Source organism: Hymenobacter edaphi (genome assembly GCF_003258365.1).
Classification (GTDB): domain Bacteria; phylum Bacteroidota; class Bacteroidia; order Cytophagales; family Hymenobacteraceae; genus Solirubrum; species Solirubrum edaphi.
This window is the reverse complement of sequence record NZ_QHKM01000010.1, coordinates 1-57,671: the sequence shown is the minus strand read 5'-3', so window position 1 is coordinate 57,671 and position 57,671 is coordinate 1. Positions and strand designations below refer to the sequence as shown.

The window sequence follows — 57,671 nt, the reverse complement described above, 5'->3', positions numbered from 1 at the left end:
CGAATCATCCCAGATGCCGGCCTGCACCGGCGTGGTGGGCGGCACGTTATCTTTCCAGGGCATGGCGGGCACCAGGGCTTTGTGGCGGTAGAAGTTGGTGCGCAGCGAGTCGGCCACACCCAGCGGGTTGGCCAGCAGCTCGGTGGACTTGTAGAACAGGCTGCCCTTCACGTTGCTCTGCTGCCGGGCCAGCCGCAGCTGCGAGGGAATCTGGGTGGGCTGGTTGAAGGCGTCGGTGGCCGTGGCGCTGACCTTGTAGGCCGCGTGGCCCACGTACACGTGGCGGGGCTTGGCGGGCAGCACCTGCTGGTTCCACCACGGCACGATGAGGTCGTAGCGGGCCGCGGTGGTGGTGCTGGTCCAGTACACCTGCGGGGCCAGGTAATCCACCCAGCCCTGCTGCAGCCACTTGCGCGAGTCGGCGAAGATGTCGGTGTAGCTCTGGAAGGCGGTGGTGGCGGTGCCGCCCACGCTGGTGCCGTTGCGCCACACGCCGGGCGGCGAAATGCCGAACTTCACCCAGGGCTTGGCCGCCTGAATGCTGTCGGACACGGTGTGCACGAACAGGTCGATGTTGTCGCGCCGCCAGTCGGCCTTGGCCGCGAAGCCGCGCGGATCGGCCGCGAAGGCCGCGTCGTCGTCGAACACCACGCCGGTCTGGGGCGCGGGGTAGAAGTAGTCGTCGAAGTGAATGCCGTCCACGTCGTAGCGGCGCACCACGTCCATCACCACCCGCGTCAGGTACTGGCGCACGGCGGGCAGGCCGGGGTTGAGCACCCGCAGCGTGCCGAAGGGCACCACCCAGGTGGGCTGCAGCCGCGACACGTGGCCGGCGGCAATGCTGGAGGTGTTGGCGTTGGTAACGGCCCGGTAGGGGTTGATCCAGGCGTGAAACTCCATGCTGCGCCGGTGCGCCTCCTGAATCATGAACAGCAGCGGGTCGTAGGCCGGCTGCGGGCCCACGCCCTGGGTGCCGGTCAGCCACTCGCTCCAGGGCTCCAGGGTGCTGGGGTAGATGGCGTCGGCCGAGGCGCGAATCTGCACCACCACCGCGTTGATGCCGTTGGCCTTGTGGCGGTCGAGCAGGCTGATAAAGTCGGCGCGCTGCTGGGCGGGCGTGAGGGTTTTGCTGCGCGGCCAGTCGAGGTTGAACACGTGGGCCACCCACACGGCGCGCATTTCCTGCTTGGGCGGCGCGGGGGGCGCGGTTTGGGCGTGGGCCCCGGCGGTGCCCAGCAGGGCGGCCAAAAGCAATCCGGCCGCCGTACGCAGGCGCCGCATCAGGTACAGGTGTTTCATAAGGGAACGAGGATGGGAGGTTGGGGAAGCAAATACAGCGCTTTTGTCTGACAAAAGCATACTCGACCGTTCTCTGCCCGCACCGGCTCACATGCTTATGTAGTATTGCGGGCGAAAAGCACTGGCTATTTTTGAGTTTTAATAGTACCTTTTAGGTTGCCTGCCCGGCTGCGGGCCGGCCCGCGGCCCTGGCCGCAGCCGGGCTGTCACTCGCTGCTTTTTTTGAATTTCAACGCCTTGCCCGCTTCGGTGGTCGTCGATGCCTGACTCCTACTGCCTGCACGACTTCGAACTGTTCGACGCCACCAGCCCGGTGGCCGAGCCCGGCGGCACCGTGCGCCGCCGCCACTGGCAGGGGCCCGCGGCCGTCGGCGCCCTCCGCTTCACCGAGTACCACCTGCCCGGCGGCCTGCTGACCGAGCTGGAAGGACCGCTGCAGCAAACCCTGGAGCTGCAGCTGCTCGACCACCAGCCCTGCATCGGCATGGTGGTGCAGCTGGCCGGCCACAGCGAATCGGTGATGGAACGGGGGCGGCGCTTCCGCGTGGAGGCCCGGCAGGACAACCTGCTCTACGAGCCCAGCCCCAACGTGCGCCACGTGTTTCAGCCCGCCGCGGGCCGCTACCACGCCGTGCACCTGCGCTTCGAGCCGGCCTACTTCACCGGCCTGGTGCAGGACAACGCTGAGTGGCTGCCGCTCTACGAGCACCTGCTGCCCCAGCAGCAGCCCGGCACGCTGTTCGAGGCGGCCCGGCCCAGCTCCCCGCAGGTGCTGGAGCTGCTCGGGCAGCTGCGCGGCTGCCCCTACACCGGCACGCTGCAGCGGCTGTTCCTGGAGGCGCGGTTTCTGGATCTGTTCGTGGCCCAGCAGCAGCACTACCTCCGCCTGCACCGCGCCCCGCCGCGCCGCCGCGAGCGGGAACTGCTGCTGGCCGTGCGCGACTACCTCGACGAGCACTACGCCGCCCCGCCCGGCCTGCACGAACTGGCCCGGCTGTTCGGTACCAACGACTTCACCCTGAAAAAAGGCTTCCGCGAGCTGTTCGATACCACCGTGTTCGGCTACGTGGCCCAGAAGCGCCTGACCGAAGCCCACCTGCTGCTCACCCACACCGACGAGCCCGTGCAGGACGTGGCCGCCCGCGTGGGCTTCGGCAACGCGGCCCACTTTGCCACCGCCTTCAAGCGCCGCTTCGGGCTGCGGCCCCAGCAGCTGCGCCGCCCGGCCGGGTAAAGCCGCCGCCCGGCCCAAACAAAACCACCGCCGCCGGGGTACCATAGGCAAGCTGGGCCGTAAGCCGCCCGGCGGCGGCGCGTTTGTTCACGCTGCCCTCACCCGCCGCTGCGTTAGTTGCCCGCATGGAAGCCGTCGACCAGGACTACCTCCGCCTCTCCTACCGTCCCGACCTGCACCTGCTGTTTCTGCGCTGGGCGCGGCCGGTGTCGTCCGATGAGCACCGCGCCGGCTACGCGGCCGCGCTGGCGCTGGCCACGGAAAAGCAGTGCAGCCACTGGCTGGTGGACCTGCGCACCCGCGGCCTGGCCGCGCCCGAGGACTTTCGCTGGGTGCTGCGCACGTTCCGGCCGCAGCTGCGCGGCGTGCTGCCGGCCCCGCGCCGCCTGGCCTACCTCGTCACGCCTTACCAGGCCGAAACCATCGACGCCCGCCTGGCCGCCGAGGAATTTGGGCTGCCCGAGGAAGTCCGCCGCGGCGCCGACGTGCGCGTCTTCATCGAAGAGCTGCCCGCCCAGCACTGGCTGCAGAGCGGTACCTGACCGGATGTAGCGCGAACGAAAAGTTGACTTCGTCGACCTTCGGGTCGCGCTACAAACGCGACACCGCCCCGGCTGCGCTTGGCAACCGGGGCGGTGTCGCGTTAACAATCGGCTCGTTAGGCCTGCGGATTGGTCAGCACCGGCGTGTCGTAGCCGGGGTTTTCCATCACGGCGGCCACGTGGGTGTCGTCGTCGTCGCGCACCCAGAGGGTGAGCAGGCCGGCCAGCACCATGCTGGCCCCGCCGAGCACCAGCGTGTTCAGGGTGTTGCCGTGGAAGAGGTGCACCGTGAACCAGCCCAGAATGGTGGCCGCCACAATCTGCGGAATGACGATAAAGAAGTTGAACACCCCCATGTAGTACCCCATCTTGTTGGCAGGCAAGGAGCCGGCCAGGATGGCGTAGGGCATCGACAGGATGCTGGCCCAGGCAATGCCCACCAGCCCCATCGAGACGATGATGAAGTCGGGGTTGGCAATGAACTTCAGCGACACCAGGCCCAGGCCGCCGAGCAGCAGGCAGAGCATGTGGGTGCGGCGGCGGCTGGTGCGGGCCGCAATCAGCGGAATGATGAAGGCGAAGACCGCGGCCACCCCGTTGCGCACCGAGGAGCAGAGGCTCAGCCAGTCGGCGCCGTCGTTGTACTGCTGCTGCACGCGCTGGGCGGTGGCCTTTTCCTCCGGGCTGAGCTGGCCTTTGCCCACGGCGTAGTTGGCCATGTTCAGGCTGATAACCTTGTCGGTGTTATCGGCCTGAAACTGCTCGATTTCGGCCACGTCGCGCTTCAGGCCGTCCAGCTCCTTGGCGTCCGTATTGGCGGCCGGGGCGCCGGTAATCTGCGCCTTCAGCTTCTGGTACAGCGGCGCGTCCACGCGCATGTTGTAGATGTTGCTGGTCACGGCGTTGGTGGCGTAAATCCACATCGAAAACAGCGCAAACCAGGTGAAGAACTGCACCACCGCCAGCTGGCGCATGGCCGGCGGCATGTGGAAGATGCCCGCAAACGACTCGCGCAGGCCGTCCCACATGCCCACCTTGGCGTTTTCGGCCCGGAAGGCTTCCATGTCCTCGGGCGGCGTCTCGGTGCTCGTCACCACGGTGTAGACGACCGAGCTGAGAAAGGCCGCCGCGCCCACGTAGAAGGCCCACTTCACCGAGGGCGGAATCTCGCCGGCCGGGGCGGTATTGCTCATGCCCAGCCAGTTGGTAAACACCCAGGGCAGCAGCGCCGCCACCACCGAGCCCACCCCGATAAAGAACGACTGCATGGCAAAGCCCGAGGTGCGCTGCTCGGAGGGCAGCTTGTCGCCCACGAAAGCGCGGAAGGGCTCCATCGAGATGTTGATGCTGGCGTCCATAATCCAGAGCATGCCGCCCGCCATCCACAGGGCCGAGGAATTGGGCATCACCAGCAGGGCCAGCGAGGCCAGAATAGCCCCGATCAGGAAAAACGGCCGGCGCCGGCCGAAGCGCGGGCTCCAGGTGCGGTCGGAGAGGTAGCCGATGATGGGCTGCACCAGCAGGCCGGTTACCGGGGCGGCAATCCACAGAATCGGAATGTCGTCCTTGTTGGCCCCCAGCGTCTCGAAGATGCGGCTGACGTTGGAGTTCTGCAGCTCGAAGCCGAACTGAATGCCGAGGAAGCCGAAGCTCATGTTCCAGATTTGCCAGAACGAGAGCCGCGGCTTGCGCGCGGCGGAGGTAGAGGTACTGATTGCGGCGCCGGAAGCCATAAGCGGACGGGGTGTGGGAGTGCGGTGGGGCGGTTGGAATAAGGGCAGGGTATCAGCCCGTCATGTCGAGCGCAGCCGAGACATCTCGCGGGCTGACGTCCGATAGTAAACGCAGTTCAACGAGCAGATTACTATCCAGCGAGATGTCTCGACTGCGCTCGACATGACGTTCCTGTTGGGGCCTAATCACCCCTATTTCTTCGGTTCGATTTCGAGGATGACGGCCGAGAAGGGCGGCAGCGTGACGCGGGCCGAGGTGCTGCCGGTGCGCCCGTTGAGCACGTCGGTGTAGGTGAACTGGCTGCGCAGCGGGTCGAGGCCCATCAGCTTCCAGGCCGCGTCCGGAACCTGCAGGGTGGGCACGTAGGTCTGGGTGGGGCTGAAGTTGGCCACCACCAGCAGGCGCTGCTTGTCGGTGAAGCGCAGGAAGCTGTAGAGCTTCTTGTCGTCGTACTCCTTGGCCAGGTTGTTGGCGTCCTGCAGCTCGTAGAAGCGGCCCTTGCGCAGGGCTTCGCTCGTGCTGCAGAGGTTCAGCAGGCGGCCGTAAAAGTCGCGCAGCTGCTTTTGCTGCAGGCTGAGCTTGCCTCCGTCGAAAGCACCGCCGTTCAGCCATTTCTGGTGCTCGGGCACGCCCCAGTAGTCGAAGATGGTCGTGCGGCCGTCCTCCGAGCTGAAGCCTTCGGAGCCGCGGCCCGGCTCGCCCACTTCCTGCCCGAAGTACAGCATCACCGGGCCGGTGCCCAGGGTGGCCGATACCGTCATGGCCGGAATGGCGGGTTTCGGGTCGCCGGCGAAGTCCTTGCTGGCAATGCGCTGCTCGTCGTGGTTTTCGAGGAAGCGCAGCATGTGGGAGCTGAAGCCGCGGCTTTCCCGGCTCCACACGTCGGTGATGTCGCTCATTTTGCCGCCGCCGGTCATCAGGCGGCGCAGCCCGTCGTAGAGGCCCACCTTGTCGTAGAGGTAGTCGAAGTGGCCCTTTTCGAGGTAGGTGCGGTATTCCTTGGCGTTGTAGGCCTCACCCATGAACAGAATGCCGGGCTTGGCCTTCTTGATTTCGGGAATCACCCAGGCCCAAAACTCCACCGGCACCATCTCGGCCATGTCGCAGCGGAAGCCGTCGACGTCCTTCTGGGCCCAGAAGAGCAGAATGTCGCGCATCTTCAGCCAGGTGTCCGGAATGGGCTCCAGGTGCAGCTTGCGGCCGTTCTGGTAGTCCACCCCGTAGTTGAGCTTCACGGTTTCGTACCAGTCGTTGATGCTCGGCGCCTCGCTGAACACGTCGTTGCCGGTGGCCTTGGCGGGCAGTTCCAGGTACTTGCCGTCTTCCTTCGGGCCCTTGGCGGCGGGGCCGAGCGGGTCGGCCCCTTTGGGCACCACGAAGGCCTTGCCGGGCAGGTAGTAGAAGTTGTTGTTGGGCGCAAAGGCCTTGGTTTTGTCGTCCTTCTCGCCCAGGTCCACCACGCCCGCCGGCTTGGCATCCGACTTGTAGCTGCGCGCTACGTGGTTGGGAATGAAGTCGATGAACACCTTCAGGCCGTTGGCGTGGGTACGCTTCACCAGGGCCTCGAACTCCTGCATGCGCTTGGGCACGCTCACGGCCAGGTCGGGCGACACGTCGTAGTAGTCCTTCACGGCGTAGGGCGAGCCGGCCCGGCCCTTCACCACGTCCGCGTCGTCGAGGCTGATGCCGAACTTCGAGTAGTCCGTCATGGTGGCGTGCTCCAGCACGCCGGTGTACCACACGTGGGAGGCGCCCAGCTTCTTGATTTCCTGCAGGGCCTTGTCGGTGATGTCGTTGAACTTGCCGACGCCGTTTTCCTGCAGGGTGCCGTGGGGCTTGTTCAGGGTTTTCTGGTTGCCGAACAGGCGCACCATCATCTGGTAGACGATGATTTTGTGGTCCTGCACCGGCTCGTCGGTGGTGTTCGGGTCGCCGGGGGCGGGGGCTAGATAGTGCGCCATGGGCGGGGCCACGGAAGAGGGGGAAAAGGCGGTCAGGCCGAGGGTGAGAAGGGCAGCCGAGACCAGAAGAGGGCGTCGCATAAGGAGCGTAATTTAGGCATTTGGAGCGGGTTACGCCGGTCGGGTGCCGCGTTTTCTTGCGTGATTATTTTTGGCTCTGGGCCCGGCCCGGAAGCCGGCAAGCCAACCACAACGCCCCAAAGTGCTAAAAATCACCACTCCTGCGTCACCGGGTGCAGCATCAGCTCGTCGACGACCACGTGGGCCGGGGCCTCCAGCACGTAGCGCACGGCCTGGGCCACGTCGAGCGGCTGCAGGTGGGTGTGCTGCTTGTCGGGCGCGCCGGGCCGGGATTCGTTGAAGTAGGTATCCACCAGGCCCGGGTAAATCACGCTCACCTTGATGCCGTGCGGGCGGGCCTCCTTGCGCAAGGCGTCGAGCACGGCGTGCTGGGCGTACTTGCTGGCCCCGTAGGCCGTGCCGTGGGCGAAGGTGCGCTTGCTCACGTCGGAGGCAATGCCGATGATGTGTCCCCGCTGCTGCTCCTTGAGGTGGGGCAGGGCGGCTTTGCAGAGCAGGAAGGTGCCCTTCACGTTTACGTCGAACATCCGGTCCCACTCCTCGGCGCTGAAGTTTTCGAGCAGGTTGAACGAGCCCACGCCGGCGTTGCACACCACGATGTCGAGGCGGCCGAAGCGGCTCAGCGTCTCGCTCACGATCAGGCGCGCATCCTGCTCGTCGCACACGTCGGCCACGATGGGCAGGCCGTTGGTTTTCTGGGCCACCTCCAGCAGCTCGTCCTCGGAGCGGGCCACGCACACCACCTGCGCGCCCTGCAGGGCCAGCAAGGTGGCAATGGCGCGCCCGATGCCGCGGGACGCGCCGGTGACAATGGCAACTTGGTTGGTTAGGTCGGTCATGGGTCGGTCGTTCTGGTGTTTTTTAGGCCGCGGCGGGCGCGGAGTCGTTCTGGAAGTATACGCACTCGGCAGCTTCGGCGGAAACCCGCCGCGCCCTTCGCCGGCTAAAAATCGTCTGCAAAAGCAGTTACCGCTTCAGCTCCAGCACCCAGGCCGTCTGGGCCGGGATATCGAAGCTCCGCAGGTCCGCCACGGCGGCCCCCGTCACCACGTTTACGCCGGAGGCGTACCCGTTCGTGCGCTCCGCGAAGCGCGTGCCGTCGACCTTCCGGGCTTCCTTGGCGGCGTTCATCATCACCAGCACGGTGTTGCCCTGCTCGTCGTAGCGGAAGTAAGTGTAGACGCCGTCTTGGGGAATAAACTGCATCAGCTTGCCCGTTTGCAGCACCGGGTGGGCCTTGCGGTACTGGGCCAGCCGGCTCACGTAGTCGAAGGCCGCGTTCTGCTGCACGGTGCGGCCGGCTTTGGTGAAGGCGTTCTGCCGGTCGCCGGGAAAGCCGCCGGGGAAGTCCTCGCGCACCTTGCCGTCGGGGTTCGAGAAGTTCTTCATCAGAATCTCGGTGCCGTAGTACAGCTGCGGAATGCCGCGGGTGGTGAGCAGCCAGGCAATGCCCATCTGGTACTTCTGATAATCTTCGCCAACCACCGATAAAAAGCGGCTCACGTCGTGGTTGTCGAGGAAAACCACGTTGCGCAGCGGGTCTTCGTACAGCCAGTCGGCCTGCAGGGTGTAGTAGAGGCGGCTGATGCCCTCGGTCCAGCCCGCGTCCTTGGTCAGCGCGTCGTTGATGGCGTACTGCAGCTGAAAGTCGGTCACGCCGGGCAGGTTGCTCTTGAAGCCGTCCACCGCGGGCATGATGTTGCGGGCAAAATACGCCTGCTGGGCCGTGCCCTGCACCCACGTCTCGCCGAACATGCCCAGCCGCGGGTACTCCGCCAGAATGGCCTCGCCCCACTTCATCAAAAAGCCCCGGTCGGAGTACGAGTAGGTGTCGATGCGGTAGCCGTCGAGGCCGGTGTACTCCACCCACCACAGGAAGTTCTGAATCAGATACGTGGCCACCTGCGGGTTGGCCTGGTCCGGGTCGGGCATGGTGGTGTCAAACCACCCCTCGCCGAACTGCCGCCTGTCGTACTGCGAGGCGTAGGGGTCGTTGAAGGCCGCGTCGCGGAAGTTGGAGCGCGTAAACTGCGGCCACTGGTGAAACCAGTTCTTGGCCGGCTGGTCGCGGTACAGGTAGTTGTAGGAGCCCATGTGGTTGAGCACCACGTCGTGAATCACCTTGAGGCCCTGCTGGTGGGCGCGCTGCACAAAGCGCACGTAGTCCTCGTTCGAGCCGTAGCGCGCATCCACGGCGTAGTAGTCGGTGAGGGCGTAGCCGTGGTAGCTGGCCTTGGGCATGTCGTTTTCCGTCACCGGCGTGCACCAGATGGCCGTGGCGCCCAGCTCCTTGAGGTAGTCGAAGTGCTGCTCGATGCCCTGCAAATCCCCGCCGTGGCGGGCGTACATCGAGTCGCGGGCCACGCGCGGGGCGCGGGTGCCCTTCACCACGTCGTTCTTGGGGTTGCCGTTGGCGAAGCGGTCCGGCATCAGGAAGTAGATGAAGTCGGCCGAGTTGATGCCCTGCACCTTGCTGTTGTCGCCGGGCGTGGTGCGGGCGCGCAGCTCGTACTGGTACTTCAGCTGCTTGGGGCCGCCGCGGAAGACAAGCGGTAGCCGGCCTACCCTGGCCGTGGGCTCGATGCGCAGATCGACCAGCAGGTAATTGGGGTTTTCCAGCTTCTGCTGCCCGGTCACGGTCACGCCGGGGTACGCGCCCTCGATGCTGGCGGTGCTCTGCCCGATGCCGGGGCCGTACACCAGCAGCTGCAGGGCTGGGTTTTTCATGCCCACCCACCAGAACGTGGGGTCGATGCGGGTGATGCCGCTTTTGGCGGCCGGGGCCGGCGCGGCGGCCGGCTCAGCGGCCGCAAGGGCAGAAGAAGTGGCGCCGAGCGGCAACAGCAGCAGGGGCAGCCAGGCGGGAATGCGGGGCAGTCGGGTCATAAAAAAACAGCGCAAGAAATCGGCGCCGGGGCGGCGCGGCCGCAAGGTAGAAACATCCGGCGCGGGCGGCAAAGCCGTGCTTTATTCCGCCCCGAGCCCCGGCCCCAAACAAAGCGCCGCCGCTTCGGGTGAAGCGGCGGCGCTTTGTTGTTTAATCGAACGTCATGTCGAGCGAAGTCGAGACATCTCGCGTGCTGACGCCGGATCGTAAAATCTGCTCAACGAAGGAATTACTATCGGGCGAGATGTCTCGACTTCGCTCGACATGACGTTCTGCTGCCCCACTCTTAGTTTGTCACCTTGGCCAGCCAGAGCGAGGCGTTCAGGTGCAGGCGGGCGTGGCTCACGTTCTCGTTCCAGCCGTCGTACACGGTGTTGCCGGGCGAGCCGGTGCCGTCGTCGGCGGGCGAGGAGTCGCCGATAAACACGATGCGGCCCGCGCCGTAGGTGCTGCTGGCGCACATGGCCAGCGAGTTGCCCTGCCCGGCCGAGTTGCGCCAGATCAGGCCCTTCACCGCCGCGTTGGCCGTCGGGCTGAGCGTGGCCGTGGCCCCGTTGTGGAAGGAGAGCTGCGACACGGCGCCCTGCGGCCCGTTCAGGATCTGGTTGGTCGACGACACCAGCTCGTTGGTGCTGTTTTCCACGATGTTGTCCAGGTTCACGGTGATGCCGAAGGGGTTGCCGCTCATCAAGTCGTTCCAGATGTCGGGCGAGTCCCAGCCGTCGTTGTTGCGGTCCGAGATGTCGTGGTCGGAAATCATGAACAGGCCGCCGCCGTTCTGCACGAACTGCAGCAGCGCCGTTTTTTCGGCCGTGGTGAAGCGCACGTTCGGTTCGTTGATGATGAGCACGTCGTAGTTCTGCAGGTCCTGGGCGGCGGTGGTGCCGTAGGTGAAGGTGCCGCTCGGCAGCTGCTCCACCGAGTGGCCCAGCTTCACCAGCGCCACGCCCCAGGCCGAAATGGCGCCCGTCCAGTAGGTTTCGGCCGTGGTGGCGGTGATGCCCGAGGCGCCCGGCGTGGGGTAGCGCACCGGAATGCCGCTGTCCACGTCCAGCACCCAGTCGGCGTTGCCGGCCAGCTCGCCGTGGGCCCCGTCGATGAGGAATTTCTTGCCCGTGCCGGTTGGCGGCGGAGTGGTGCCGTAGGTCTGAATGTCAACGTTGTCGAAGTTGACGCGGTTGGTCGTGCCGTCGGTTTTGCGGATCTGGAAGCGCACCGCCCCGCTCTGGTTCACCGTGAAGGAGGCCGTCTGCAGCGTGGTGCTGCTGCTGGTGATGGTGCTGCCCACCTTGGCGTAGGTGCTGCCGTTGTCGGTCGATTTCCACAGCTCCCAGGTGGAGCTGGCGTCGGTGCCGTACTTGGCGTGGCCGATGGTGACGGTGCTGGCCCCGCCCGTCACGTTGAAATTCATCGTGAGCCGGCCGGCGTTGCGCACCCGCGCCGACTGGCTGCCCGTTTTGGGGTCGGCGGTGGTGTTGCCCAGCAGCGCCTCGTCGAGCGTCCAGGAGCCCGAGCCCAGCGTGACCGAGCCCGCGGTGTAGGCCGTCTTGGTGCCCGACTCGAAGCCCTCGGGGAAGCCTGCGTTCGAGGCGTTCTGCGCACCGGCGGCTACGGGCGCCAACGTGCCCTGCGGGGCGAGGCTGTCGGTTTTGGCGCAGCCCAGGGCCAGCGCCAACAGCGGTACGGCCCACAGGCGAGTGGAAATTTTCATAGGGGGTTTGGTTGGAGAGAAAGGAGGGAGACAAAGCTAATCGGCATAAATACCTGAATTAGCGGCCCTTAAATTATCATATTGTTAAAAATAATCCTAGTCGTTTGAAATATTATCTAAAATATATCCAGCTCCGCCCGCAAAGCCTATTTGCGCCGCCCTGCGTAGCTTAGCGGGCCTCTGCGCCACGACGGTGGCCGGGGGCAAAGACGTTTTTGTTGCGTCATTTTTTTAGGTTTGTCGATGCGTTGGCCGGCTACCGCCGGCCGCTGCCGTTTCACCCCTTCTCCCCTCATGGCTTTTACCTACTCTTCCTACACCCCCGCTCCCGAGTTCAGCAAGTCGGCGGCTTACTTCTCCATGGAGTTTGCCATCGACCAAGCCCTCAAAACCTACTCCGGCGGCCTGGGCTTCCTCGCCGGCTCGCACATGCGCTCAGCCTACGAGCTGAAGCAGAACCTGATCGGCATCGGCATCCTGTGGAGCTACGGCTACTACGACCAGGGCCGGCAGCCCGACCAGACCATGCGCGCCGACTTCACCGAGAAGCACTACAGCTTTCTGCAGGACACCGGCTTCGTCTTCGACATCACCATTCACTCGGCTCCGGTGAAGGTGAAGGCCTTCTACCTGGCCCCGGAGGTGTTCGGCACCTGCCCGATGTTTTTCCTGACCACCGACATTCCGGAAAACGACTACCTCTCGCGCACCATCTCCCACCACCTCTACGACGCCGACACGGCGGCGCGGGTGGCCCAGAGCATCCTGCTGGGCGTGGGCGGCGGCAAGCTGCTCGACCTGATCAACCGCACCCCGGAGGTGTATCACCTCAACGAGGGCCACGGCCTGCCGCTGGCTTTCTACCTGCACGAAAAGCACGGCCGGCAGCTGAGCGAGGTGCAGAAGCGCCTGGTATTCACTACCCACACGCCCGAGCTGGCCGGCAACGAGGAGCACCCCATGAAGCTGCTCGAAGACATGACCTTCTTCTCGGGCCTCTCGGGCCACGAAGTGCGCGAGCTGGGCCTGGTGGAGCACGAGCGGCTGAACTACACGCTCACCGCCCTGCGCATGGCGCGCATTGCCAACGGCGTGTCGGAAGTGCACGGCCGGGTGGCCCGCGACATGTGGGGCCACTACCACGGCATCTGCCCCATCGTGCACATCACCAACTCGCAGAACGGCACCTACTGGCGCGACGCGCCCCTGCACAAGGCCCTGAACTCGGCCGCCAGCACGGCCGTCAAGAACCTGAAGGCCCGCAAGCGGGAGCTGAAGGAGCAGCTGTTCAAGGTAGTGGCCGACCAGACCGGCAAGCTGTTCGACCCGGACGTGCTGACGGTGGTGTGGGCCCGCCGCTTCGCCGCCTACAAGCGCGCCAACCTGGTGCTGAACGACTTCGAGCGGTTCGAGGCGCTGGTGAACAACGCCGACCGTCCGGTGCAGGTCATCTGGGCCGGCAAGCCTTACCCCAAGGACTTCGGCGCCATCGGCCTGTTCAACGAGCTGATCAGCCGCAGCAAACACCTGAAAAACTGCGCCGTGCTCGTCGGCTACGAGCTGGGCCTCTCGGCCCTGCTCAAGAAAGGCTCCGACATCTGGCTGAACACCCCGCGCTTCCCGCGCGAAGCCTCCGGCACCTCGGGCATGACGGCCGCCATGAACGGCAGCCTGAGCCTGAGCATCCCCGACGGCTGGATTCCGGAGTTTGTGCGCCACGGCGAAAACGGCTTCCTCATTCCCCTGGCCGACCTCGACCTGCCCGACGCCGAGAAGGACCGCATCGAAGCCGCCGGCACCCTCGACGTACTGGAGCACGAAATCCTGCCCCTGTACTACGGCAAGCCCGCCGAGTACTGGAAGATCGTGCAAAACACCATGCGCGAAGTGGAGCCGCAGTTCGAGTCGGGCCGCATGGCCACGGAGTACTACGAGCTGATGTACAAGGCGTAAGCGGTGAGATGGTGAAATGGTGAGGTGGTGAGTGACGTTCACATGGCTCCTGCTTCACCCGTTGACCACTCCCCAAACCGGACGGCCCGGGCAACATCCGTTGCCCGGGCCGTTTGCACATTATCAGGTCCACTTGACCGTCAAACTCACCAGTTCACCACCTCACTAGTTCACCCCCTCACACCGTGCGTAGCACGGCCTCCAGCACGGCCCACACGTTTTCCGCCACGAGGCGGTAGCCAGCGGCATTGGGGTGGGCGCGGTCGGGCAGGTTCAGCTCGGGGCGGCCGAGCACGCCCTGCAGTAGAAAGGGCACGAAATCGAGGCCGTTCTTTTCGGCCAGCGCGCGAAACTGGGCCTTGAATTCCTGGGCATAGCGGGCCAGCTGGTGCTGGCCGAAGGGGCCGAGGTCGAAAGGAAACTCCATGCCCACCAGCACGATGCGGCATTCCGGATACTGGCGCCGCACCTCGTCGATGATGCGCTGCAGGTTCTGGGTGGTTTCGCGCACCGGAATGCCGCGCAGCCCGTCGTTGGCGCCCAGCTCCAGCACGAATACGTCGGGTCGGCGGCGGCTGAGCACCGAGGGCAGGCGCTGCAGGCCGCCGGCGGTGGTTTCGCCGCTCACGCCCGCGTTGACGCACTGCCAGGCCAGCCCCAGCCCGTCGATTTTCTGCTGAATGAGGGCCGGAAACGCCTGCGGGGCGGGCAGGCCGTGGCCGGCCGTGAGGGAGTCGCCGAAGAAAACGAGGTTGCGCATAGTCGGAAGACCAGAGAAGTACGCCGGAGGTGCCGGCGCCTAGTCGGTGCGGCTACATACGCGAAATGGGGAGACGAAGACAAGCAGGATTTTAGGACTTAACTTCTTGGTGCTTTCGGGTTAAAAAGTGTTGATGCGTTGAAATAATCCTATCTTTCGGGTCTCACCTCAACAGCCTGCTATGTACAAACCTTACTTGCTTTTGGCCGGCGTTCTGCTGGCTTCAACCAGCGCTTTTGCCCAAAGCGTAGGTGTCGGTACTGCCGCCCCGGCTTCCACGGCTATGCTGGAAGTGGCCTCGACCACCAAGGGCATGCTGGTGCCGCGCATGACCAGCGCCCAGCGCACCGCTATCAGCAGCCCGGCCCAGGGCCTGCTGGTGTACCAGACCGACGGCACGGCCGGTTTCTACTACAACGCCAGCGCCACCGCCACGGCCAACTGGCTGTGGCTGCCCGATAAGGCCGGCGCCGGCGACAACCTGGGCAACGGCACGGCCACCACGGCCGTGAAGCTGGCCGGCAACTCGCTCTCCAACAACGGCACCGGCGGCATCAGCATCACCGACGCGGGCAACGTCACCGTGACCGGCAACAACACGGTGACGGGCAACAGCAGCACCACCGGCAACAGCACGGTGACCGGCAACGGCAGCGTAGCGGGCACCCTGGTAGTGGGCGCCACCAGCGTCGACCCCAAAGCGGCCTTGGACGTGACCAGCACCACCAAGGGCCTGTTGCCGCCGCGCCTGACGCTGACCCAGCGTAACGCCATGGGTGTCCCCACCGTGGGCATGCTCATCGTGCAGACCGACAACACGCCCGGCCTGTACCAGTACACCGCCACGGGGTGGGCCAGCGTGGGCGCCGGCAACTACACCGCCGAAAGCTCGTCCGTCGGGGCCGCGCCCACGACGGCGGTGACGGTGAGCCCGGCGGCCACCAACCTCGTGTACACCAATAACAGCTCCACCACCATCGGCTCCGTTACGCTGAGCCCGGGTACGGAAGGGCAGCGGCTGGTCATCGTCAACAACGACTTACAGTACCTGCCGGTGGTGTCGGGCAGCGGCACGGGCAACATCCTGCCGGGCTATGCGGCCCGCTTCATCTACACGAACGGAGCCTGGCGCCGCGAGTCCTAGCGCGCCGCTTTTCTCACCCCAGATTCCGTTTTTTCATGGCACAAGCATCTTCATTGACGACGCGTCGCTCCTGGCTGCAGCGTCTGCAGGGCCTGCTGCGCCCGGCCCCGGCCGCCGCCCCGGCGCCCGCCTTTGCCCCGCGCCGCATGCCGTACAGCGTCAACGGCAGCTCTCCTTACATCGGGGAAATTGCCATTTTCGCGGGCAACTTCGCGCCGGCCGGCTGGGCCTTTTGCGACGGCAGCCTGCTGCCCATCAGCGAAAACGACGCCCTGTACGCCCTGATCGGCACCACCTACGGCGGCGACGGGCAGGATACCTTCGCCCTGCCCGACCTGCGCGGCCGGGCCCCGATGCACTCCGGCGCCGGCCCCGGTCTCACTTCCCGCAGCGTTGGCGAACAGGGCGGTGCCGAAGAGGTGACGCTGACCACCCAGCAGATTCCCAACCACAGCCACCAGCTGAGCGTGAGCACGACGCCGGGCAACAGCGCCTCGCCCCAGGGCACCATGCCCGCCGACGGCGGCAACGGCTCGGCCCAGTACACCCAGGCCACGGCCAACCTGCAGAAGCAGCCTGCCCAGGTAATGGGCGTGGTGGGGGGCAGCCAGCCCCACACAAACATGCAGCCTTACCTGGCCGTGCATTACATCATCTCGCTGTACGGGGTTTTTCCCACCCAATAGCGCCTTCGGCTCCTCGCATGTCTTCTACTCCTGAATCCACAGACCCAACCCGGCGTGGCTGGCTGAAGGGCCTGGGCGCCCTGCTCACCGGCGGCCTGCTGCTGGGCCGCAACCGGGCCAGCGCCGCCCCCACCGCCGACGTTTTCTCCACCAACGGCGCAAACCAGATTTTCCTGGGGGAGATTATGATGGTGGCCTTCAATTTCGCGCCCCAGGGCTTTGCGCTCTGCAACGGGCAGCAGCTGCCCATCAACCAGAACCAGGCCCTGTTTTCGCTGCTGGGCACCCGGTTCGGTGGCAATGGCCAGACCACCTTCGCCCTGCCCGATCTGCGCGGCCGCATCCCGCTGCACTACGACAATAGCGCCTACCTCCTGGGCCAGCAGGGGGGCGCGGAAGCCAGCACCATAACCCAGGCGCAGATGCCGCCGCACTTCCACGGCCTCAAAGCCAGCGCCGACCGCGGCACCACCGAGCTGTCGGGGGTGGCGGGCGCCACCCCGGTGCATCACTACCTGGCCGATAGCGGCGGCGGTGCCCCGCAGTACGGCGGCAACTTCGACGCGGTCATGGCCACTACGGGGGCGGGCGGTACCGTCGTCAACACGAGTACTGCGGTCGGGGGCAGCCAGCCGCACCTGAACCTGCAGCCCTTTGCCTGCATCAACTTTGTCATTGCCATTACCGGTGGCGTTTTTCCCTCCCCGACCTAGCCATGCCGCAGTCTACCGCTCCTCTTAGCAGCGCGCAGCCTACCCGCCGCAGCCTGCTCAAGCGCCTCGCCGGCGTGGTGGCCGGCAGCTTCCTGGCCGGGCCGCTGCAGGCCCTGCTTGGCCGCGCCACCCCGGCCACGGCCGGCACCCTGACCAGTGGTGACCCGTTCGTGGGCGAAATCATCCTGGCCGGCTTCAACTTTGCGCCCCGCGGCTACGCCCGCTGCGACGGGCAGCTGCTGCCCATCAGCCAGAACACGGCGCTGTTTTCGCTGCTGGGCACCTTTTACGGCGGCGACGGCCGCAGCACTTTCGCCCTGCCCGATCTGAACGGCCGCGTCCCCATCGGCGCGGGCCAGGGGCCGGGGCTCAGCAACCGGGACCTGGGCGAAGCCAGCGGTTCGGCCACCGTTGAGCTGCTGGCCTCGGAAATGCCGGCGCACTCGCACTCGGTGGAGCTGACCTACAGCACCGCCCTGGGCACTGTCGGCTCGCCGGCCAACGCCTTTCTGGCCAGCAACGCCTCGGGCCTGCCGCAGTATGCGCCCACCAGCACCGGCGCCACGGCCTCGGGCAGCCTCGGGGCGGGTTTGCCCCACAACAACGAGCAGCCTTACTTGGCGCTGGCCTACTACATTGCCCTGCAGGGCGTGTTTCCGCCGCGCTCCTAACCCCGCCCTGCCCCCTGCGTATGGGATTGGCCGCCGGAATTCCGGCGGCCAAACTTTTTTCTGCCCAAAACGCTTTAGGTTTGCAGCCAGATAAGAATGATTCTTATCTGCTCCGTTGGGTTCAACCTTACCTTTCTCACTAATGGCCGTTACCAAAGCCACTGACGCTGATTTCCAGCAGCTTCTGCAGCAGCACGACAAAGTCGTGGTGAAATACTACGCCGACTGGTGCGGCAACTGCCGCCTGTTTTCGCCCAAGTTCAAGCGCCTCTCCGACGCGGAGGGCAACGCCGATGTGGCCTTCCTCGACGTCAACGCCGAGGTGAGCCCGGAGGCCCGCAAAGCCGCCAACGTGACCAATCTGCCCTTCTTCGCCGTGTTCAAGAACGGGGAGTTTGTCGACAGCGTGGCCGCCAGCAAGGAAGAAGCCGTTGCCTCCCTCATCGACAAGATTCGCTAAGCCCAGCAGCCATGAAAATTCCGGCCATCAAGCGCCTGGTGGAAAACCAGAGCCTGCAAGACCTGCTCGAAGCCGAGGAAGCGCTGCTCGACGAGCGTAAGCCCTCCTTTGAGGTGGAAGGCGCCGACGACGGGGAGCAGCTCACGCACGTTTTCGCCGCCATCTGGATTCTGAACCACATGAAGGACCACGGCGCCGACTTCACCAGCGCCCTGCGCGAGTACACCAAGAAAGTGCGCGTGTCGATCAGTTAAATTGCTGAACGGCTGAATGGTTAAATGGCTGGTCGTTCTGACGCTTGTAGCTCAGAACGACCAGCCATTTAACCATTCAGCCGTTCTATCTTTTTGCGGGCTCGGAGGCGTAGGTGTTTTTTAGTTTTTTACGCTCCTTCTTGGCCTTTTTGCCGGCCGCGGCCAGGGCCGTAAGGCGTGCGGGCACCACGTAGGTAGTGTTGCCGGCGGCCACCAGCCACTTGCCGTTGCGCCGGATGAAGTAGCGCGTGATGCGGTATTCGCCGGTGGTGGCGGCGCCGTCGAGCTGCCCGCGGAAGCTGGTGTTGTGGATGACGAAGCCGGTGTTGCCGTACACCCGCACCACAAACTCGAAGCCCTTGTTGATGTCGCAGTGGCCTTCGTCGTTGGCAATGGCGGCCAGCCAGTCCTTTTTGCTGGTCACCAGGCCTTTGGAGTTGACGGCAATGTACTCGTCGGCCAGCAGGTGCGTGATGGTTTCGGCGTCGCTGCGCAGGATGGCGTCGGTCAGCGCCTCGTCGATGCGCAGCAACTCCTGCGCATCGGAGCCTTCCGAAGCGGCTACGTTGGCGGCCAAGCGGGTCGCTTCGGCGCGGCGGGCGGCCTCGGCCTTGGTGCGGGCCGTGGCGGCGGCCGCAATCCGGGCCTTGCGCGCCTTGGCCGACAGGGGCTTCTTTTGGGCCCAGGCGGGAGCGGCGAGCAGGCAGGTCAGGACCAGTAACAGGGAGAGTAGGTGTTTGGGCATAGAGGCGGGGTTTGCTGAGCAGCAAAGCTCCTTTATGTCCAATGCATTATCAATAACATGATAATGTGGTGCGCTTCCCGTTACCGGGGTAGCGGGCCGGCTACATCCGCGCGAAGTAGGCAGACGCGGCCTGCATGCCCTCGTCGGTGCAGAGGCCGCGGAAGTAGTAGAGGTACACGCTACGGAACACCTCGGCGATGTTGTAGCGGCTGGAGGGGAAAATGTGCTCGTTGAGCATCATGTTGAGCTGCTCGATGATGATTTTGCTGACCAGCCCGATGTTGATGTCGCCGCGCAGCAGCTTTTGCACCACCCCGTCGTTGAGCAGGCCGTGGAGCTGGGGGTAGGAGTAGCTCATCAGGTGCTGCTGCCCCACTTCCCAGGCTTCCGGGTAATGCTGGATCAAGTCGGCGAAGTACGTGGGCGCCGTCACCTTCTGCAGGTCGCGGATGCCCATTTCAAGCAAGCTCAGCAGGCGCCCGACGGGGTCGGGCACGCGGGCAAACAGGTCGGCGTGCTCCTGCTTCTGCCGCTCGATGTCGTGCAGCGTGACCTGCATCACGAGGTCGGCTTTGTCGCGAAACATCTCGCGGAAGGTGGCGGGGGCAATGTCGAGGGCGGCAATCAGCTGCTCGGGCGACTGGGTTTCGATGCCGGCGCGCTGAAACAGGTCGCGGGCTTGGTCCAGAAGCGTGTCACGTAGGGTTCGACTCATGCGGTGGAGCGGGATGGAGTGGGGCGGCAGTCTGCGAAAATTAGCCGATTAACCAGCCCAAACCAAAAAAGAACAGCAGTTGGAGCAAATACACGAAGGGCACGAGCGGGTTGCGGCCGGGCTGCACGTGGCTGCGGTTCAGGTACACCTGCAGGATCAGCGAGAGGGCAAACCAAGCCTTGAAGTTCTGCAGCGGAATCACGTCGGCAAACCATTTCCACCAGCCGAAGTGCACGGCCACGGGCTCGATGCACACGTCCATGCCCACCATGAGCAGGGCCGCCAGCAGCGCCCGCCCAAAGCCGGGCAGGGGCAGGCGCTGGGCCAGGCCGCCGGCCAGGTAGGTCAGAATCAGCCAGTTCAGGCCGATGATGATGGGCACCTCGAGCAGGCGCGGGCCCATGGTGGTACCGTAGCTGTAGTTGCCGAAGATGGCGCTGGTCTGCACCCCGGCTACTTCCACCCCGAAGCCCACCAGCATCACCGTGAGGCCAAACCAGCCGAACATCGGGGCCGGGCTGTGGCGGTCGAAGGCCAGCAGCAGGGCCGCGGTGAGCAGCAGCGTGAGGGGCATGAACTGCAGGTAAAAGCCCGGGTCGTGGGAGAGGCCGAGGCCCACGAAACCGGTGGCGTAAAAGAGCAGCAGCACCAGCTGCGCCGCCAGCAGGCGGCGCGGTGCGGGCCCCGGCGTCGCCGGAGTCGCCACCGGCGAAGTCAATTGGTCAGGTTGGGGCATAGGAGAAAAGGAATTAAAAATTGAGAATTAAAAATTAAAAATGAGCTGCTCGGATGGAGCGACTTGGCCTGGTGGCGTTGCCGGAACCGGTCGAATGGAGCAATTTTTAATTTTTACTTTCTCATTTTTAATTGATTAAGTCAGCAACGATGCGGGCCGAGAGCAGGCAGAGCGGGATACCCCCGCCGGGATGCACCGACCCGCCGCAAAAGTACAGGCCATCGAGCCGGCTGGAAAAATTCGGGTGGCGCAGAAAGGCCGCCAGCATGGTGTTGGAGGAGCTGCCGTAGAGCGCCCCGCCGAAGGAGGAGGTGTCGACGGCAATGCCCGGCGGCGTCCAGGTGCGCTCGGCCCGGATCAACGGGGCAACGTCGAGGCCCAGGGCTTGGTTCAGGCGGCGCAGCACGGCGGCGCGCGTCTGGAGCAGCAGCGCGGGCCAGTCCTGGCCCTGGTCGTGGGGCACGTTCACCATCACAAACCAGTTTTCGTGGCCGGGCGGGGCGTCGGCGGCGGTTTTCTTGCTGGTGATGTTCACGTACACGGTCACGTCGTCGGCCACGGTCTGCTGGCGGAAAATGGCCTCGAACTCGCGGCGGTAGTCCGCGGAGAAAAAGATGTTGTGCACGCCCAGCTCCGGAAACTCCCGGGCGACGCCCCAGTAGAAAATCAGCGCCGACGAGGAGCGGGGCTGGGCCAGGGTGCGCTCGGGTGCGGGCTCGTGAGGCAGCAGGCGGCGGTAGGTGGGCACCACGTCCATGTTGCTGACCACCAGGCTGAAGTCGTACACCTCCTGCGGGGTGCGTACGCCCGTTACGCGTGCCCCGGCAGTGAGGATTTCCTCCACCGGCTCGTTGTACCGGAATTCGACGCCCAGCTCCTCGGCCAGCTGCACCAACGAGCTGGCAATGCGGTGGATGCCGCCCTCGGGGTAGTAAGCGCCCAGGCCGTGCTCCAGGTGCGGAATCAGCGAGAGCGTAGCCGGGGCCTGGTAGGGGTCGGAGCCGTTGTAGGTGGCAAAGCGGTCGAAGAGCTGTACCAGGCGCGCATCCTGCGGAAAGGCCTGCTGGTGGCGGGCGTGCATGGTGCTGAGCAGGCCCAGGCGGGGCATTTCGGCCACGGCGCGCAGGGTGTCGCGGCTCAGGTAGCTTTGGGCGCGGTGCAAGGACTTGTGCAGGAAGGTGGGCGCGGTGGCCTCGTAGGCGCGCTTCGAGCGGTGCAGAAAGCTGCGCACCTCGGCCGCGGGCACGCCGAGCTTCTGCTCGACTTCGGCGGCGAATTTCGTCTCGTCGGCCCAGGCGGTGAGGCGGGTGCCGTCGGCGAAAAAGTACTGGGTGATGGGGTCGAGCCGCTCGTAGCGGAAGTAGTCCTGCGGCTCGCGCTGGGCCAGCCGAAACAGCTCATCCACGAGGCCGGGCAGGGTAAACAGCGAGGGGCCCGCGTCGAAGCGGTAGCCGCCGGGCAGCTCAAACTGGTGCATCTTCCCCCCGAACGAGCTGCGGCCCTCGAACACCGTGACGGCGTGGCCCTGGGCGACCAGGCGCACGGCCGTGGCAATGCCGGCTATGCCCGCGCCGATGACGGCCACGGGCGGCTTCAGGGACGAGGCTTGGCGCAGCCTACGGCCGGCGGGCAAAACGGGCATGCGAAACGAGGAGTAAGAGCGGCAGTAACGGCAATACCAGCACTACCGTACTTCGCCGGGTTTTGTTAGCTCCACCGGCAGCTTATTATCGAGAAGCCGGAGCGGTCAGGGGCGGCGCTGCTCCGTCTGCAGCCAGCGAATGGCCTCGCCTTCGTCGCCGAAAAAGGCCACCACAAAGGGCTGCTGCTCGTAGGCGCTGGGCGGCAGGTAGCCGGGGCCGTTCAGCAGGGCTTCGAGCAGGGCGGGACCGGTGAGGTAGGCCACGGTCAGACGGCCGCCCAGGCGCTGGCTTATCTGCGGAAAGTACTCCGTGAGCAGCCAGCGGGTAATGGCCGGGTCGTTGAGGGTGCGGCGGCGGATGTCCTGCAGCCAGAAGCGGCAGCCGCAGGCCAGGGCCTGGGCGGTCAGCTCTTCGTAGGCGGGCGGCAGCAAAGCCGGGTCGGGCTGGTAGCCCCAGCGGCTCACCAGCAGGTCGAGGTCGGCGCGGTAAGCGGTGTGCAGCAGCGGGGGCGGCACGGGAATGGCAGTGGAGGACATGGAGCGGCAATCGGGCGTGCAAGATACGCGCCGGGCCGCCGCCGCGGTTTTAGCCCCACACCCGGGTGCCGGCGGTGCAGTTGCGGCACATTTCCACCTGGTCGCGGCCTTTCAGCAGGGCGCGGCGGAAGCCCTGGTACTTGGGCCCGTGCCAGAGCTGGCGGAACGAGGTCTGCTGCACGTCGCCGAGGCGGTACTCGGCGTCCTTGTCGAAGCAGCAGGGCACCACCAGCCCGTCCCAGGTGATGACGCAGGAGTGCCACATCTTCCAGCAGTGGTTGAGCAGCCGGTTCTTGATGCTCCACGAGCCGTCCGCGTTGTTTTGGTAGCGCGAGTAGTAGTCGATGGTCGGAATCAGCGGGCTGCCCTGCTCGTAGTCGTAGATCTGGGCCGTTTTAAACCACACGTCGTCCACGCCCAGCGTCCGGGCCAGTGCCTTGGCTTCGTCGATCTGGTGCTCGTTGGGGCGCACCACCAGAAACTGGAACACGATGCGCGGGGTCTGCGAGTTCAGCTCCCGCTTGTGCTTCACCACGCGCTTCACGCCTTCCAGCACCTTGTCGAGCCGGCCACCCACGCGGTACTGCTGGTACACCTCCTGGGTGGTGCCGTCGAGCGAGACGATAAGGCGGTCCAGCCCGCTTTCCACCGTCTTGCGGGCGTTCTGCTCGGTCAGGTAGTGCCCGTTGGTACTGGTGGCGGTGTAGATGCGCTTCTTTGTGGCGTAGCGCACCATGTCGAGGAAGCCGGGGTTCAGGTACGGTTCGCCCTGGAAGTAGAAGGTGAGGTACCACAGCCGCGGGGCCAGCTCGTCGATGGTGCGGCGAAACACGGCCTCGTCGAGCATGCCGGTGGGGCGGGTGAAGGAGCGCAGCCCGCTGGGGCACTCCGGGCAGCGCAGGTTGCAGCTGGTGGTCGGCTCCAGGCTCACGGCCAGCGGCAGGCCCCAGGCGCGTGAGCGGCCGGTGAGGCGGCTGAGCACGTAGGAGCCCGTCACCTGCGCCGCGTTCAGGGCGCGCAGCGGGGTGAGCTTGGAAAGAAAATTCAGCCCGTCGGCCAGGGTGGAGCGCATCGTAGGGTAAAGGTCGGCAATGCGACGTAAACCAGCACGGGCGGGCAAAGGTTAGGACGGGCAGGGGATAAGACGCGCCCAACCCGGCTCCGGAGCACGAAGAAAGCCAGCGGCTTAGCCGGCGTTCTGGTGGAGGCAGAGGTAATTGCCCTCCGGGTCTTTAAACCAGGCCGCTTTTTCGGCGCCGAGTACGCAGATGTGATTGACGGTTTTGAGCCCCGGCAGGTCGTAGTCTTCAAACTGCACGCCGTGCTGCTGCAGCTCCTGAATGGCGGCCGCAATGTCGGGCACCTCAAAGCTGAGGGCGGTATGGTCGGCGGGGGTAGCGCTGGGCTTCGGCAACAGGGCAATGACGTTGGTGCTGCCGCACGCGTACTCAAACTTGCCGTCGGCTTTCAGGCCGATGGGGTGCAGGCCCAGGGCCTGCTCGTAGAACTGCCGGGCCCGCTCCAGGTTCCGGACCGGGAGCATGACGGTAACGGGGGCCGTGGCCAGCACGGCGTGGCGGGTGACGGAAAGGGTTTCCATACGGCTGAGGGGTGAGGGTATCCGCCAGCAGGGGCCGTAGGTGGAGCGCGGCGTGCCGGGCTGGCACTTCTATAAGTTACCACTATTCGGGCGGCAGCTGGCGCGGGGCCGCAAAAAAACGGCCCCGCCGCGAGGCAGGGCCGGTCAGCAAGTGGGGCCGAGGACAACTTACTTGCCCATGGGCAGCGTGCTGCTGTAGGTCGAGGCCTTGCCGAACGACTCCTTGATTTCGTCGACGGCGGCGCGGCTGCTCAGGCGCTTGGGCTTGGTGTTCAGGAAGGTGCCGTCTTCGGCGATGAGGAAGTAGGCGGGTACTTCCTGCAGCATGTAGGCCTTGGCCAGCGGGCCGCGCTGCCCGCCCACGGCGCGCAGGTGGGTGCCGGCCAGCTTCTTGCTCACCACCAGCTGCTTCCAGGCCGGCTCGTTTTCGTCCAGGGCGATGTTGACGAAGGCAATGTTCTGGCCGTTAAACTTCTTGGCCAGCTCCTGGGCGTAGGGCAGGTCGCGCAGCGACAGGCCGCTGGTGGTGCGCCAGAAGTTCAGGTACACCAGCTTGCCCCGGAACGACTGCAGCGACACCGTGTCGCCGGCGGCCGACACCAGCTTGAAATCGGGGGCCGGCGAACCAATGGCGAAATCCTTGTGGGCGTCGAAGTCGGCCTTGAGCACCGGGTAAAACTTGTTGCCCTTGTCCACGGTGCTGCGGAAGTCGTCGAGCATGGCCGCCGACTGCCGCACGTGGCCGAAGCGGAACGACTCCTGCAGCACGCGGCCCAGCACGATGGCGCGGGCCGGGCCCTGCAGCTTTTCCTTGGCCAGGTTGTAGCACACCTGGTAGAACTCCGGGTCGCCCTTCTTGTGGCCGGCCGCGGTGGCGGCGTAGTGCACGTAGTTGATCAGAAACTCCTGGTAGGAGTCGTTCTGCAGCGCCGATTCGTTGTTGATCAGCGCCGCGTCGTTCAGGAAGGCGTAGTACGAGTCCGACATTTTCAGCCGGTTCTCGGTGGATACCACCTGCTCGCGCAAATCCTGAAAGGTGAGCCGGTCGTTGGCGTAGCTGTAGGCCACCTCGGCCTTCACGTAGTTGCGGAAGGCGGGCGACACGGCCTGATCCTCCTGCACGTCCTTGAGAAACTTCTCCTCCTCCTTGCGGCGGTAGTCGAGAAAGTGCAGGAAGGGCGCCTCGTAGAACGTGATGTTGTCGGGCAGCACCTGAAAGCCGTCGTTTTCCACGAACCGCTCGTCGAAGTCGGCCAGGTAGGTGTTGGCTTCGGCGCCCTTGCCCTTAAACTTCACCGTCTGGGCCAAATCCTCGCCCTTGAAGCGCACGTCGAGCTGGGTGCCGGGCTCCAGCCAGAGGCCGGCCACGTCGTCGCCGTACACCAGGTCGGCCTTGGTGGGGCCGTCCACCTTCAGCGCCAGCCGAAACTCGCCCTTGTCGTTGACGGCGGCGTAGGTGAGCTGCTCCTTGGCGTCGAGCGGATGTTCGCGCACCGACACGGCCACGGAATCCTCCGTTTTGCCGTTGATCTTGCCGGTGAGCACCACCGTGCTTTGGGCTTGCCCGGCCAGCGGCGCGCACAGCGCGGCGGCGAGCAGGCTCAGGGCCGAGAAGCGAAGAAGTGTAAACATCGGGGCGGCTGGGTATCTGGGTGAGGCAAAGCGGACAACAACTCTCATACGCGGCCGGGGCCGTCCCGTTGCCGCCGGGTTCGGGCGGCGGCCGGACCAAGCGTTTCGCGGGAAAAGACAATCGTTGGACCGAAGATAAGACGGTTGGATTTACAAAATCCAATCCTTGGCCTCACATTTTCGGGGGATGCCTGATTTTTTTGGGCTTAGCCGAAGAGCCCGCTTAGGACTTCATCAAGACGTCCTACCGGGTGAACTTTTAATCCAAAGCGCCCCAGGTCGAGGCCCCGGCCGTTGAACTGCGAGATGTACATTTCCTGAAAGCCGAGCTTTTCGGCCTCCGACAGGCGCTGGTCGAGGCGGCTCACCGCCCGGATTTCCCCGCTCAGGCCCACCTCGGCCGCCAGGCACACGTTGCCGGGCACGGGAATGTCGTTCAGCGAGCTGACCACGGCCGCGCACACGGCCGCGTCGAGGGCCGGGTCTTCGAGGCGCAGGCCGCCGGCAATGTTGAGGAACACGTCGTGCTGGCCCAGGCGCAGGCCGGAGCGCTTTTCGAGCACGGCCAGCAGCATCTGCAGGCGCTTGGCGTCGAAGCCGGTGCTGCTGCGCTGCGGCGTGCCGTAGGTGGAGGGCGTCACCAGCGCCTGCACTTCCACCAGCAGCGGGCGGTTGCCCTCCAGCGTAGCGCCGATGGCCACCCCGCTGAGCTGCTCGTCGCGTTGCGAGAGCAGAATCTCGGAGGGGTTCGACACCTGCCGCAGCCCCGAGCCCTGCATCTCGTAGATGCCCAGCTCGGAGGTGGAGCCGAAGCGGTTCTTGACGGTGCGCAGGATGCGGTAGGTGAGGTGCCGGTCGCCCTCGAACTGCAAGACCGTGTCGACCATGTGCTCCAGGATTTTGGGGCCGGCAATGGAGCCGTCCTTGGTGATGTGGCCGATGAGGAGCACCGGCACGCCGGTTTCCTTGGCGTACTTGAGCAGCTCGGTGGTGCACTCGCGCACCTGGCTGACCGAGCCCGCCCCCGACTCCACCAGCTGGGAGTGCAGCGTCTGAATGGAGTCGACCACCACTACGTTGGGCTGCAGCGCGTCGATCTGCTTGAAAATGTTCTGGGTGCTCGTCTCGGTGAGGATGTAGAGGCCCGCGTGCTGCTGGCCCATGCGCTCGGCGCGCATCTTGATCTGCTGCTCGCTTTCCTCGCCCGACACGTACAGAATGCGCAGGTTCTTGAGCTGCATGGCAATCTGCAGCATCAGGGTGCTTTTGCCGATGCCCGGCTCGCCGCCGATGAGCACCAGGGAGCCGGGCACGAGGCCACCGCCGAGCACGCGGTTCAGCTCCCCGTCGTGGGTGTTCAGCCGCGACTCCTCTTCGTAGAGGATTTCGCCCAGGGGCTTGGGCTTGGCGGCCTTGCTGCTGCCGCCCACCGAGGTCGAGGCTTTCCAGGCGTTGGCGGGCGTCAGCTCCTCTTTCTGCACCACCTCTTCCACGTAGGTATTCCACTCGCCGCAGGAGGGGCAGCGGCCGATCCACTTGGCGCTCTGGGCGCCGCAGTTCTGGCAGAAATAAACGGTCTTGATCTTGGCCATCGGGCGTAGTCGGGGGTAAAAGAAGGTAATGCGTCCGGCTGCTAAAAAGTTTGGCAAGAACGGGGTTTTCGGCTGCTTCGAAGTGCGTTTGTAGGCCAGGCCAAGCACGGCCAAAAGCTGGCGGGGAACAAGGGGCCGACTCCGGCCGCTATTGAGGCGCGCCAGCGGGAGGAGAGTCGAGACGCTAGGCCGCGCCACCCACGAATACTAACTTCGGGCCCTCAACGACTTGGCGTTTATGCAACACTTCTCCTCGACGGGCCGGCGGGCCGGAATACTACTGGTTTTCGGGTTATTGGGCGCTACGGGAGCCAGTGCCCAAGCCACGCAGAATTATGGTTACAACGACTACGATATCCTGCTGCGGGCTTCTTCCGATACCAACCACGGCCTGGGGTGGTACGGGGCCGCCAGTAGTTCCAAGAACTGGCTGGGTCAGAACGTCGACGGGCCGGTGCTCTACGGCTACACGGGCGGCGTGCTGGGCATCAACCGCCTGGGCACCCGCTCCTCGGTGCTGACGTGGAACTACTCCGGCAACGTGGGCATCGGCCTCAGCAACCCGCTCTACCCGCTGCACGTGGCCGGAGCGGGCTACTTCACGGGCGCCCTGACGACCACCGGCGCCTTAAGTGTAGGCGGCAATGCTGCTATTACCGGCGCGCTGAGCAGTACCGGCGCGCTGAGCGGCAGCACGTTGGGCGTGGGCACTGCCTCGCCCGGGCTGCTGCTGCACCTGCTGCGCAACGATACGCCGGCCATCCGCATGGAGCAAACCAATACGGCCGGTTTCACGGCCCAGACCTGGGACATCGGGGCCAACGAAGCCAACTTCTTCGTGCGCGACCTGACCGGTGGCTCGCGCCTGCCCTTTCGCATCCGCCCCGGGGCGCCCACCAGCTCCCTTGATATCAGCGCCTCGGGCAACGTGGGCATCGGCACGACCTCGCCGCAGGGCCGGCTGCACGTGGCCGGCGCCGCCAAAATCGACAGCGCCTACACCCTGGAATTTGGCGCCCGCATCGGCGGCAAGCAGGCCCTGTCCGGTACCATCGGCTACGGCAACATCACGACCGATGCGCTGAACATCGTGGGGGCGGGCACCAGCGCCACGAACCGCAAAATTGAGCTGCACGCCGCCGGCGGCACCACCGTGCAGGGCAGCGCCTCGGGCAGCGGCCCCACCCTGCGCGTAGTCAACGGCAACACGCCCGGCGTACGGCTGGAGCAGCTCGGGGCCGGCGGCTGGGGCACCCAGACCTGGGATGTGGCGGGCAACGAGGCTAACTTCTTCGTGCGCGACCTGACCAACGGCAGCCTACTGCCCTTCCGCATCCGGCCGGGCGCGCCCACCAGCTCCCTCGACATTGCCGCCAGCGGTAACGTGGGCATCGGCACGACCTCGCCGCAGGCCAAGCTGCACGTAGCCGGCAGCGCCAAAATCGATGGGGCCAGCACCCTGGAGTTTGGGGCGGGCGTGACGGGCAAGCAGGCCGAGGCCGGCACCATCGGCTACGGCAACCTGACGGCCAACGCCCTGAACATCGTGGGGGCCGGCACCAGCACCACCGACCGCAAAGTGGCCATCTACTCCGAAGGCGGCATGACCGTCGCCGGCAACCTGACCCTGAACGGGGTGGTGGCCAGCAGTTCCGACGCCCGCCTGAAAACCGACCTGCGCCCGCTCACCGGCGCGCTGGCCGGCGTGCAAGCCCTACAGGGCCGCCGCTACCGTTTCAAGGCCGGCAAAGGGCCGCAGGGCGAGCAGCTGGGCTTCATCGCGCAGGAACTCGAGCAGGTGTACCCGGAGCTGGTAACCACCGGTGCCGACGGGCTCAAGGCCGTGAACTACGCCCAACTGACTCCTGTGCTGGTGGAAGCGCTCAAGGAGCAGCAGCGGCAGATCGAGCAGTTGCGGGCCGAGGTGGCCGCCGGCCAGGCCCAGCTGCGGCAGCAGCAGACGCAGGCAGCAGCTGGCACGGCGGCGCTGGAAGCCCGGCTCAGCCGGCTGGAAAGCCTGCTGGGTACGCGCGCCGGCAAGTAGTGGCCCCTTCGGGCTGCTGAAGCGCCCTGGGTTGCGCTGGATCATGCCAATATTAAATTGCTGGAAAAAGCACCTGCAAGCCGGTAGTGCACCTGCCGCCTTCTATCTTTAGCAGGTTAAACCCTCCTCTCCCTCTCTCAACCGCTTATGCGTTACCTTCTCTGCACCGGCCTGCTGATGGCTGCTGCCGCTGGCACCTGCAATGCCCAGGGCCCCGTGCCCACCGCCACGCCCGACATGGCCACCGTGGTATTCTACCGCCCGCCCATGCTGGCCCAGGCTGCTACCAACTTCACCGTGCGCGCCAACGGCGCCGAGCTGTGCCGCCTCAGCAACAAGCGCTACTTCGTGACCAAGCTCAAGCCGGGTGAAACCTCGTTTACTTCGGTAGCCGGCGGCCTGAACCTGCCCGACCAGGACAAGTTCGACATGACGCTGGAGGCCGGCAAGGTGTACTACATCCAGGGCGACGTGAAAACCCGCCTGATGACGGTGAAAATGGTCTTCACCGAAGTCACCGAATCGACCTACAAAAAGAAGAACGCCGACCTGAAGCCCGACAACTGCGAAACGCCGGCCGCCCCGGCAGCGGGTAAGTAACCAGCCGACCGAAGACGCTCAGCCCCGCCGGGCCCGCTTAACCCAAGCGCGGCCCGGCGGGGCTGAATGCGTAGTAGCCCGCTGGCCCCGGCCGCCAGCAAGAGGCCGCGCCGGCATCAGCGGCGGTAGGCCTGCGTGGGAAAGGCGGCGTCCTGGTAGGCATCGGCCACCGAGACCGGTGCGCTGGTCGGCCCGAAAATCAGGGCCTGCCGGGTGGCGGGGCGGTAGGCGGGCCAGTCGGGGCCGGGCTGGCCGGTTTTGATGAAGCGGGCCCAGCGGGCGTGCATGGCGGCGGCCAGAGCGGCATCGGCGGCCTTGCGCGGGGCACTGGCGGGGGCGGCCACCGGCGCGGCGGCCGAGCTGCCGGCCGGGGCGTTCCACACGTAGGCCAGCTCCTGGGCGTGCACGGGCCGCTGGGCACCGCCGGGCCCATCGAAGCGGTACAGCCACACCGGCGCGCCCGCGGCGGCCAACGAGTCGGCGAGGCGGTAGGTGGCGAGGCGGTAGAGGTAGTCGGTGAGGGTGCGGTTCCAGGCCTCAAGATCGGGCTGCTGCTGCCGGGCGCGCTGGTAGGCCTGCCATACCTGCGGGCCGTTTTGGCCGAATACCAGCTGCAGCGCCGCTTCGTTGGGCTCGGCAATGAGGGAGCCGGGACCGGTAAACAGGCCGGCTTCTTCGCGGTTGGTGCCCAGCAGCACGGGCCGCGGCCGGGCGCGGCGCAGGTAGCGCAGCGGCGGCTGCGCAATGGTGCGCCCATCGAGCACCGGCCCAAACACCTGCAGGCCGCCGGCCCCGCTGGCAAAGGTCTGCTGCGCCCGCACCAGGGTTTCGGCGGGCGCAGTGAGTAGGTCGGTGGCCGGGGGCAGGGCCCGCCGCAGCTGCCGGCCCACGGCGCCGGCCGTGGCCGTGTCGCGGATGGCCTGCACGGCGCCGCTTTCCAGAATCACCCGCTGAAACAGCCCCTCGGCGGCCGGCGTGGCCAGCAGCGCGCCCACCAGCTTGGCCCCGGCCGACTCGCCCATCACCGTCACGCGGCGCGGGTCGCCCCCGAAGGCGCGGATGTTGCGCTGCACCCAGCGCAGGGCCGCTACCGCGTCGAGCAGGCCGCAGTTGCCGCTTTGGGCGTAGCGCGGGTCCCGGGCGGGCAGCTGCAGAAAGCCCAGGCTGCCCAGGCGGTAGTTCAGACTCACGGCCACGATGCTGTCCTGCGCGGCGAAGGTCCAGGTATCGTTTTCCGAGCCCGCGCCGCCGGTAAAGGCTCCGCCGTGCACCCACACCACCACGGGCCGCAGCGGCGGTTGGCGGCATGCGGCGGGCCAGGCCGGCGCCCACACGTTCAGGTACAGGCAGTCTTCCTGCCCCTGCACGCCGCTGGGCCCGCCGGCCTGCGTAGCACGCGGGCCGAAGGTGCCGGCCGGCCGCGAGCTTTTCCAGCGGGGTAGCGGCTGCGGGGGCCGGAAGCGCAGCGCCCCCACCGGTGCCTGGGCGTACGGAATGCCGCGGAACACGCAAAGATTAGCCTCACGCGTGCCTTGCACCGGGCCGTTCTTGGTACGCACGAGTACCGCAGGGGCGGCCTGGGCCCGGGCCTGAGGAAGCAGGCCGGGGCCGCAGCCCAACAGCAAGAGACCGGTAAGCAGATGCGGCAGCAGAAAGCGGACGGGTCGAAGCATAGCAACGGGTTCAGAGGACAACGCGGGGCAACGGCGGCGCAACCAGGTGGCGTATCGACCTGAACGAAAAGGCCGCCCGGGCAAAAGTAGCAGCGCCCCGCCGGCCGGCCCGGGCGGGCTGAAACGGGCCGGCCCCGGCCCGCCGCACGAAACCTCACGCGCTTGGGCTACCTTAGCCCCGAACCCCGCCGCCGCGGGGCGGTTGCTTTGTTGTGGAACCTCTAGCCCCCGTTGCTATGCCGACTACCGCCACGCTTACTGCCGACGACCTGACCGTGGTACCCGCCCTGCAGGACCTGCCCGCCGAGGTGCTGCAGTGGCTGCTCGCCCACGGCGAACCGCTGGATGCCCCGGCCGGCACCGAAATATTCCGGCCCGGCGAAGCCACCGACCACCTGCTGATTTTGCTGCGCGGCGCCGTGCAGCTCTGGCGCGAGCAAAACGGCCACCGCGAGCCGACGCTGCGCTTCGAGGCCCCGATGATAACCGGCGTGCTGCCCTACTCCCGCCTGCGCCAGACCGCGGCCCTGGGCGTGGTGGTGGCCGATGCGCAGATGCTGCGCCTGCACCGCGACCAGTTTCCGGAGCTGGAGCGCGTGAGCCCCGAGCTGGTGCAGCGCCTGGTGGGCCTGATGAGCGACCGGGTGCGCGAAGAAGCCCGCACCCAGGAGCGCGACGACAAGCTGCGGGCCCTCGGCAAGCTCTCGGCCGGCCTGGCCCACGAGCTGAACAACCCCGCCGCCGCCATCAGCCGCTCGTCGGCCGAGCTGTCGAGCCTTACCGGGGCCGGGCCCCTGCTGCTGCAGGAAGTGCTGGCCGCCGGCACCCCGGCCGAGCAGCTGCCGGCCCTGCTGCAGCTGGCCAGCCACACCATGCTGCCCGGCGCCGCGCTGTCGGCCCTCGAAAAAGCCGACTGCGAAGAGGAGCTGGAGGACTGGTTGATGGCCCAGGGCATCAACGACGTGCACGGGCTGGCCACCGGCCTGCTCAGCGGCGGCCTCGATGCCGACAGCCTCGGGCCGGTGCTCAGCGCCCTGCCCGCCGCCGCCCGCCAGCCCGCCCTGCGCTGGCTGGAAGGCCAGCTCACCAGCCACCAGCTGGTGCGCGACGTGCAGGAGGCCTCGCGGCGCATTTCCGAGCTGGTGCACAACGTGAAGGACTACTCCCACATGGACCGCGCCGGCGGCTTCGTGCCCACCGACCTGCACGGCGGCCTCGACAGCACCCTGGCCCTGCTGAGCTACCCGCTGCGCAAGCACCGCATCCGGGTGGTGCGCGACTACGCCCAGGGGCTACTGAGCATCCAGGGCCAGCCCGGCGCGCTGAACCAGGTGTGGACCAACCTGCTCGACAACGCCATTGATGCGCTGCCCGAAACCGGCGGCACCATCACCATCAGCACCCGCCGCAGCGGCGAATACGCCCAGGTGTGCGTGCAGGACGACGGCCCGGGCATCCCCGCCGACGTGCTGCCCCACATCTTCGAGCCCTTCTTCACCACCAAGCCCGTGGGCGAGGGCACCGGCATGGGCCTCGACATTGCCCGCCGCATCGTGCTCAGCCACGGCGGCCGCGTCAACGTCACCTCCAAGCCCGGCCGCACCGAGTTCTGCGTGTGGCTGCCGATGGAGGAATAAGTGGTGAAATGGTGAGGTGGTGAAATAGTGAGTGTCGTTCTACTTGCGCAATCTGCGCGGGTTGCGCCTCCCAAACATCAAGCTCACCAGTTCACCACCTCACCATTTCACTACTTCACCAATGGATAAAAAACCCGTCCTGCTCGTGGTCGACGACGACCCGCAGGTGCTTTCGGCCATCGACCGCGACCTGCGCCAGGAATTCCGACCCGACTACCGCATCGTGCGGGCCGGCTCGGGGCAGGAAGGGTTGGAGGTGATTCGCCAGCTCAAGGCCCGCGCCGAGCCGCTGGCCCTGGTCCTCTCCGACCAGCGCATGCCCGACATGGAAGGCGTGCAGCTGCTGGAGCAGGCGCGTACGCTGTTTCCGGAGGCCAAGCGCGTGCTGCTCACCGCCTACGCCGACACCGAGGCCGCCATCCGCGCCATCAACGACGCCCGCCTCGACTACTACCTGATGAAGCCCTGGGACCCGCCCCAGCAGCTGCTCTACCCCACCCTGCACGACCTGCTGGCGGCCTGGCAGGCGCAGTACCGCCCGCCCTACCGCGGCGTGCGCCTGATCGGGTTTCAATGGTCGCCGCTCTCGCACGAGCTGAAGGACTTCCTGGCTGGCTACATGGTAGCTTTTCAGTGGCTCGACTTCGAAACCAACCCCGAGGCGCCGCTGCTGCTGGAGTCGTTGGGCCTCACGGCCCAGGAGCTGCCGGTGGTGCTGACCCAGGACGGCACGGTGCTGCCCCAGCCCACCCGCGCCGAGCTGGCCACCCAGCTGGGCCTGGCCCGGCAGGCCTCGCAGCAGCTGTACGACGTGGTGGTGGTCGGCGCGGGCCCCTCGGGGCTGGCGGCGGCCGTGTACGGCGCCTCCGAAGGGCTGAAGACCCTGCTGATCGAGCGGCAAAACCCCGGCGGGCAGGCGGGCACGTCCTCGCGCATCGAAAACTACCTGGGCTTCCCCACGGGCCTGAGCGGCTCGGAGCTGGCCCACCGGGCCTGGGCCCAGGCCGTGCGCCTCGGGGCCGAAATCCTCAACGCCCAGGAAGTCACCAAGCTCTGCGTGCAGGACGAGTACAAGGTGCTGACTTTGGCCGACGGCAGCGAGGTGCGCAGCCGGGCCGTGGTGCTGACCACCGGCGTGAGTTACCGCCAGCTCGATATTCCGGGCATTCAGCACCTCACGGGGGCGGGCGTGTACTACGGCGCGGCCCGCACCGAGGCCCGCTCCTGCCACGACCAGCCGGTGTACGTGGTGGGCGGCGGCAACTCGGCCGGGCAGGCCGCCATGTACCTGGCCGGCTACGCCAGCAAGGTCTACATCGTCATCCGCGGCGCCTCGCTGGCCGCCTCCATGTCGGCCTACCTCATCGAGCAGATCGGCCACACGCCCAACATCGAGCTGCTGCCCTACACCGAAATCCAGGAAGTGCAGGGCCAGGACCACCTGGAAACGGTGGTGCTGCGCCAAAACCAGACCGGCCAGACCCAGCAGTGCCCCGCCCGCGCCGTGTTCGTGTTCATCGGCGCCAAGCCCAGCACCGAGTGGGTGTGCGACGTGCTGCTCTGCGACGGCAAGGGCTTCGTGCTCACCGGCCGCGACCTGGTGGCCGACCCGCGCTTTGCCACCCGCTGGAAAAAGCAGCGCGAGCCGTACGCGCTGGAAACCTGCGTGCCCGGCATCTTCGCCGCCGGCGACAGCCGCGCCGGAGCCATGGCCCGGGTGGCCTCGGCCGTGGGCGAAGGCTCGATGGCCATCAAGTTCGTGCACCAGTACCTCGACGAGTAGCCGGCCGGCCCGGGTAAACAGCCCCTTATCCTGAGGGCAGGGGCGCGAACAGCGCCGCCAGGCGCCCTCCGCGCCCCGCCCCAACCACGAAGCGCAGCCACCAACGCCCACTTGCTCGGGCCGCGGGGCTGCGCTTCGGCGTTAGGAAGTCCGACCAAACAACCATCGGCACCTTGTTATCAGCGGCGGGGTAGCGCGCGGAAGGCGCTGGCCTGCGGGGCGGCTGCGCCGCAGAATGACAAGCGAGCCAGGACGACGGCCCGAACGGGCGGAGAAAAAATGAAGAAACGGTGAGGGTTTTTGGTATTTTGCTGCCACTCAACGCTTCATCATTCCTGCTTACATATCCTGCTTCTCCCGCATGAAACACCTTAACGCGCTGCTGCTGGCGGCGCTGGCCCTGGGCGCCCCCGCGCTGCAGGCCCAGACGCCGGCTCCGACCAAGCTGCTGCTGGCCAGCGGCACGCCGACCGTGCCAGCCAATTTCGTCGCCTGGGCCGCTCACCCCGAGCAGCCGGCCGGGGCCGAGGTCTGGCAGGGCAAGTACTACCGCGTCATTCAGTTTGCGCAGCTGCCCACCGCCGAACAGCACCGCACCCTGCGGGCCCTGGGCGTGCAGCTGCTCGATTACCTGCCCCAGAACGCCTACGTGGCCGCCCTGCCCACCACGCTCGACCGCGCGCGCCTGCGGGGCTTCGGCATCCGCAGCGTGGTGCCGGTGCAGGCCACGTGGAAATACTCGGGCCTGCTGGCCCAGGGCAGCACGCCCGCCTACGCCCTGCGCGGCGGCGGGCGGGTGGCCGTGGTGGTGGGCTACCACCCCACGATTCAGCCCGGTGAAGCCGCCGCGGCCTTCACAGCTGCCGGCTACGCCGTGACGGAGCGCCTCGACTTCTCGCGCCAGATTACCCTAACGGTGCCCCGCGCCGCCCTCGCCGCCCTGGCGGCCCGGCCCTGGGTGGCCAGCGTGGAGTACGTGGCCCCCGACCCCGTGCACGACAACAACCGCGGCCGCACCGACCACCGCGCCAACGCCCTGGCCGCCGACTACGGCGCCGGCCGCCACTACGACGGCACCGGCGTCAGCGTGGCCCACGGCGACGACGGCCTCATCGGCCCGCACATCGACTTCCAGGGCCGCCTCGACCAGACCAGCTCCGGCCCCGACGGCGGCACCCACGGCGACCACGTGGCCGGCATCATCATGGGCGCTGGCAACCTCGACCCGCGCTACCGCGGGCAGGCCGTGGGCGCCTTCAACTACTACTACACCTACCCCAACAACATCAACAGCGCGCCCACGCACTACAACACGCGCAGCATCCGCATCACCAGCAACTCCTACAGCAACGGCTGCAACGCGGGCTACACCTCCTTTGCCCGGCAGATGGACCAGATGAGCCGGCAGCTGCCGCTGATGCTGCACGTCTTTTCCTCCGGCAACGAGGGCGCCAGCAACTGCAACTACGGCGCGGGCGCCACCTGGGGCAACATCACCGGCGGCCACAAGGTGGGCAAGAACGTGCTGACCGTGGGCAACCTGAGCTACCTCGACGCGCTGAACTCTTCCTCCTCGCGCGGGCCGGCCACCGACGGCCGCATCAAGCCCGAGGTGTGCGCCGTGGGCACCAGCGTGTGGTCGACGCAGCCGAACAACACCTACGCGGCCCTGACCGGTACGTCCATGTCGTGCCCGGCAGTATCGGGCGTGGTGGCCCAGCTGATGCACGCCCACAAGGCCCTTAACAACGGCACCGAAGCCCCCGCGGCCCTCGTCAAGGCCGCGCTGATGAACACGGCCGAAGACCTGGGCAACGACGGCCCCGACTTCCGCTTCGGCTACGGCCGCATCGACGCCTTGCGGGCCGTACGCGTGCTCGAAGACCGCAGCTACAAGCTCGACAGCCTCAGCCAGGGCGTCACGCGTACGCACACCATCACGGTGCCCGCCGGCCAGCGCCAGCTGCGCGTGATGCTGTATTGGCCCGACTACGAAGCCGCGGCCAGCTCGCGTACCAACCTCGTCAACGACCTGGACCTGACCCTGACCGCCCCCGGCGGCACCGCCTACCAGCCCTGGGTGCTCGACTCGCGCCCGACGGTGACCTCCCTGAGCGCCCTGGCCGTGCGCGGCCGCGACACGCTCAACAACGTCGAGCAGGTAACGCTAAGCATGCCCGTGGCGGGCACCTACACCCTGAACGTGCGCGGCCGCGCCGTGCCCCAGGGGCCACAACCGTACTACCTCGTCTATACCTGGCTCGACGAGCGGGTGGAAATGACCTACCCGCTGGGCGGGGAGGGCTTCGTGCCCGGCGAAATCGAGGCGGTGCGCTGGAATGCCGCCCCGGGCCCGGACAACTTCAGCCTGGATTACACCCTGGATAACGGGACCACCTGGACCAACATTGCCACGAACATCGGGGCCACCACGCGCGTGTACAACTGGACGATTCCGGCTGCCGTCACGCCTTCGGGCCAGGCCCGGCTGCGCGTGCGCCGCGGCAGCCAGCAGGACGAGTCGGACGCGAACTTCACCATCGTGGGTGTGCCGGCCAACCTGCGCACCTCGGCCGTGTGCCGCGCCAGCACCACCCTGGCCTGGGACGCCGTGGCCGGCGCCACCAGCTACGACGTGCTGCGCCTGGGCACCAAGTACATGGACTCGGTCACCACCGTGACCGGTACCACCGTCAGCCTGCCGGTGGTGGGCACCGGGGAGCAGTGGTTTGCCATCCGGGCCCGCGGCGCCAGCGGCCTGGTGGGCCGCCGCACCCGCGCCCTGCTGCGCCCGAGCGTGCTCAGCAACTGCAGCGAAGCCCCGCTGGCCCTGCTCGGCGTGCTGAACCGGCAGGCCTGCGTGGGCACGCCGGTGCAGCTGCAGGACCGCTCGCAGCTGGTGCCCACCGGCTGGCAGTGGAGCGTGACGCCCAGCGCGGGCGTGAGCTTCGTGGGCGGCACCACGGCCACTTCGCAGAACCCGCAGGTGCAGTTCGGCCAGGCCGGCACCTACAGCGTGAGCCTGACGGCCACCAACCAGTACGGCACCGACGCGCGCACCGAAACCAACCTGCTGACGGTGGTGGCCCCTGCGCCCACGCCGCTGGTAGAGGAGTTCCGCACGGGCAGCTTCCCGCCCGCCGGCTGGCAGATCGTGCGCACGGCCGGCGGCACCTACACCTGGCAGCAGAGCGGCCTGGTGATGGGCCCCGACAGCGTGCGGCGCCGCGTGCCCTACGTGAACGACTACGAGTACACCAACCGCACCGCCGAGGAATACCTGCTGACGCCGGCCGTGCCGGCCGCCCGCCTGGCTACGCTCAGCTTCGCCGTGGCCTACGCCCCTTACAGCGCCAGCTACAATGACGGCCTGCGCGTGGACATCAGCACCGACTGCGGCCAGACCTTCCAGCCGACCAGCTACCTGAAGCGTGGCAGCACCCTGGCCACCGTGGCCAGCACCACCACGGCCTGGGCACCCAGCGGCCCGCGCCAGTGGCGCCGCGAAACGGTGAACCTGCTGCCCTACATCCCGGCGGGCTTCACCGGCAACGCGCTGGTACGGTTTGCCAACCTCAACGACAACGGCAATAACCTCTACCTGACCGACGTGCAGCTGCTGCCGGCCGTAACCAGCACCCGCCCCACGGCCGCACTGGCCCAGTTTTCGGCCTACCCGGTGCCCTTCGGCGGGCGCCTGACGGTGAGCCTGCAGGCCCTCAAAGCCGGCGCCGGTACGCTGCTGCTCACCGACGCGCTGGGCCGGGAGCTGCGCCGCCAGCCGGTGCAGCTCAGCGGCCAGGCCCAGCAGCTGGAGCTATCCACCGAAACCCTGGCCGCCGGCGTGTACTCGCTGCGCCTGCTGCTGCCCGATGGCCGCAGCCAGGCCCTGCAGGTGCTAAAATAGCCACCCGCGCGGCTTTTCGGACCTGCGCTGCCCCTGGCCAGGGGCCGGCAAGCTGCTCTGCTGCTCCCCGCTCCGGCCACGCCACACGGCCCGCTTTTCCGCATGGAGAAGCGGGCCGTGTGGCGTGGGTGCTGCCGTACCTTGCGGCGAAATAATCGGCGCAAACCCGGCAATTAAGTAATTAATACGGTAGATATACAAAGGATTAAAAAAATTTAATTAACAAAAGCTTTCGATGGGTGGTATATGCACCCGACACCGCAGCGGCCAACCACGCCACTCCGGCCGGGTGTCCAGCTTATGCCGCAACTTTCCTCCCTCTACCGTACGCTGCTGCGCGGGCGCGCCGGCCTGCTGGCCGGCGCCGCGCTGCTGCTCGGCGGCCTGCTCACGGGCTGCGACCTGATTGAGTTCAGCCCCAACGAAACCCGCCCGCCGGAAGCCTACCGCGACCTGACGCGCAAAAACCTGGAGCGCCTGCTGCAGCAGCCCAATCCCACGGGCGGCGACACGGTGCGCTTCGTGTTTATCGGCGATTCGCAGCGCTTTTACGAGGAAGCCGAGGCTTTCACGCAGAGCGTCAATCAGCAGCGCAACATTGCCTTCGTGGCCATTGCCGGCGACATTTCCGATTTCGGGCTGATCCGCGAAATGCGCTGGGTACACGACCGGCTCAAGAAGCTGAACGTGCCCTACCTGACCGTCATCGGCAACCACGACGTGGTGGCCAACGGCCGCGAGGCCTACCAGCAGGTGTACGGCGCGCTGAACTACAGCTTCGAGTACGGCCACACGCGCTTCGTGTTCGTGAATACCAACGGGCGCGAGTACGGCTTCAACGGGCGCGTGCCCGATGTGCCGTGGGTGCAGCAGGCGCTGGCCGCGCCGGGCCCGGGCGTGCACCGGCAGGTGGTCATGAGCCACGTGCCGCCCCACGACGCCGACTTCGATCCGCAGCTGGTGGGGCCCTACGTGCAGGCGCTGAGCACGGCCCCGCGCGTGGCCTTCGAGCTGAACGGCCACAAGCACGACTTCAGCATCGGGCAGCCCTACGAGAACGGCCTGACGTTCATCAACTCCTACAGCTTCGAGAAGCGCCAGTACGTGGTGCTCACGCTGTGGGGCGAAAAGCAGTTCAAGCTTGATACTGTGCAGTACTAATGAGCCGCTCCTTCCTGCTTCCGCTTCTGCTGCTGGCGCCGCTGCGGCCCGCCGCCGCCCAGTCGGCCGCGCCCGCCGCGCTCGATACGCTCAGCCTGGCCCTGGTAGCGCCCCCCGCCCCGGCTACCGCGCCCGAGCCGGCCGAAACCGCCGCGCCCGCCGGCCTCACGGCCCAGCCCTGGTACCGCCCGCATCACCTGCTGCTGCAAACCGCCGCCGGGCAGGGCCTGATTACGGCCGGCGTGGGCTACACCACCCTGCGCGGCCGCGTCGACATCGACGTGCTGGCGGGCTACGTGCCGAGCCGGTACAGCATTACGCCCATGGGCATTTTCACCGGCAAGGCCGGCTACTCGCCCTGGACGCTGCCCGTGGCCCAAGGCCGCTGGCAGGTGCGCCCCTTTACGGTGGGGGCGCTGGTGAGCCACACGGCCAGCCAGGGCCTCAACAACTCCCGCGACGGGAAATACGAGAAGGGCTACTACTGGTGGTCGTCGCGCACGCGCATCGGGGGCTTTGTGGGCGGCAAGGTCAGCCGCGTCATCGGCCGCACCCGCTACGGGCACCCGCGCACCCTCGGGGCCTACTACGAGCTGGGCACCAACGACCTGTACCTGTCGAGCATCTTCACCAACCTCGGCGGCCTGGGCGTACACGAAATCCTGACCCTGGGCTTCGGGGTGAAGTTCGACCTGTAACCGTTTCGGCGGGTATTCGTGGCGGCTAAACGGGTTATGTATCAACAAACAGGCCGTCGTGCTGCAACGCACGACGGCCTGTTTGTTGATAGTTTCCCGCCTGGCTCCGTTGCGCTGCGCGCGGCCGGACCGTTCCACGGGCTAACAGCTTACCCGAGCGGCCTCTGGCCCTACATCTTAAGCGCAGTCCTCGGGTGCCGGGGCGGTTTTGTTTACCACCGGCAGCTCACCGATTTCGGCTTCCGACACGCCGGCCACGATGCTGGTCTGGTAGGTTTCCAGCGGGCGGCCGAAGCGGCGCTGGTAGGCCTGGCCGACGGTCTGGATGAAGGCCTCGACGTGGGCGGGGGCCACCAGGTTGAGGGTGCAGCCGCCGAAGCCGCCGCCCATCATGCGGGCGCCGTACACGCCGGGCAGGCCGCGGGCGGCTTCCTCCAGCGCGTCCAGCTCGGGGCAGCTCACCTCGTACTCGTCGCGCAGGCCGGCGTGGGAGGCGTGCATGAGCCGGCCGACGGCGGCCAGGTCGCGGCGCTGCAACGCTTCGCAGGCGTCGAGCACGCGCTGGTTTTCCTGCACCACGTAGCGGCAGCGGCGGTAGGTTACTTCATCGAATTCGGCCTGGTGCTGCTCCAGCTGCTGCAGCGTCGCGTCGCGCAGGCTTTTCACGTCGGGGTAGTGCTGCTGCAGCAGCTGCACGCCCCGCTCGCACTCCTGGCGGCGCTTGTTGTACTCCGAGTCGGCCAGGCTGTGCTTCACGCCCGAGTTGCAGAGCACCAGGCGGCAGGCGTCGGTATCGAAGGGGAAGTACGCGTAGGCCAGCGAGCGGCAGTCCAGGCGCACCACCTGCCCGTCGCGGCCGAAAAGGCTGGCAAACTGGTCCATCAGCCCGCACATGACGCCCGCGTACTCGTGCTCGGCCTTCTGCGCCACGTGGGCCAGGGTCATCTTGTCGATGTGGGTGCCCAGTAGCTGATCCAGCGCAAAGGCCAGCCCGCACTCCACCGCCGCCGACGAGGACATGCCCGCCCCCACCGGCACGTTGCCCCCGAATACGCAGTCGAAGCCGGCCAGTACCACGCCGCGCTTCTGCAGCTGCGCGGCCACGCCCAGCAGGTAGTTGGCCCACTGCGTATCGGTGCGGTGCAGCTGATCCACGGCCACGGTGCAGCAGTCGTTCAGATCGTGCGAGACGAGGCGGATTTCGCTGCCGCTGTTCAGGCCCACGGCGAAGTAGATTTCCTTGTCGATGGCCGCCGGCAGCACGTAGCCCAGGTTGTAGTCGGTGTGCTCCCCGATGAGGTTGATGCGGCCGGGGGCGCGCACCAGCAGCGGTGCGGCGTAGCCGAAGTGGCGTTGGAAGGCGGTGGCGACGGTTTGAGCGGGCATGGCAGCGAGAAGTAAAAGCTAAGCAGCAAGGGGCTTAGCCACTACGCAGATTCGGCGGCCGTGGCCGAAGCCGGCCCGCGTCTCGGGGGCGGAAAACCCGGCGCGCGGCGGGCAACTCCGCAGGAAGTTCGGCGCTTATTTCCGGCTTTTGGGCGCCGAAAAGGCAGCTTTCAGCAAAAAAAGGCGCAACTACTGAGTTTGAATGCGGAGAGTTTCGCTAACTTCGAAAAGTCGAAAACGCCGAACCATTGGATACCCCGCCGCGTTCGGCGTTTTTCGTTGCCGCAGAACACTTTTCCGGGTTAAGTCGAAGTTGTATAGCAGGTACAATCTTTCCCTGGTAAGTCCTAAATCTAACACTGGTTTGGCCCGCCTTTTGACTGAACCCCGGACGTTCGGGGAGGCGCGGCGGTCAGGCGTTGACGAGACTTGCCGGGTTGGCCCCATTTCCCACCTCAATCTCCCCTGCCGTGTTATTCGACTTCGAATCGAGCCCGCTGGCTTCGTTGCCGGACACCTCCTGGCACACGCCCCACTCGGAGCTGCACGCCCCTGACTTGCACGCGCCCACCGCGCCCACCCGCGTCAGCTACGACCGGCTGGTGCTGCCCGGCGACTTTCCCGACCCCACCATCTGCCGCATCGGCGACGCGTACTACGCGTCGGCCACCACGGCCGAGTGGGGCGCCGTATTCCCCATTTTCAAAAGCCACGACCTGATCCACTGGGAGCTGGTGAGCCACGTGTTTCCCGGCCGCCTGCCCGACTGGTGCGACTCGAATTTCTGGGCGCCGGAGCTGTTCTGCGAGGGCGGCCGGGTGTACCTATACTACACCGCCCGCCAGCGCGGCGGCGTGCTGAGCGTGGCCGTGGCCAGCGCCGAGCGCCCCGAAGGCCCCTACACCGACCACGGCCCGCTGGTGAGCGAGGCGGCCGGCTCCATCGACGGCTACCCCGTCCGCGACGAGCACGGGGTGCTGCACCTGGTCTGGAAAAACGACGGCAACAGCCGCAACGAGCCCACGCCCATTTGGGCCCAGCAGATCGACGAGCAGACCCTGCAGCTGACGGGCCCGCGCCACGAGCTGTTTCGCAACGACGCGCCCTGGGAAGGGCCGCTGGTGGAAGGCTCGGCCATGGTGCACCACGGCGGCTACTTCTACATGTTCTACGCCGGCAATGCCTGCTGCGGCAAGTACTGCACCTACGCCGAGGGCGTAGCCCGCTCGCGCACCTTGCTCGGCCCCTGGGAAAAGTGCCCGCAGAACCCCATCCTGACCGATAACAGCACCTGGAAGTGCCCCGGCCACGGCACCGTGGCCGAAAAAGACGGCCGCTGGTTTCTGCTGCACCACGCCTACGCCGCCAACAGCCACGAGTTTGTGGGCCGGCAGGGCCTGTTGAGCGAATTCACCTGGAACGCCCAGGGCTGGCCCGAGTTCGTAAACAACAGCCCGCAGGCGACTCCGCTGGCCGACGTAAGCGTGCTAAACGTGACCGACCATTTCCGGGGCGAAACCCTGGACCTGGGCTGGCAGTGGCCCGTGGGCGTGCTGCCCCGCCTGAATCTGGCCGATAACCGGCTGCAGCTGGGCGCCAATCCTGCCCGCCTGGGCAGTCTGCTGGCCCGCCGCACCTACGCCGCCACCTACACCGCCAGCGTGGTGGTGGATGCCGCCACCCTGACCGAGGGCACCTTCGCCGGCCTCGGCGCCGTGGGCGACCCGTACAACGCCCTGGTGCTGGCCTTCGGCGACAACCGCCTGCAGCTCTGGCACGTGAAATCGGGCAAGAAAAACCGCCTGGCCGACGTGCTGCTGGAGCCCTGCGCCGCGCTGGGCCTGCGCCTGGAGTGCTGGGGCGGCAGCCGCTACCGCTTCGCCTATAGCCCCGACGGCGGCCGCCGCTGGGAACCGCTGCGCACCGAGGGCTTCGCCATCAACGGCACCTACCTGCCGCCCTGGGACCGGGGCGTGCGCGTGGGCCTGATTGCCCAGGGCGAGGAATCGGCAACGGTGACGTTCGGCCAGTTCCAGCTGCGCAACCAACGCTAGCTTGTAGCGCGGGCCTCAAGCCCGCGTCCGGCAGATGGTAATTCCTGTCGTCTGGACGGTGGCTGTTCCACGACAATCGTCCGGCCGAACGCGGGCTTGAGGCCCGCGCTACACCGCCTCGGCAGTCCTCGGATTGTCGGGGCGGCTGCGTTCTGGGGCAGCCGGTTTGCCGATTCGTGCGTAGACTTCGGCCGGAAACCCGCTACCCCGACCTGCTATGTCCGAGCCGCTCATCACCGCCGCCGAATTCGGCCAGCTGCCCGACGGGCAAACCGTCCAGCTATTTACCCTGCGCAACGGCCGCGGCCTCGAAGCGCGCATCACCAACTACGGCGGCACGCTCACCCACCTACTCGCGCCCGACCGCCACGGCCAGCCCGGCGACGTAGTGCTGGGTTTCGATACGCTCGACGGCTACCGGAGCGAGGCCTACCAGCAGGCCGGGCCGTACTTCGGGGCGCTGATCGGGCGCTTCGGCAACCGCATTGCCCGGGGCCGGTTTGAGCTGGATGGGCAGACGTATCAGCTGGCAACCAACAACGGCCCCAACCACCTGCACGGCGGGCGGCGGGGCTTCGATAAGGTGCTGTGGCAGGCCGAAGTGCTGGTAGAGCCCACGCCCGCCCTGCGCCTGACCTACATCAGCCCCGACGGTGAGGAAGGCTACCCCGGCACGCTGACGGTATCGGTGGTGTATGCCCTCACGCCCGACCACGGGCTGCGCATCAGCTACGCGGCCACCACCGACCGGGCCACGGTGCTGAACCTGACCAACCACGCCTACTTCAACCTCAGCGCCGGTGCTCAGCCCGACGTGCTCGGCCACGAGCTGCAGCTGCACGCGGAGCGCTACACCGTGGTCGACGACACGTTGATTCCGACCGGGGAGCTGCGCCCGGTGCAGGGCACGCCCTTCGACTTCACCCGGCCGCACGCCATCGGGGCGCGCATCGGGCAGGTGCCGGGCGGCTACGACCACAATTGGACGCTCGGCGGGGGCGAAAATTTCCGGCTGGTGGCCACGGCCTACGAGCCCACCTCGGGCCGCACCCTGGAAGTGCGCACCGATCAGCCCGGCGTGCAGTGCTACACCGGCAACTTCCTCGACGGCTCGCTGACGGGCAAAAACGGCCTTCCTTACGGCCGGTACGCCGGTTTTTGCCTGGAAACCCAGCACTTCCCCGACTCGCCCAACCAGCCCACGTTTCCCTCGACGGTGCTGCGCCCGGGCGAGCTGTTCAGCTCCGTCACCGAGTACCGCTTCGGGGTGAAAAGCTGAGTGGTTCGGGGCGTCCGCGGCGGGGCAGTGGACCGGGCGAAACCGGCCAAAGCGGATAAATCGACGTAGTATGGAGTCTGAACCATTCCTGAATGCCTATGTCCCGGACCCTTATCGTCTCAAACCGCCTGCCGACCAAAGTATCCCGCAGCTCCGAGGGGGAGCTGCAGTTCAGCCCCAGCGAGGGCGGCCTGGCCACCGGCTTGGGCTCCATTTACCGGCGCGGGGAGAACGTGTGGGTGGGCTGGCCCGGCCAGTACCTCGACTCGCCCGAGGACGAGCAGCGCGTGACCGAGCAGCTGACGGCCGACCACATGCAGCCGGTGTTTCTCACCGAGCAGGAAATCAAGGATTTCTACGAGGGCTTCAGCAACGAAACCCTCTGGCCGACCTTTCACTACTTCGCCCAGTTCGCGCAGTTTGAGCCCCACACCTGGGAGGCCTACGAGGCCGTCAACCGCAAGTTCTGCGACGCGGTGGCCGCCCTGGCCGGGCCCGAAGACACCATCTGGGTGCACGACTACCAGCTGCTCTTGCTGCCCGGCATGCTGCGCGAGCGGCTGCCCGAAGCCACCATCGGTTTCTTCCTGCACATTCCGTTTCCGTCCTACGAGCTGTTTCGGGCCCTGCCCTGGCGTGAGCAGCTGCTGCGCGGCATGCTCGGGGCCGACCTCATCGGCTTCCACACCTACGGCTACGTGCGCCACTTCCTGAGCGCCACCGAGCGCCTGCTGAACCTCTCGCGCCGCGACGGGCTGGTGGAAACCGGCACCCGCGCCGTGCTCGTCGACGCCTTCCCGATGGGCATCGACTACGACAAGTACGCCGAAGTGGCCGCCTCCGAGGAGGCCCGCCGCCTGGAGCACGAGTACCGCGAGGCCCTGCAGGGCCAGCGCGTGGTGCTCAGCATCGACCGGCTCGACTACACCAAGGGCATTGCCCAGCGCCTGCGGGCCTTCGAGCTGCTGCTCACCCGCCACCCCGAGCTGCACAACCACGTGACCCTGCTCATGCTGGTGGTGCCCTCGCGCGACCAGGTAGCCCAGTACCAGGCCCTGAAGGAGGAAATCGACGAGCTGGTGGGACGCATCAACGGGCAGTACCGCACCATCAGCTGGTCGCCGATTCAGTACTTCTACCGCTCCTACCCGGTGGAGGAGCTGTCGGCGCTGTACCGGCTGGCCGACGTGGCCCTGGTGACGCCCATGCGCGACGGGATGAACCTGGTAGCCAAGGAATTCGTGGCCAGCAAGCTCGACCAGCACGGGGTGCTGGTGCTCAGCGAGCGGGCCGGCGCCGCCCGCGAGCTGTCCGACGCGCTCATCATCAACCCCACCGATACCTCGCAGGTGGCCGACACGCTGTTTGAGGCCCTGATGATGCCCGAAGAAGAGCAGCAGCAGCGCATGCAGGGGCTGCAGGCCATCGTGCAGCGCTACAACATCCACGCCTGGGTGGAGCTGTTTATGGACCGCCTGGCCTACAGCAAGATCAAGCAGGGCGCCCTGAGCACCGATTTGCTCGACGACGCCACCCGGCAGCAGATGATGACGCAGTTTCAGCAGGCCAACCGCCGCCTGCTCCTGCTCGACTACGACGGCACGCTGATGCCCTTCCACGCCAACCCCAAGCAGGTGCGCCCCGAAGAAAATCTGCGCCAGCTGCTGGCCGAGCTCTGCGCCGACGCCCGCAACCACGTGGTCATCATTTCGGGCCGCGACCGGCACACCCTGGCCGAGTGGCTGGGCGACCTGCCGGTGGACTTCATTGCCGAGCACGGCGTGTGGCTGCGCAAGCGCGGGCAGGACTGGCAGATGATTCAGCCCCTGCGCAACGACTGGAAGCCCGATATCCGGGCCATTATGGAGCAGTACGTGGCCCGCACGGCCGGCTCCTTTATCGAGGAAAAGGACTACGCCCTGGTGTGGCACTACCGCCGCACCGACCCCGACCTGGGCCGCGAACGGGCCCAGGACATGCTCACCCACCTCACCTTCATCGGGCAGGGCAGCGGCCTGATTACCCTTGACGGCAACAAGGTGGTGGAGGTGAAAAACGCCGGCGTCGACAAGGGCACCGCCGCCGCCCGCTGGGTGCAGGAAATGCAGCCCGATTTTATCCTGGCCATCGGCGACGACCGCACCGACGAGGACACGTTCCGCGCCATTCCCGACGACGCCTACTCCGTGAAAGTCGGCACCGATATCCGCTCCTTTGCCAAGTACGCCGTGCGCAACACCGCCGACGTGCGCCGCCTGCTGCGCGGCCTGCTGGCGGCCGAGGAGTAAGCGGCGGACTGCCCAACGCCGCCCACGCCTGTACAGGAGGCCCGTTGGGAGCCGCTAAAACGGCCCGCGAGTAGACCGGAGGGGCTTCAGCCATTGGCAAAGCCCACCGTGAGTAAACGGGAGCTACTTCAGCGGGCTGCAAAATGCGTCGCGAGTAGGCAGGCGGCATTCCGCCAATCTGCACAACCCGTCACGAGTAAGCGGGAGGTACTGCATCAGTTCGCAACGTACGTCACGAGTACTCATGATACACTTTTACAAATGACGAAATCCTTCGCGAGTACTCGCGAAGGGTTTCGTCATTTGTAAAAGTGTGCTCCGGCCCGTCGGGAGGTGCTTACAGCTGCCGGGCAGGCGTGGAATGGCCCACCGCCGCGGGCGGCCACACCCGCGGCGCCTACAAAAACACCGGCCGGTCGAGCCGTTTGCTGATGCGGTAGGCGGCATTTACCAGGCCCACGTGGCTGTAGGCCTGCGGAAAGTTGCCCCACTGCGAGCCGGTGCGGGCGTCCACGTCCTCGGAGAGCAGGCCCAGGTGGTTGGTGTACTGCATGATGCGCTGCAGGGCGGCCACTGCGTCGTCGAGGCGGCCCACGCAGGCCAGCGCCTCGATGTACCAGAAGGTGCAGATGAGGAAAGTGGTTTCGGGCGTGCCGAAGTCGTCGGCGTGGCGGTAGCGGTAAAACAGGCCCTCGGGCGTCATCAGCTCGGCTTCCAGGGCCGCCAAGTGGGTGCGGGCCCGCTCGGAGTTGGGGTCGAGGTAGCCCATCAGAATCAGCTGCAGGCCGCTGGCGTCGAGGTGGGGCGAGCCGATGGCGTTGGTGTAGCAGCCGCGCTGCGGGTCGTAGCAAGCCTCGATTTTCGCGCGGGCCTGCCGCACCAGCTGCTCGGCCTGCTCGCCCATGCCGGCGTTGCCCAGGCGCGTAGCCACCTTGCAGGCGGCGCTGGCCCCGGCCCAGTGAAAGAGGTAGGTGTAGCAGTGAAACTGGGCCAGGTTGCGGAATTCCCACAGGCCCGCGTCGGGCTGCTCCATGGTGCGCTCGATGAAGTGCAGCGCCTCGTACATCAGCTGCTCGGAGTGGGCCCGCTCCAGGGCCGTGAAGCGCTTATCGACGTAGAGCGGCAGCAAAGCCACCAGCACCTGCCCGTACACGTCGTTCTGAATGTGGGTGTAGGCGTCGTTGCCGATGCGCACGGGCTGGTTGCCGAGGTAGCCGCGCAGGTGCGTCAGCTCCTGCTCCACCAGCTCCGAGGCCCCGCTGATGGAGTACAGCGGCTGGTACTTGTCGCGCACCTTGGTGGAAATGTTGGTGATGAAGTGGAAGTACTGCTCCATCTCCTCGAAGTGGCCGATGTTGTTGAAGGCCGTCAGGATGTAGTACGTGTCGCGCATCCAGCAGAAGCGGTAGTCCCAGTTGCGGGTGCTGCCGGGGGCTTCGGGCAGGGAAGTGGTGCTGGCCGCGATGATGGCGCCGGTGTCCTCGTACTGGTGCACCTTCAGGGCCAGGGCCGAGCGGATAACCTCCGTCTGGAACAGGCTGCCGATGCTGGTGCTCTTCACCCACTGGCGCCAGTACTGCACGGTGTTGCGCAAAAACTGCTCGCAGGTGCTTTCCAGCGGGGCTTCCAGCGGCGCGCCGTAGGTCAAGACCAAGTACTTGGTTTCGGAGAGGGCAAAGTCCTCGCCGTCGAGCAGGTAGCTCAGCGGCACGTTGGTGGTCAGGCGGATTTCCTCGGGCAGGCCCAGGAAGGCAATGTGGTTGGAGGAGCGGCGGGCGGTGAGCGGCTGGCGGCCGTAGTCGCCGGTGGGGCGGCACACGGCGCGCACCCGGGGCGTGCCCGCCAGCGGCTCCAGCTTGCGGATGAGCATCAGCGGCTTGTAGTACCGGTCGTACTGGCGGAAGCGCGGGGCGAAGTCCGTCACGCGGTAGCGGCCCTGGGCGGTTTCCACCTCGGTGCAGAGCACGTTGGTGTTGTCGAGGTAGTACTGCCGGCTGCGAAACTCGTCGGTGGGCGGCAGCAGGCTGAACTCGCCGCCCTGCTCGTCGTCGAGCAGCCCGCCAAAGACGAAGCCGCTGTCGAAGCGCGGCCAGCACAGCCACTGCACGCGCGTGTCTTGCCGAATCAAAGCCAGGTAGGCGCAGTTGCCGATGACGCCGAGGTCGTAGGTGTGGCGGGTGCTCATAGGAGGGGGCGGGCGCCCGCGTATGGTTGGGCGCCCGCTGCCGATGATGTACCCCGAACCAGGGCCTGGGGTTACTGCGGCGGCCCCCAGCCGGTGGCTGCGGGCCGGCTGCCGGGCCAGGCTAGCCCAGCAGGGTTTCGGCGGCGGCCAGGGCCCCGACGCCGCCCACCAGCAGGCCCGAGGCCAGCCAGAACAGGCGCGTGGCCCACTGCGCCTGCCGGTGCAGGGCCGCGTAGCGCTGCGAGCAGGCCGGCTCGTGGCTGGGCTGCGGGGCCAGGCTGTGCTTGAGGCCGAGCAGCAGGCGGCCCGCCGCGGAGTTGAGAATCAGGGGTTTGACGGAAAGCTGAAACGGTGCGTGCATGGGAGTAGGGCGTTTGCGCAAAGGTGCCGCCCGCGCGGCGCCGGCGCCTTGACGGGGCTCAAGGTTTTCCGGATTTGCCCGGCCGGCAGCGCCCCGACCGAGCGCGTTGCCAAACCGACGTTGCAAAGGTGATGATCAGGCGTTTACTCTTACCTTCGCCAAACGGAGTTTTGCTTTTCTCTGCCGGAGTTTTTAGCCCGCGCCGTCCTCCGTCGTTGCCGCCGCATTTGCCCGGGCCCGGGCGTCCGGGCCTTGTCTGCTCCCTCCCGTCATGGATACGTTCTTCGACATTTCCACCGCCGAAGTCACCGACCACTGCCAGACCCAGCTGCAGCAGCACGCCGGCCTGCTGGAGGCACACACCGTCTGGACCGGCCCCAACAACGGCGGGCAGCTCACCTTCACCGACTATTTCCTCGACGGGCTGCAGCTCACCAACATGAGCGGCCGACTGGCCCGGCCCCTGCAGGCCGAGCTGAACGTGCACCAGCCCTGGGTGGGCATGCTCTACCACTTCAACGGCAGCGTCCGCTCGCGGCAGTGCGCCCGCCGGCCTTTGCACCTGGGCAGCGGCCGCCAGAACATCGTGGGCGACGAAACCACCCGCAACCACTACACCTTCCAGCCCCAGGACGAGGAGTACCAGTTTTTCACGGTGCACCTCACCCACGAGTTTTTTCAGCAGCTGCTCACCGGCAACGCCGAGTGGCTGGGCCTGCACGAGCGGTGGCTGAGCCGCCGCGACGCCTTCGTGATGATGCCCGACGGCCTGCAAACCTCGCCGGCGGCCCAGGTCGCCATTCAGCAGATTGTGAACTGCCCCTACTCCGGGCCGCTGAAGAAGCTGTTTCTGGAAGCCCGCTTTCTGGACCTGTTCATGGCCCAGCAGGAGGAGTTTGCCCGCTCCGTCACGCGCCTGAGCAGCAAGGAGCGCGACCTGTTTCACGGCATCCGCCAGTACCTCGACGAGCACTACGCCAACCCGCCCAGCCTGCTGACGCTGGCGCGCCTGTTCGGCACCAACGACTTCAAGCTCAAGCGCGGCTTCCGGCAGCTCTTCAACACCACCGTGTTCGGCTACGTGGCCGAGCGGCGCCTGGCCGTGGCCCAGCAGCTGCTCACCCTCACCGACCAGCCCGTGCAGGACATTGCCGAAGCGGTGGGCTTTTCCAACCCGGCACACTTCACCACGGCCTTCCGCAAGAAGTTCGGCGTGGCCCCCAGCCAGGTGCGCCGCAACCCGGCCCTGCTCAAAGCCGCCGCCGAAAACGCGGAAGCTCGCAAGGCCCTGAGCCTGCGAGTGGCCTAGGCTGCCCGAACCGCCAGCTGAAAGCGCGTCAGGCCGAATGCTAACCGCTTACCCCGGCTGCTGCGCTCTGCACACCCCCAGGTAGCGCGGCGGCCGCTTACGCCGGCTTGGGCTCGGGGCCGCGGAATACGTCGGTGCCGGGCACGGCGGGCAGCTTCACCGGCCGGCCCTCGCGCGCCGACTGGTAGATGGCCTCCATGATGCGCTGGTCCTGCAGGCCTTCCTCGCCGGGCGTGTGCGGCGGCTTGTTTTCCAGGATGCACTCCGAGAAGTGGTCCATTTCGGCCGCAAACTGGTTTTTCGTCGGAATGGTAATCTGGTTCTGCATTTTGGCCGGGCCCTCGGCGTGCGAGGTCTGCAGCCGCTGGCCCTGGTAGGCGTAGGCGTTGTCGAGGTGCAGCCAGCCCCGCTCGGCGCTGACGCGGTAAAAGCGCGAGTCGTGGGTGTTGTAGTGCGTTACGCAGTTGACGATGACCCCGTCGGGAAAGCGCATCTGCCACGACATCATTTCCTCCACCTCCTTGAACAGCGGGTGGCCGGGCGTGCTGTAGGAGTAGGCAAAGACCTCCGTGGGCTCGGTGCCGAGCAGGAAACGGCTCGTGTTCAGGCAGTACAGGCCGATGTCGGGTAGGGCCCCGCCGCCGGCCAGAGCCTTTTTGTGGCGCCAGTGCGCGGGGTTGGCCGAGCTTTGGCTGTTCTGGGCCTCGATGTACTTGGGCGGGCCGAACTTCCGGCTGCGCACCATGTCGCGCACCTGCCGGTTGTAGGGCTCGTACTGAATGCGGTAGGCAATCATCAGCTTGACATTGGCCTTTTTGCAGGCCGCAATCATCAGCTCGCACTCCTGGGCCGAGTTGGCCATGGGCTTCTCGCAGAGGATGTGCTTGCCGGTGCTGGCCCCGCGGATGACGTACTCCGCGTGCAGGGAGTTGGGCAGCACGATGTAGATGGCCTGCACCTCCGCATTGTCCTTGAGCTTTTCGTAGTCCTGGTAGCTGTAGCAGCTTTCGGGCTTGATGCCGTACTGCCGGGCCACCTTCTTCAGCTTTTCGGGCGAACCGCTGACCAGGGCCACCGGCTTCGATTTCTTGCACTCCCCAAACGCCGGCAGCAATTCTTCCAGCGTCAGGTGGCCCAGGCCCACCAGCGCGTAGCCCACCCGCTGCTCCGGCGGCAGCGGCGTCGGCACCGGTCCCGATTGCGGGTCCACGTCCGATTTCCACGCTTCCAGCTCGATGGGCTGGCTCACCTCGGCCGGCACCTTGGCCGGCGGCGACACGGCCTCCGAGGAAGCCACCGTTTGCCCGCCGGGCGCGGTGTAGGTGGTCGAGGCGTCTACTTCGGCGGCGGGCGTACCGGTGGTGGGCGTGCCGGCCGTGGCCTCCGCCGCCTTGCCCCCGCCCGAGTGGCAGCTGGCCAGGGTGCCGGCGGCCACGCCCACGGCTAGGCCGCGGCCCGCCAGGTTCAGAAATTCCTTGCGCGATACCTCCTGGCCGGCGTGGCGTAGCACAGTGTTCAGTAGTTCGTTGGTGATGGACATCGGGGTAGTGGTTGTGGGTAGAGGGGCCGTTTCGGGTGCGGCGGGTGGGGTCAAACAGGATTAAACCATACCCGGCGCGGCCCGAAAAGGTTGGTATCATCTTAACCAGGGCCGGCTTACTGGTCGCCGGCCGGGTCGGGAAACCGGGGCGGCTCGGTGGCGTAGGGGCCGTGCTCGGGCCGGGTGGCGCAGCCGGCCAGCACCGCGCAGGCCAGTGGGGCGCCCTGGTACACGCGCTGAAACAGCACCGCCGCCAGCCACATGGCCGCAATGGGCGCCAGCCAGTAAATCCACAGGTGCTCGTAGCGGCCGGCGCCCACGGCCGCGCCCAGGCTGCGGGCCGGGTTCAGGCTCATACCCGACAGCGGCGCCTCAAACGTCACGTACAGGGCCAGTAAGGCCGCCACCAGCCAGCCCGCAAACCGGCGCAGCCGCTCGGTGTGCAGGGCGTAGAGCAGCACCCACATCAGCCCCGCCGAAATAGCGGCTTCGGCCAGCAGGGCCACGCCCGCGCCGGCCGGGCCGGGCACGGTCAGGTTGAAGTTGACGTCGGGGTGGGGGTACCAGCGTTGCAGGGCCCGGCTCAGCAGCGGGCCCGCCGCCACGCCCCCGGCGCACTGGGCCAACACGTACCAGAAGGCATCGGCGCCGCGCAGGCTGCCCAGGTGCCAGAAGGCCAGCGTCACGGCCGGGTTGATGTGGGCGCCGGAGCGCTGCCCCCAGGGGCTGTAGGTGAGGCCCGCCACCACCAGCACCACCACCCCGGCCAGCACGCCGCGGCGCAGCAGCTCACTCTCGCCCAGCCAGGCCCGCAGCGGCAGGTCGGGGTGGTGGATGAGCACGCTGCTCACGCTGGTACACGCCAGGAACACGGCCACGCCGAGGGCCTCGGTGAGGTAATACGGCCAGTGCCGGCGCAGCGCCGACTGCAGGGATGCCACAAGTGCCATAGGCCACAAAACAAACGCGCGCCGCCCCGCCCTGGGGTGGGCGGCGCGGCGCGGCAGTGCTGGTGCTATGTAACGGCCGGGGGGCGGCGGGGTTCGAAAGCGGCCGGCTTTACAGCTTGAACTGGGCGCACACCTTCACCCCGAAAGTGCGCACGCCGGGCAGGTCGCGGTAGGTGAGGCGGTGCAGAAAGTCGACGCGCACAAACTTGAAGATGTTTTCCACGCCGTAGCCCAGCTCCACGTAGGGCGTGCCCGGCGTCAGGGCCCGGAAGGTGGGCTGGGGCGTGCCCGTCGCGTCGTAGGCCGGGATGGTGTTCTGGTTGGCCTTGCTCACGCCCCCGACGAGCACGTTGCCCGAGGCCAGCAGGCGCCAGTCGAGCTTCTTGAGCAGCGGCACCGAGTTGATGAACAGCCCTTCGAAGTAGTGCTCGGCGTGCAGGGAGGCGTACCGGTCGCTCACAAACTCGAAGTAGCGCATCAGGTTGTAGGCGCTGGAGGTGTAGATGGGCGACTCGTTGCCGAGGTGGTTCTTGAGCACCGGGTAAGGCACCGTGCTCGGAATGTAGCCCGCGTCGAAGATGTACTCGGTGCGGCCCAGTTGCCCGAGCTGCACGCTCTGCTCCACCGCGAGGTTGAACTTCTGGTACTCAAAGTCGCTGCTGAGCACGCCGGGCAGGCCCAGGGTGTAGCGGAAGGTAAACACCGGCCACTTCATCGAGCCCACCGCGTAGCGCCGGTTCTGGTTCTGAATCAGTACCTCGCCCGGGGCGTAGCGCGACTCCAGAATCAGCTCCGAGAGGTTGAAGTTCTGCGCCGTCGGGGCGCCCTGCTCGTGCGCGTCGGTGGTGTAGTAGCTGAAGTTGTAGAGCGGGTCGAAGCGCTGGTGGCGCAGCGTGAGCTTCTGGGTGAAGTTGTGGAACAGGTCCGACTGCGCCGTCACCGAGGTCATGTCGCGCCACAGGGGCAGGCCAGGCTTGATGTTGCCGAAGCGGGCTGCGGCCTCGAACAGCGGGCTTTCCAGGGCCAGCTCGTTGTCGAGCAGCGCCACCAGGTCGATGTCGTGGCTGTACTTGGCGCTGAACACCGTCCAGTTGGGGCGGTTCAGGATGCGGTCCGCCGAGAGGCCGTACTTGAATTCCCCGTCGCGGGTGCCGTAGGCGGTGTAGCCCTTCAGCAGCCAGTTCGGGCTCAGCTCGGGCGTGCTGCGGAAGCCCACGCGCAGGCGGTGGCCCTCCACGTTGTTCCAGGTGTAGGTGCTCAGAATGGGCCCCAGCTCGAAGCGGCCGCGCGGGCCCAGCTCCTCGTAGCCGTTCACCACCAAGTCGGCCACCTCCAGGAAGGTGCGCACCGAGGGCAGCTTGCCCACCGAGTCGAGCACCGTCATGGTCCGCGCTTCCTGCGCCGACAGCGTGTCGGGCCGGTTCTGGGCGAAGAAGCTGGCCGGCGTCTTCAGCGCGTTCGGGTCGGCGGCGAAGGGCTGGTCGTAGAACGGCAGGTCGTGCGGCTGCCCCGCCCGGAAGTTGGAGTTGACGGTGTTGAAGCGCACCAGCAGGCCGGTTTGCTTGGGCGTGGGCTTCATGCCCACCACCACCCGGGTGCGCTGCGGCAGCCAGGGCCCGGCCGTGCTCGGCGTCAGGTCCTGGTACACCCGGATCTGGTCCACGAAGTTGATGTTGGCCTTCGGGTCCACGCTCAGATCGACGCGGCGCAGCGCGTACGAGTCGGTGGTAATCCAGATGCGGCCGGTAAAGGCCAAATCCTGGGCCCGGCGCGGAAACACCTTCAGCTGGTAGCAGCGGTTCTGGCCGATCTGCACCGTGTCCTCCAGGTCGTAGTCGTAGGTGATGCGCCAGCCGTCGGCAATGGGCGAGATGAAGTCCTTGCCCATCACCACCTGCCAGTTCGGGTAGAAGTCGTAGTCCTGAAACGAGGAGCCGAGCACCTGCGAGAGCAGCGTCCCGTCGCGCGGGGCCACGCCGTGCAGCTGGCTGTGCTTGATTTCCTCCCGCTCGCGGTTGGGCCGGTGCCGCACAAAGTAGCGCGACATCACCTCCGAGGCAAACAGCGGCACGGTGGGCTTGCCGTTGGCATTGCGCTCCATTTCCCCCACCGCCGAGGCCACCGAGGTCATGTCGCGAATCACCTTGCGCTTGGCCAGCCGGTCGGTAATGTCCGACAACGACACCTCAATGCGGTTGTAGCTGTCGAACTCGAAGGCGTCGAGCCGGGTTTTCTCGTTCTGCTTTTTGTGCTGCTGCACCCGGCGCAGAATGGCGTAGGCCGGGTTTTCAACGGAGCGAATCACCACCTCGCCCAGTTGCTGCGCCGCCGAAGCCAGCGCGAAGTTCACCGTCTGCGGCGTCTGGGTGCGGCTCACCCTGCGGGTGCGCGGCCGGTAGCCCACCGCCGAGGCCGACACGGAGTCGGCTGGCTGCCCCAGTACCAGCTCGTAGCGGCCGTTCTCGTCGGCGGTGGCGCCGGCGGTAGTGCCCTTCACGTACACCGAGGCAAACGGCACGGGCTGCCCGCTGCCGGCTTCGGTGATTTGTCCAGAAAATACAATTCGCTGGGCTACAGCGGGCTGCACGCCCAAGGCCAGTAGCAATACCCCCAGCCACGCATACGCGTACTTCATAACACGCTTCTCTCGGTCGACACAGGTTGGTGAGACGACGCTAGGCAACAAATACTTTGACAAGAAGTCACCCAAACCACCCGGCTTATTGTTAGTGCGCTGACTGCCAATCATATAATTTCAACCTTTCTTGCTGGCGAACCGGTAGTCGGGTGGGCGGGGCAGGGCGTTAGGCAGGGGGGCGGTACCAGCAGGAGGCGGCAACTCGCCCGTTGGTTGCCTGGTGGTCCGTAAATGCCCGGACCGGTTCGGCAACCGGGTTGATAACTGGCTGTGTTGAGGCTTCAATCTCAGGAGACGTCACCGGAACATACCACGGGTCTAAATCCAGTGCAAAGAACGGTAGTAACGCGTTAGAAATGAAGGCATAAAGCGAAAAGCTTTTAGCAAGGCCCGCTGCGGCTTGCGTTGCTCGTTTTCGGCCTCGGCCGGCCCCGGCGTGGGCGGGCAGGAGCTGCAAAACCCAACGGCGCCAAATGCAAAACGACCCGGCCGCCGTATTGGCAACCGGGTCGTTTTATGGAGGTAGCGGGGACTGGACTCGAACCAGTGACCTTTGGGTTATGAGCCCAACGAGCTACCAACTGCTCCACCCCGCACTGTTTGGTAATGCAAAAGTAATAGGCTTTTTCGGATTAGCAGCGGGTGGGGTTACATAAAGCTGGAATTGGGGGCGTTCCTTCTGAGTATCAGTCGGAATATTTTTTTGTAGCACCCCGGCCGGCGGCAGCCGTATGTAAGGTCTGCCACCATTTTACCGCTGCCTAAGAGCGTGTTGGGGAATTGCTGTTGGGGTAAAAGAAAACGAGCCAGTAAGTTGCGCCGGGAGTTCCTAGGCTCTCGGTCGCATTATGGTTGACGGCTATCAACCCCTCACTGACTCGCAGTGGCA

43 protein-coding genes and 1 tRNA gene (1 of these 44 running past the window's edge) are annotated in these 57,671 nt (G+C 66.5%); 20 read left to right on the top strand and 24 right to left on the bottom strand.

The annotated features are described in order from the left end of the window. Positions 1 to 1,299 carry the 5' portion of a family 10 glycosylhydrolase gene (locus DLM85_RS21640; RefSeq protein WP_165822245.1) on the bottom strand. The gene continues 558 nt to the left of window position 1, outside the view, so only the first 1,299 of its 1,857 coding nucleotides appear in the window; its start codon is at positions 1,297 to 1,299; the stop codon falls past the left edge of the window. Between the two features lie 259 nt (positions 1,300 to 1,558). Between DLM85_RS21640 and DLM85_RS21635 the strand changes: the two genes are divergently transcribed. Continuing rightward, positions 1,559 to 2,533 carry a helix-turn-helix transcriptional regulator gene (locus DLM85_RS21635; protein ID WP_111480268.1) on the top strand — a complete coding sequence of 325 codons (975 nt, stop codon included), beginning with the start codon at positions 1,559 to 1,561 and terminating at the stop codon, positions 2,531 to 2,533. A 125-nt stretch (positions 2,534 to 2,658) separates the two neighbouring features. Continuing rightward, positions 2,659 to 3,075 carry a hypothetical protein gene (locus DLM85_RS21630; protein ID WP_111480267.1) on the top strand — a complete coding sequence of 139 codons (417 nt, stop codon included), beginning with the start codon at positions 2,659 to 2,661 and terminating at the stop codon, positions 3,073 to 3,075. Positions 3,076 to 3,191: 116 nt separating this feature from the next. Here the strand turns inward: DLM85_RS21630 and DLM85_RS26115 are convergent, their stop codons facing one another. The 5 genes from DLM85_RS26115 to DLM85_RS21605 all read right to left on the bottom strand — a co-directional run bounded on the left by DLM85_RS26115 (position 3,192) and on the right by DLM85_RS21605 (position 11,449). Continuing rightward, complete coding sequence (locus DLM85_RS26115) at positions 3,192 to 4,808, bottom strand: MFS transporter (RefSeq protein ID WP_111480266.1); 1,617 nt, start codon at positions 4,806 to 4,808, stop codon at positions 3,192 to 3,194. Positions 4,809 to 5,000: 192 nt separating this feature from the next. Beyond that, positions 5,001 to 6,770, bottom strand: coding sequence for an alpha-amylase family glycosyl hydrolase (locus tag DLM85_RS21620; protein WP_111480265.1), 1,770 nt, complete (start codon positions 6,768 to 6,770; stop codon positions 5,001 to 5,003). Positions 6,771 to 6,982: 212 nt separating this feature from the next. After that, positions 6,983 to 7,690, bottom strand: coding sequence for an SDR family oxidoreductase (locus DLM85_RS21615; protein WP_111480264.1), 708 nt, complete (start codon positions 7,688 to 7,690; stop codon positions 6,983 to 6,985). A 127-nt stretch (positions 7,691 to 7,817) separates the two neighbouring features. Continuing rightward, the gene (locus DLM85_RS21610) at positions 7,818 to 9,737 is read right to left on the bottom strand and encodes a glycoside hydrolase family 13 protein (RefSeq protein WP_111480342.1); all 1,920 of its coding nucleotides are present in this window, start codon (positions 9,735 to 9,737) and stop codon (positions 7,818 to 7,820) included. A gap of 287 nt (positions 9,738 to 10,024) precedes the next feature. Then, positions 10,025 to 11,449, bottom strand: coding sequence for a motility-associated ABC transporter substrate-binding family protein (locus DLM85_RS21605; RefSeq protein WP_111480263.1), 1,425 nt, complete (start codon positions 11,447 to 11,449; stop codon positions 10,025 to 10,027). A 294-nt stretch (positions 11,450 to 11,743) separates the two neighbouring features. Between DLM85_RS21605 and glgP the strand changes: the two genes are divergently transcribed. Further along, positions 11,744 to 13,402 (top strand): alpha-glucan family phosphorylase, encoded by a 1,659-nt coding sequence (gene glgP / locus DLM85_RS21600; RefSeq protein WP_111480262.1) that lies wholly within the window; start codon positions 11,744 to 11,746, stop codon positions 13,400 to 13,402. A gap of 178 nt (positions 13,403 to 13,580) precedes the next feature. On the opposite strand, the gene DLM85_RS21595 is transcribed toward glgP, so the two are convergent. Further along, the gene (locus tag DLM85_RS21595; RefSeq protein WP_111480261.1) at positions 13,581 to 14,162 is read right to left on the bottom strand and encodes an arylesterase; all 582 of its coding nucleotides are present in this window, start codon (positions 14,160 to 14,162) and stop codon (positions 13,581 to 13,583) included. Between the two features lie 181 nt (positions 14,163 to 14,343). Here DLM85_RS21595 and DLM85_RS21590 point away from each other — a divergent pair, with 181 nt between their 5' ends. The 6 genes from DLM85_RS21590 to DLM85_RS21565 all read left to right on the top strand — a co-directional run bounded on the left by DLM85_RS21590 (position 14,344) and on the right by DLM85_RS21565 (position 18,090). Continuing rightward, positions 14,344 to 15,306, top strand: a complete 963-nt coding sequence (locus DLM85_RS21590) for a hypothetical protein (protein ID WP_133257193.1) — start codon at positions 14,344 to 14,346, stop codon at positions 15,304 to 15,306. A gap of 35 nt (positions 15,307 to 15,341) precedes the next feature. Beyond that, positions 15,342 to 15,992: a phage tail protein gene (locus tag DLM85_RS21585; RefSeq protein WP_341537785.1), complete on the top strand. Its 651-nt coding sequence runs from the start codon at positions 15,342 to 15,344 to the stop codon at positions 15,990 to 15,992. 17 nt (positions 15,993 to 16,009) lie between these two features. Further along, positions 16,010 to 16,705 carry a phage tail protein gene (locus DLM85_RS21580; protein ID WP_243636083.1) on the top strand — a complete coding sequence of 232 codons (696 nt, stop codon included), beginning with the start codon at positions 16,010 to 16,012 and terminating at the stop codon, positions 16,703 to 16,705. A 2-nt stretch (positions 16,706 to 16,707) separates the two neighbouring features. Next, a complete protein-coding gene (locus DLM85_RS21575; protein WP_111480259.1) occupies positions 16,708 to 17,376 on the top strand; it encodes a phage tail protein in 669 nt (222 codons plus the stop codon). Between the two features lie 142 nt (positions 17,377 to 17,518). After that, positions 17,519 to 17,836: a thioredoxin family protein gene (locus tag DLM85_RS21570; protein WP_111480258.1), complete on the top strand. Its 318-nt coding sequence runs from the start codon at positions 17,519 to 17,521 to the stop codon at positions 17,834 to 17,836. 11 nt (positions 17,837 to 17,847) lie between these two features. After that, positions 17,848 to 18,090, top strand: a complete 243-nt coding sequence (locus DLM85_RS21565) for a DUF6952 family protein (protein ID WP_111480257.1) — start codon at positions 17,848 to 17,850, stop codon at positions 18,088 to 18,090. A gap of 85 nt (positions 18,091 to 18,175) precedes the next feature. Here DLM85_RS21565 and DLM85_RS21560 read toward each other — a convergent pair whose 3' ends face one another. The 9 genes from DLM85_RS21560 to radA form a co-directional block, all read right to left on the bottom strand. Continuing rightward, on the bottom strand, positions 18,176 to 18,835 hold the full coding sequence (locus DLM85_RS21560) for a nuclear transport factor 2 family protein (protein ID WP_111480256.1): 660 nt from the start codon (positions 18,833 to 18,835) through the stop codon (positions 18,176 to 18,178). 100 nt (positions 18,836 to 18,935) lie between these two features. Further along, positions 18,936 to 19,550, bottom strand: a complete 615-nt coding sequence (locus tag DLM85_RS21555) for a TetR/AcrR family transcriptional regulator (RefSeq protein ID WP_111480255.1) — start codon at positions 19,548 to 19,550, stop codon at positions 18,936 to 18,938. Positions 19,551 to 19,590: 40 nt separating this feature from the next. Then, positions 19,591 to 20,286, bottom strand: a complete 696-nt coding sequence (locus DLM85_RS21550) for a carotenoid biosynthesis protein (RefSeq protein WP_111480254.1) — start codon at positions 20,284 to 20,286, stop codon at positions 19,591 to 19,593. 127 nt (positions 20,287 to 20,413) lie between these two features. Continuing rightward, complete coding sequence (gene crtD, locus DLM85_RS21545; protein WP_111480253.1) at positions 20,414 to 21,928, bottom strand: 1-hydroxycarotenoid 3,4-desaturase CrtD; 1,515 nt, start codon at positions 21,926 to 21,928, stop codon at positions 20,414 to 20,416. A gap of 105 nt (positions 21,929 to 22,033) precedes the next feature. Further along, the gene (locus tag DLM85_RS21540) at positions 22,034 to 22,465 is read right to left on the bottom strand and encodes a hypothetical protein (protein WP_111480252.1); all 432 of its coding nucleotides are present in this window, start codon (positions 22,463 to 22,465) and stop codon (positions 22,034 to 22,036) included. Between the two features lie 49 nt (positions 22,466 to 22,514). Continuing rightward, complete coding sequence (locus DLM85_RS21535) at positions 22,515 to 23,537, bottom strand: SPASM domain-containing protein (RefSeq protein WP_111480251.1); 1,023 nt, start codon at positions 23,535 to 23,537, stop codon at positions 22,515 to 22,517. Between the two features lie 114 nt (positions 23,538 to 23,651). After that, the gene (locus tag DLM85_RS21530) at positions 23,652 to 24,065 is read right to left on the bottom strand and encodes a VOC family protein (protein ID WP_207891078.1); all 414 of its coding nucleotides are present in this window, start codon (positions 24,063 to 24,065) and stop codon (positions 23,652 to 23,654) included. A 168-nt stretch (positions 24,066 to 24,233) separates the two neighbouring features. Next, on the bottom strand, positions 24,234 to 25,697 hold the full coding sequence (locus DLM85_RS21525) for a TlpA family protein disulfide reductase (protein ID WP_165822244.1): 1,464 nt from the start codon (positions 25,695 to 25,697) through the stop codon (positions 24,234 to 24,236). 206 nt (positions 25,698 to 25,903) lie between these two features. After that, positions 25,904 to 27,289, bottom strand: coding sequence for a DNA repair protein RadA (gene radA / locus DLM85_RS21520; protein ID WP_111480249.1), 1,386 nt, complete (start codon positions 27,287 to 27,289; stop codon positions 25,904 to 25,906). Between the two features lie 238 nt (positions 27,290 to 27,527). Between radA and DLM85_RS21515 the strand changes: the two genes are divergently transcribed. Together DLM85_RS21515 and DLM85_RS21510 are read left to right on the top strand one after the other, a co-directional pair. Continuing rightward, on the top strand, positions 27,528 to 29,333 hold the full coding sequence (locus DLM85_RS21515; RefSeq protein WP_133257192.1) for a tail fiber domain-containing protein: 1,806 nt from the start codon (positions 27,528 to 27,530) through the stop codon (positions 29,331 to 29,333). 147 nt (positions 29,334 to 29,480) lie between these two features. Beyond that, positions 29,481 to 29,933: a DUF2846 domain-containing protein gene (locus DLM85_RS21510; RefSeq protein WP_111480247.1), complete on the top strand. Its 453-nt coding sequence runs from the start codon at positions 29,481 to 29,483 to the stop codon at positions 29,931 to 29,933. A gap of 116 nt (positions 29,934 to 30,049) precedes the next feature. Here DLM85_RS21510 and DLM85_RS21505 read toward each other — a convergent pair whose 3' ends face one another. Continuing rightward, positions 30,050 to 31,606: a carboxylesterase/lipase family protein gene (locus DLM85_RS21505; protein ID WP_111480246.1), complete on the bottom strand. Its 1,557-nt coding sequence runs from the start codon at positions 31,604 to 31,606 to the stop codon at positions 30,050 to 30,052. 236 nt (positions 31,607 to 31,842) lie between these two features. Between DLM85_RS21505 and DLM85_RS21500 the strand changes: the two genes are divergently transcribed. The 5 genes from DLM85_RS21500 to DLM85_RS21480 all read left to right on the top strand — a co-directional run bounded on the left by DLM85_RS21500 (position 31,843) and on the right by DLM85_RS21480 (position 40,792). Continuing rightward, the gene (locus DLM85_RS21500) at positions 31,843 to 33,243 is read left to right on the top strand and encodes a sensor histidine kinase (RefSeq protein WP_111480245.1); all 1,401 of its coding nucleotides are present in this window, start codon (positions 31,843 to 31,845) and stop codon (positions 33,241 to 33,243) included. 121 nt (positions 33,244 to 33,364) lie between these two features. Beyond that, the gene (locus DLM85_RS21495) at positions 33,365 to 35,026 is read left to right on the top strand and encodes an NAD(P)/FAD-dependent oxidoreductase (RefSeq protein WP_111480244.1); all 1,662 of its coding nucleotides are present in this window, start codon (positions 33,365 to 33,367) and stop codon (positions 35,024 to 35,026) included. Between the two features lie 361 nt (positions 35,027 to 35,387). After that, positions 35,388 to 38,933, top strand: coding sequence for a S8 family serine peptidase (locus DLM85_RS21490; RefSeq protein WP_111480243.1), 3,546 nt, complete (start codon positions 35,388 to 35,390; stop codon positions 38,931 to 38,933). Positions 38,934 to 39,233: 300 nt separating this feature from the next. After that, positions 39,234 to 40,094, top strand: coding sequence for a metallophosphoesterase family protein (locus DLM85_RS21485; RefSeq protein ID WP_111480242.1), 861 nt, complete (start codon positions 39,234 to 39,236; stop codon positions 40,092 to 40,094). Next, a complete protein-coding gene (locus DLM85_RS21480; protein ID WP_111480241.1) occupies positions 40,094 to 40,792 on the top strand; it encodes a hypothetical protein in 699 nt (232 codons plus the stop codon). Before DLM85_RS21485 ends, DLM85_RS21480 begins: the two co-directional genes overlap by 1 nt. A gap of 177 nt (positions 40,793 to 40,969) precedes the next feature. On the opposite strand, the gene galK is transcribed toward DLM85_RS21480, so the two are convergent. Beyond that, positions 40,970 to 42,178, bottom strand: a complete 1,209-nt coding sequence (gene galK, locus DLM85_RS21475) for a galactokinase (RefSeq protein ID WP_111480240.1) — start codon at positions 42,176 to 42,178, stop codon at positions 40,970 to 40,972. A gap of 470 nt (positions 42,179 to 42,648) precedes the next feature. Between galK and DLM85_RS21470 the strand changes: the two genes are divergently transcribed. From DLM85_RS21470 to DLM85_RS21460, 3 genes are all read left to right on the top strand, one after another. Continuing rightward, on the top strand, positions 42,649 to 44,232 hold the full coding sequence (locus tag DLM85_RS21470) for a family 43 glycosylhydrolase (protein WP_133257191.1): 1,584 nt from the start codon (positions 42,649 to 42,651) through the stop codon (positions 44,230 to 44,232). Between the two features lie 217 nt (positions 44,233 to 44,449). After that, complete coding sequence (locus tag DLM85_RS21465; protein ID WP_111480238.1) at positions 44,450 to 45,511, top strand: aldose epimerase family protein; 1,062 nt, start codon at positions 44,450 to 44,452, stop codon at positions 45,509 to 45,511. 98 nt (positions 45,512 to 45,609) lie between these two features. Continuing rightward, a complete protein-coding gene (locus DLM85_RS21460) occupies positions 45,610 to 47,799 on the top strand; it encodes a bifunctional alpha,alpha-trehalose-phosphate synthase (UDP-forming)/trehalose-phosphatase (RefSeq protein WP_111480237.1) in 2,190 nt (729 codons plus the stop codon). Between the two features lie 397 nt (positions 47,800 to 48,196). On the opposite strand, the gene DLM85_RS21455 is transcribed toward DLM85_RS21460, so the two are convergent. Further along, entirely contained in the window at positions 48,197 to 49,984 is a 1,788-nt protein-coding gene (locus DLM85_RS21455) for a glycoside hydrolase family 15 protein (protein WP_111480236.1), read from the bottom strand. A gap of 121 nt (positions 49,985 to 50,105) precedes the next feature. Beyond that, positions 50,106 to 50,345, bottom strand: coding sequence for a hypothetical protein (locus DLM85_RS21450; RefSeq protein WP_111480235.1), 240 nt, complete (start codon positions 50,343 to 50,345; stop codon positions 50,106 to 50,108). Between the two features lie 271 nt (positions 50,346 to 50,616). On the opposite strand from DLM85_RS21450, the gene DLM85_RS21445 reads away from it, so the two are divergent. Continuing rightward, positions 50,617 to 51,654, top strand: coding sequence for a helix-turn-helix transcriptional regulator (locus DLM85_RS21445; protein ID WP_111480234.1), 1,038 nt, complete (start codon positions 50,617 to 50,619; stop codon positions 51,652 to 51,654). A gap of 97 nt (positions 51,655 to 51,751) precedes the next feature. On the opposite strand, the gene DLM85_RS21440 is transcribed toward DLM85_RS21445, so the two are convergent. The 4 genes from DLM85_RS21440 to DLM85_RS21425 form a co-directional block, all read right to left on the bottom strand. Next, complete coding sequence (locus DLM85_RS21440) at positions 51,752 to 53,194, bottom strand: Gfo/Idh/MocA family protein (protein WP_111480233.1); 1,443 nt, start codon at positions 53,192 to 53,194, stop codon at positions 51,752 to 51,754. A 116-nt stretch (positions 53,195 to 53,310) separates the two neighbouring features. After that, a complete protein-coding gene (locus DLM85_RS21435) occupies positions 53,311 to 54,144 on the bottom strand; it encodes an MIP/aquaporin family protein (protein WP_111480232.1) in 834 nt (277 codons plus the stop codon). A gap of 109 nt (positions 54,145 to 54,253) precedes the next feature. Beyond that, the gene (locus DLM85_RS21430; protein ID WP_207891077.1) at positions 54,254 to 56,779 is read right to left on the bottom strand and encodes a DUF5686 and carboxypeptidase-like regulatory domain-containing protein; all 2,526 of its coding nucleotides are present in this window, start codon (positions 56,777 to 56,779) and stop codon (positions 54,254 to 54,256) included. Positions 56,780 to 57,305: 526 nt separating this feature from the next. Next, positions 57,306 to 57,378 (bottom strand) — tRNA-Met (locus DLM85_RS21425). Positions 57,379 to 57,671 lie beyond the last annotated feature (293 nt).

Coding starts and splice junctions, on each gene's coding strand:
- DLM85_RS21635 (WP_111480268.1), top strand. CDS start 1,559: ATGCCTGACTCCTACTGCCTGCACGACTTCGAACTGTTCGACGCCACC.
- DLM85_RS21630 (WP_111480267.1), top strand. CDS start 2,659: ATGGAAGCCGTCGACCAGGACTACCTCCGCCTCTCCTACCGTCCCGAC.
- DLM85_RS26115 (WP_111480266.1), bottom strand. CDS start 4,808: ATGGCTTCCGGCGCCGCAATCAGTACCTCTACCTCCGCCGCGCGCAAG.
- DLM85_RS21620 (WP_111480265.1), bottom strand. CDS start 6,770: ATGGCGCACTATCTAGCCCCCGCCCCCGGCGACCCGAACACCACCGAC.
- DLM85_RS21615 (WP_111480264.1), bottom strand. CDS start 7,690: ATGACCGACCTAACCAACCAAGTTGCCATTGTCACCGGCGCGTCCCGC.
- DLM85_RS21610 (WP_111480342.1), bottom strand. CDS start 9,737: ATGACCCGACTGCCCCGCATTCCCGCCTGGCTGCCCCTGCTGCTGTTG.
- DLM85_RS21605 (WP_111480263.1), bottom strand. CDS start 11,449: ATGAAAATTTCCACTCGCCTGTGGGCCGTACCGCTGTTGGCGCTGGCC.
- glgP (WP_111480262.1), top strand. CDS start 11,744: ATGGCTTTTACCTACTCTTCCTACACCCCCGCTCCCGAGTTCAGCAAG.
- DLM85_RS21595 (WP_111480261.1), bottom strand. CDS start 14,162: ATGCGCAACCTCGTTTTCTTCGGCGACTCCCTCACGGCCGGCCACGGC.
- DLM85_RS21590 (WP_133257193.1), top strand. CDS start 14,344: ATGTACAAACCTTACTTGCTTTTGGCCGGCGTTCTGCTGGCTTCAACC.
- DLM85_RS21585 (WP_341537785.1), top strand. CDS start 15,342: ATGGCACAAGCATCTTCATTGACGACGCGTCGCTCCTGGCTGCAGCGT.
- DLM85_RS21580 (WP_243636083.1), top strand. CDS start 16,010: ATGTCTTCTACTCCTGAATCCACAGACCCAACCCGGCGTGGCTGGCTG.
- DLM85_RS21575 (WP_111480259.1), top strand. CDS start 16,708: ATGCCGCAGTCTACCGCTCCTCTTAGCAGCGCGCAGCCTACCCGCCGC.
- DLM85_RS21570 (WP_111480258.1), top strand. CDS start 17,519: ATGGCCGTTACCAAAGCCACTGACGCTGATTTCCAGCAGCTTCTGCAG.
- DLM85_RS21565 (WP_111480257.1), top strand. CDS start 17,848: ATGAAAATTCCGGCCATCAAGCGCCTGGTGGAAAACCAGAGCCTGCAA.
- DLM85_RS21560 (WP_111480256.1), bottom strand. CDS start 18,835: ATGCCCAAACACCTACTCTCCCTGTTACTGGTCCTGACCTGCCTGCTC.
- DLM85_RS21555 (WP_111480255.1), bottom strand. CDS start 19,550: ATGAGTCGAACCCTACGTGACACGCTTCTGGACCAAGCCCGCGACCTG.
- DLM85_RS21550 (WP_111480254.1), bottom strand. CDS start 20,286: ATGCCCCAACCTGACCAATTGACTTCGCCGGTGGCGACTCCGGCGACG.
- crtD (WP_111480253.1), bottom strand. CDS start 21,928: ATGCCCGTTTTGCCCGCCGGCCGTAGGCTGCGCCAAGCCTCGTCCCTG.
- DLM85_RS21540 (WP_111480252.1), bottom strand. CDS start 22,465: ATGTCCTCCACTGCCATTCCCGTGCCGCCCCCGCTGCTGCACACCGCT.
- DLM85_RS21535 (WP_111480251.1), bottom strand. CDS start 23,537: ATGCGCTCCACCCTGGCCGACGGGCTGAATTTTCTTTCCAAGCTCACC.
- DLM85_RS21530 (WP_207891078.1), bottom strand. CDS start 24,065: ATGGAAACCCTTTCCGTCACCCGCCACGCCGTGCTGGCCACGGCCCCC.
- DLM85_RS21525 (WP_165822244.1), bottom strand. CDS start 25,697: ATGTTTACACTTCTTCGCTTCTCGGCCCTGAGCCTGCTCGCCGCCGCG.
- radA (WP_111480249.1), bottom strand. CDS start 27,289: ATGGCCAAGATCAAGACCGTTTATTTCTGCCAGAACTGCGGCGCCCAG.
- DLM85_RS21515 (WP_133257192.1), top strand. CDS start 27,528: ATGCAACACTTCTCCTCGACGGGCCGGCGGGCCGGAATACTACTGGTT.
- DLM85_RS21510 (WP_111480247.1), top strand. CDS start 29,481: ATGCGTTACCTTCTCTGCACCGGCCTGCTGATGGCTGCTGCCGCTGGC.
- DLM85_RS21505 (WP_111480246.1), bottom strand. CDS start 31,606: ATGCTTCGACCCGTCCGCTTTCTGCTGCCGCATCTGCTTACCGGTCTC.
- DLM85_RS21500 (WP_111480245.1), top strand. CDS start 31,843: ATGCCGACTACCGCCACGCTTACTGCCGACGACCTGACCGTGGTACCC.
- DLM85_RS21495 (WP_111480244.1), top strand. CDS start 33,365: ATGGATAAAAAACCCGTCCTGCTCGTGGTCGACGACGACCCGCAGGTG.
- DLM85_RS21490 (WP_111480243.1), top strand. CDS start 35,388: ATGAAACACCTTAACGCGCTGCTGCTGGCGGCGCTGGCCCTGGGCGCC.
- DLM85_RS21485 (WP_111480242.1), top strand. CDS start 39,234: ATGCCGCAACTTTCCTCCCTCTACCGTACGCTGCTGCGCGGGCGCGCC.
- DLM85_RS21480 (WP_111480241.1), top strand. CDS start 40,094: ATGAGCCGCTCCTTCCTGCTTCCGCTTCTGCTGCTGGCGCCGCTGCGG.
- galK (WP_111480240.1), bottom strand. CDS start 42,178: ATGCCCGCTCAAACCGTCGCCACCGCCTTCCAACGCCACTTCGGCTAC.
- DLM85_RS21465 (WP_111480238.1), top strand. CDS start 44,450: ATGTCCGAGCCGCTCATCACCGCCGCCGAATTCGGCCAGCTGCCCGAC.
- DLM85_RS21460 (WP_111480237.1), top strand. CDS start 45,610: ATGTCCCGGACCCTTATCGTCTCAAACCGCCTGCCGACCAAAGTATCC.
- DLM85_RS21455 (WP_111480236.1), bottom strand. CDS start 49,984: ATGAGCACCCGCCACACCTACGACCTCGGCGTCATCGGCAACTGCGCC.
- DLM85_RS21450 (WP_111480235.1), bottom strand. CDS start 50,345: ATGCACGCACCGTTTCAGCTTTCCGTCAAACCCCTGATTCTCAACTCC.
- DLM85_RS21445 (WP_111480234.1), top strand. CDS start 50,617: ATGGATACGTTCTTCGACATTTCCACCGCCGAAGTCACCGACCACTGC.
- DLM85_RS21440 (WP_111480233.1), bottom strand. CDS start 53,194: ATGTCCATCACCAACGAACTACTGAACACTGTGCTACGCCACGCCGGC.
- DLM85_RS21435 (WP_111480232.1), bottom strand. CDS start 54,144: ATGGCACTTGTGGCATCCCTGCAGTCGGCGCTGCGCCGGCACTGGCCG.
- DLM85_RS21430 (WP_207891077.1), bottom strand. CDS start 56,779: ATGAAGTACGCGTATGCGTGGCTGGGGGTATTGCTACTGGCCTTGGGC.